This window comes from Comamonas sp. MYb21 (assembly GCF_037479395.1).
Lineage (GTDB): Bacteria > Pseudomonadota > Gammaproteobacteria > Burkholderiales > Burkholderiaceae_C > Comamonas.
On sequence record NZ_JBBGZC010000003.1, the window covers coordinates 1 to 56145 of the forward strand.

General features: G+C 65.3%; 52 protein-coding genes (1 of these 52 only partly in view). 33 read left to right on the forward strand and 19 right to left on the reverse strand.

The features are described 5' to 3' along the window. Window positions 1-177 precede the first annotated feature (177 nt). From dacB to WH367_RS05105, 17 genes are all read left to right on the forward strand, one after another. A complete protein-coding gene (gene dacB, locus WH367_RS05025) occupies window positions 178-1629 on the forward strand; it encodes a D-alanyl-D-alanine carboxypeptidase/D-alanyl-D-alanine endopeptidase (RefSeq protein ID WP_339534987.1) in 1452 nt (483 codons plus the stop codon). A 113-nt stretch (window positions 1630-1742) separates the two neighbouring features. Beyond that, a complete protein-coding gene (locus tag WH367_RS05030; protein WP_339534601.1) occupies window positions 1743-2375 on the forward strand; it encodes an ankyrin repeat domain-containing protein in 633 nt (210 codons plus the stop codon). Between the two features lie 236 nt (window positions 2376-2611). Beyond that, a complete protein-coding gene (locus WH367_RS05035) occupies window positions 2612-3424 on the forward strand; it encodes a MetQ/NlpA family ABC transporter substrate-binding protein (RefSeq protein ID WP_339534603.1) in 813 nt (270 codons plus the stop codon). Window positions 3425-3476: 52 nt separating this feature from the next. Further along, a complete protein-coding gene (locus tag WH367_RS05040) occupies window positions 3477-4295 on the forward strand; it encodes a MetQ/NlpA family ABC transporter substrate-binding protein (RefSeq protein WP_116926130.1) in 819 nt (272 codons plus the stop codon). Window positions 4296-4318: 23 nt separating this feature from the next. Continuing rightward, entirely contained in the window at window positions 4319-5509 is a 1191-nt protein-coding gene (locus WH367_RS05045) for a methionine ABC transporter ATP-binding protein (RefSeq protein WP_339534607.1), read from the forward strand. Beyond that, window positions 5499-6161, forward strand: coding sequence for a methionine ABC transporter permease (locus WH367_RS05050; RefSeq protein ID WP_133855220.1), 663 nt, complete (start codon window positions 5499-5501; stop codon window positions 6159-6161). The genes WH367_RS05045 and WH367_RS05050 overlap by 11 nt, the downstream gene beginning before the upstream one ends. Before the next feature lie 99 nt (window positions 6162-6260). Continuing rightward, a complete protein-coding gene (locus WH367_RS05055; RefSeq protein WP_339534614.1) occupies window positions 6261-7523 on the forward strand; it encodes an SfnB family sulfur acquisition oxidoreductase in 1263 nt (420 codons plus the stop codon). A gap of 72 nt (window positions 7524-7595) precedes the next feature. Beyond that, on the forward strand, window positions 7596-8852 hold the full coding sequence (locus WH367_RS05060) for an SfnB family sulfur acquisition oxidoreductase (RefSeq protein WP_339534616.1): 1257 nt from the start codon (window positions 7596-7598) through the stop codon (window positions 8850-8852). Next, window positions 8852-10303 (forward strand): LLM class flavin-dependent oxidoreductase, encoded by a 1452-nt coding sequence (locus WH367_RS05065; RefSeq protein WP_339534618.1) that lies wholly within the window; start codon window positions 8852-8854, stop codon window positions 10301-10303. The genes WH367_RS05060 and WH367_RS05065 overlap by 1 nt, the downstream gene beginning before the upstream one ends. A 19-nt stretch (window positions 10304-10322) precedes the next feature. Beyond that, on the forward strand, window positions 10323-11186 hold the full coding sequence (locus tag WH367_RS05070) for a MetQ/NlpA family ABC transporter substrate-binding protein (protein WP_339534620.1): 864 nt from the start codon (window positions 10323-10325) through the stop codon (window positions 11184-11186). Window positions 11187-11236: 50 nt separating this feature from the next. Then, window positions 11237-12595: an LLM class flavin-dependent oxidoreductase gene (locus tag WH367_RS05075; RefSeq protein ID WP_339534622.1), complete on the forward strand. Its 1359-nt coding sequence runs from the start codon at window positions 11237-11239 to the stop codon at window positions 12593-12595. A 164-nt stretch (window positions 12596-12759) separates the two neighbouring features. Further along, window positions 12760-13566 (forward strand): MetQ/NlpA family ABC transporter substrate-binding protein, encoded by an 807-nt coding sequence (locus WH367_RS05080; RefSeq protein ID WP_021024647.1) that lies wholly within the window; start codon window positions 12760-12762, stop codon window positions 13564-13566. Window positions 13567-13596: 30 nt separating this feature from the next. Further along, window positions 13597-14439: a MetQ/NlpA family ABC transporter substrate-binding protein gene (locus WH367_RS05085; protein ID WP_339534624.1), complete on the forward strand. Its 843-nt coding sequence runs from the start codon at window positions 13597-13599 to the stop codon at window positions 14437-14439. Beyond that, entirely contained in the window at window positions 14436-15710 is a 1275-nt protein-coding gene (locus WH367_RS05090) for an acyl-CoA dehydrogenase family protein (protein ID WP_339534626.1), read from the forward strand. Before WH367_RS05085 ends, WH367_RS05090 begins: the two co-directional genes overlap by 4 nt. Before the next feature lie 124 nt (window positions 15711-15834). After that, the gene (locus WH367_RS05095) at window positions 15835-16452 is read left to right on the forward strand and encodes an NAD(P)H-dependent oxidoreductase (RefSeq protein ID WP_339534629.1); all 618 of its coding nucleotides are present in this window, start codon (window positions 15835-15837) and stop codon (window positions 16450-16452) included. Window positions 16453-16572: 120 nt separating this feature from the next. Further along, window positions 16573-17724, forward strand: coding sequence for an FMNH2-dependent alkanesulfonate monooxygenase (gene ssuD / locus WH367_RS05100; RefSeq protein WP_339534631.1), 1152 nt, complete (start codon window positions 16573-16575; stop codon window positions 17722-17724). After that, window positions 17721-18572 carry an amidohydrolase family protein gene (locus WH367_RS05105; protein ID WP_339534633.1) on the forward strand — a complete coding sequence of 284 codons (852 nt, stop codon included), beginning with the start codon at window positions 17721-17723 and terminating at the stop codon, window positions 18570-18572. The genes ssuD and WH367_RS05105 overlap by 4 nt, the downstream gene beginning before the upstream one ends. Window positions 18573-18622: 50 nt before the next feature. On the opposite strand, the gene WH367_RS05110 is transcribed toward WH367_RS05105, so the two are convergent. After that, complete coding sequence (locus tag WH367_RS05110) at window positions 18623-19534, reverse strand: LysR family transcriptional regulator (RefSeq protein WP_021024968.1); 912 nt, start codon at window positions 19532-19534, stop codon at window positions 18623-18625. 144 nt (window positions 19535-19678) lie between these two features. Between WH367_RS05110 and WH367_RS05115 the strand changes: the two genes are divergently transcribed. Continuing rightward, the gene (locus tag WH367_RS05115; protein ID WP_339534635.1) at window positions 19679-20542 is read left to right on the forward strand and encodes a pirin family protein; all 864 of its coding nucleotides are present in this window, start codon (window positions 19679-19681) and stop codon (window positions 20540-20542) included. A gap of 99 nt (window positions 20543-20641) precedes the next feature. On the opposite strand, the gene WH367_RS05120 is transcribed toward WH367_RS05115, so the two are convergent. The 4 genes from WH367_RS05120 to purE all read right to left on the reverse strand — a co-directional run bounded on the left by WH367_RS05120 (window position 20642) and on the right by purE (window position 24429). Beyond that, the gene (locus WH367_RS05120; RefSeq protein WP_339534637.1) at window positions 20642-21634 is read right to left on the reverse strand and encodes an SGNH/GDSL hydrolase family protein; all 993 of its coding nucleotides are present in this window, start codon (window positions 21632-21634) and stop codon (window positions 20642-20644) included. A gap of 97 nt (window positions 21635-21731) precedes the next feature. Beyond that, window positions 21732-22730 (reverse strand): L-threonylcarbamoyladenylate synthase, encoded by a 999-nt coding sequence (locus WH367_RS05125; RefSeq protein ID WP_339534640.1) that lies wholly within the window; start codon window positions 22728-22730, stop codon window positions 21732-21734. Window positions 22731-22741: 11 nt separating this feature from the next. Next, window positions 22742-23938, reverse strand: coding sequence for a 5-(carboxyamino)imidazole ribonucleotide synthase (locus tag WH367_RS05130; RefSeq protein WP_339534642.1), 1197 nt, complete (start codon window positions 23936-23938; stop codon window positions 22742-22744). Next, window positions 23935-24429 carry a 5-(carboxyamino)imidazole ribonucleotide mutase gene (gene purE / locus WH367_RS05135; protein ID WP_021027607.1) on the reverse strand — a complete coding sequence of 165 codons (495 nt, stop codon included), beginning with the start codon at window positions 24427-24429 and terminating at the stop codon, window positions 23935-23937. The genes WH367_RS05130 and purE overlap by 4 nt, the downstream gene beginning before the upstream one ends. A 112-nt stretch (window positions 24430-24541) precedes the next feature. Between purE and trxA the strand changes: the two genes are divergently transcribed. Both trxA and WH367_RS05145 read left to right on the forward strand, forming a co-directional pair. After that, the gene (gene trxA, locus WH367_RS05140; protein ID WP_339534644.1) at window positions 24542-25498 is read left to right on the forward strand and encodes a thioredoxin; all 957 of its coding nucleotides are present in this window, start codon (window positions 24542-24544) and stop codon (window positions 25496-25498) included. A 253-nt stretch (window positions 25499-25751) separates the two neighbouring features. Continuing rightward, window positions 25752-26732, forward strand: coding sequence for a DUF6882 domain-containing protein (locus WH367_RS05145; protein WP_339534646.1), 981 nt, complete (start codon window positions 25752-25754; stop codon window positions 26730-26732). On the opposite strand, the gene WH367_RS05150 is transcribed toward WH367_RS05145, so the two are convergent. The 3 genes from WH367_RS05150 to WH367_RS05160 form a co-directional block, all read right to left on the reverse strand. Next, the gene (locus WH367_RS05150; RefSeq protein WP_339534648.1) at window positions 26733-27149 is read right to left on the reverse strand and encodes a carboxypeptidase regulatory-like domain-containing protein; all 417 of its coding nucleotides are present in this window, start codon (window positions 27147-27149) and stop codon (window positions 26733-26735) included. 98 nt (window positions 27150-27247) lie between these two features. Beyond that, window positions 27248-28747: an FAD-linked oxidase C-terminal domain-containing protein gene (locus WH367_RS05155; protein ID WP_339534650.1), complete on the reverse strand. Its 1500-nt coding sequence runs from the start codon at window positions 28745-28747 to the stop codon at window positions 27248-27250. Between the two features lie 163 nt (window positions 28748-28910). Next, window positions 28911-29276 (reverse strand): hypothetical protein, encoded by a 366-nt coding sequence (locus WH367_RS05160; RefSeq protein ID WP_339534652.1) that lies wholly within the window; start codon window positions 29274-29276, stop codon window positions 28911-28913. 161 nt (window positions 29277-29437) lie between these two features. Between WH367_RS05160 and WH367_RS05165 the strand changes: the two genes are divergently transcribed. The 4 genes from WH367_RS05165 (at window position 29438) to WH367_RS05180 (ending at window position 31761) form a co-directional block, all read left to right on the forward strand. Then, a complete protein-coding gene (locus WH367_RS05165; protein WP_084635855.1) occupies window positions 29438-29968 on the forward strand; it encodes a phage tail protein in 531 nt (176 codons plus the stop codon). 49 nt (window positions 29969-30017) lie between these two features. After that, window positions 30018-30545 (forward strand): phage tail protein, encoded by a 528-nt coding sequence (locus tag WH367_RS05170; RefSeq protein ID WP_084635854.1) that lies wholly within the window; start codon window positions 30018-30020, stop codon window positions 30543-30545. A 78-nt stretch (window positions 30546-30623) separates the two neighbouring features. Continuing rightward, window positions 30624-31160: a phage tail protein gene (locus WH367_RS05175; protein ID WP_339534655.1), complete on the forward strand. Its 537-nt coding sequence runs from the start codon at window positions 30624-30626 to the stop codon at window positions 31158-31160. 28 nt (window positions 31161-31188) lie between these two features. Next, window positions 31189-31761 carry a GNAT family N-acetyltransferase gene (locus WH367_RS05180; protein WP_339534657.1) on the forward strand — a complete coding sequence of 191 codons (573 nt, stop codon included), beginning with the start codon at window positions 31189-31191 and terminating at the stop codon, window positions 31759-31761. Here WH367_RS05180 and WH367_RS05185 read toward each other — a convergent pair. The 3 genes from WH367_RS05185 to purU all read right to left on the reverse strand — a co-directional run bounded on the left by WH367_RS05185 (window position 31758) and on the right by purU (window position 36222). Further along, complete coding sequence (locus WH367_RS05185; RefSeq protein ID WP_021027598.1) at window positions 31758-32042, reverse strand: DUF6916 family protein; 285 nt, start codon at window positions 32040-32042, stop codon at window positions 31758-31760. The two genes, WH367_RS05180 and WH367_RS05185, sit on opposite strands and share 4 nt — an antisense overlap. Window positions 32043-32052: 10 nt before the next feature. Continuing rightward, a complete protein-coding gene (locus tag WH367_RS05190) occupies window positions 32053-35127 on the reverse strand; it encodes a beta strand repeat-containing protein (RefSeq protein ID WP_339534660.1) in 3075 nt (1024 codons plus the stop codon). 249 nt (window positions 35128-35376) lie between these two features. After that, window positions 35377-36222, reverse strand: a complete 846-nt coding sequence (gene purU / locus WH367_RS05195) for a formyltetrahydrofolate deformylase (protein ID WP_021027594.1) — start codon at window positions 36220-36222, stop codon at window positions 35377-35379. A 542-nt stretch (window positions 36223-36764) separates the two neighbouring features. Here purU and WH367_RS05200 point away from each other — a divergent pair. Continuing rightward, window positions 36765-39230 (forward strand): adenosylcobalamin-dependent ribonucleoside-diphosphate reductase, encoded by a 2466-nt coding sequence (locus tag WH367_RS05200; RefSeq protein ID WP_339534662.1) that lies wholly within the window; start codon window positions 36765-36767, stop codon window positions 39228-39230. A 110-nt stretch (window positions 39231-39340) separates the two neighbouring features. Here WH367_RS05200 and WH367_RS05205 read toward each other — a convergent pair whose 3' ends face one another. The 5 genes from WH367_RS05205 to WH367_RS05225 form a co-directional block, all read right to left on the reverse strand. Next, complete coding sequence (locus WH367_RS05205) at window positions 39341-39727, reverse strand: carboxymuconolactone decarboxylase family protein (protein ID WP_339516185.1); 387 nt, start codon at window positions 39725-39727, stop codon at window positions 39341-39343. Then, window positions 39720-40142 (reverse strand): MerR family transcriptional regulator, encoded by a 423-nt coding sequence (locus WH367_RS05210; protein WP_339534664.1) that lies wholly within the window; start codon window positions 40140-40142, stop codon window positions 39720-39722. The genes WH367_RS05205 and WH367_RS05210 overlap by 8 nt, the downstream gene beginning before the upstream one ends. Before the next feature lie 125 nt (window positions 40143-40267). Further along, the gene (locus tag WH367_RS05215) at window positions 40268-40573 is read right to left on the reverse strand and encodes a BTH_I0359 family protein (RefSeq protein WP_021027590.1); all 306 of its coding nucleotides are present in this window, start codon (window positions 40571-40573) and stop codon (window positions 40268-40270) included. Window positions 40574-40756: 183 nt separating this feature from the next. Beyond that, the gene (locus WH367_RS05220; protein WP_339534667.1) at window positions 40757-42025 is read right to left on the reverse strand and encodes a DUF3108 domain-containing protein; all 1269 of its coding nucleotides are present in this window, start codon (window positions 42023-42025) and stop codon (window positions 40757-40759) included. Between the two features lie 48 nt (window positions 42026-42073). After that, the gene (locus WH367_RS05225) at window positions 42074-42886 is read right to left on the reverse strand and encodes an IclR family transcriptional regulator (protein ID WP_339534669.1); all 813 of its coding nucleotides are present in this window, start codon (window positions 42884-42886) and stop codon (window positions 42074-42076) included. Window positions 42887-43044: 158 nt separating this feature from the next. Between WH367_RS05225 and WH367_RS05230 the strand changes: the two genes are divergently transcribed. Beyond that, on the forward strand, window positions 43045-44094 hold the full coding sequence (locus WH367_RS05230) for a fumarylacetoacetate hydrolase family protein (RefSeq protein ID WP_339534671.1): 1050 nt from the start codon (window positions 43045-43047) through the stop codon (window positions 44092-44094). 80 nt (window positions 44095-44174) lie between these two features. Here WH367_RS05230 and WH367_RS05235 read toward each other — a convergent pair whose 3' ends face one another. Continuing rightward, window positions 44175-44621, reverse strand: coding sequence for a MarR family winged helix-turn-helix transcriptional regulator (locus WH367_RS05235; protein ID WP_021025643.1), 447 nt, complete (start codon window positions 44619-44621; stop codon window positions 44175-44177). 194 nt (window positions 44622-44815) lie between these two features. Here WH367_RS05235 and hmgA point away from each other — a divergent pair, with 194 nt between their 5' ends. From hmgA to WH367_RS05255, 4 genes are all read left to right on the forward strand, one after another. After that, on the forward strand, window positions 44816-46126 hold the full coding sequence (gene hmgA, locus WH367_RS05240) for a homogentisate 1,2-dioxygenase (RefSeq protein ID WP_339534673.1): 1311 nt from the start codon (window positions 44816-44818) through the stop codon (window positions 46124-46126). 29 nt (window positions 46127-46155) lie between these two features. Next, window positions 46156-47475: a fumarylacetoacetase gene (gene fahA / locus WH367_RS05245; protein ID WP_339534675.1), complete on the forward strand. Its 1320-nt coding sequence runs from the start codon at window positions 46156-46158 to the stop codon at window positions 47473-47475. Window positions 47476-47590: 115 nt separating this feature from the next. Then, the gene (locus WH367_RS05250; RefSeq protein ID WP_021028677.1) at window positions 47591-48562 is read left to right on the forward strand and encodes a Bug family tripartite tricarboxylate transporter substrate binding protein; all 972 of its coding nucleotides are present in this window, start codon (window positions 47591-47593) and stop codon (window positions 48560-48562) included. A 207-nt stretch (window positions 48563-48769) separates the two neighbouring features. Next, window positions 48770-49471 (forward strand): haloacid dehalogenase type II, encoded by a 702-nt coding sequence (locus tag WH367_RS05255; protein ID WP_339534678.1) that lies wholly within the window; start codon window positions 48770-48772, stop codon window positions 49469-49471. Window positions 49472-50014: 543 nt separating this feature from the next. On the opposite strand, the gene WH367_RS05260 is transcribed toward WH367_RS05255, so the two are convergent. Beyond that, window positions 50015-51220: a M20 aminoacylase family protein gene (locus WH367_RS05260; protein ID WP_021028679.1), complete on the reverse strand. Its 1206-nt coding sequence runs from the start codon at window positions 51218-51220 to the stop codon at window positions 50015-50017. Between the two features lie 258 nt (window positions 51221-51478). Between WH367_RS05260 and WH367_RS05265 the strand changes: the two genes are divergently transcribed. Further along, on the forward strand, window positions 51479-53572 hold the full coding sequence (locus tag WH367_RS05265) for a molybdopterin-containing oxidoreductase family protein (RefSeq protein ID WP_339534680.1): 2094 nt from the start codon (window positions 51479-51481) through the stop codon (window positions 53570-53572). After that, a complete protein-coding gene (locus tag WH367_RS05270; RefSeq protein WP_339534682.1) occupies window positions 53569-54678 on the forward strand; it encodes a M14 family metallopeptidase in 1110 nt (369 codons plus the stop codon). The genes WH367_RS05265 and WH367_RS05270 overlap by 4 nt, the downstream gene beginning before the upstream one ends. Here WH367_RS05270 and WH367_RS05275 read toward each other — a convergent pair. Beyond that, window positions 54659-55243, reverse strand: a complete 585-nt coding sequence (locus WH367_RS05275; protein ID WP_339534684.1) for a hypothetical protein — start codon at window positions 55241-55243, stop codon at window positions 54659-54661. The two genes, WH367_RS05270 and WH367_RS05275, sit on opposite strands and share 20 nt — an antisense overlap. Before the next feature lie 126 nt (window positions 55244-55369). On the opposite strand from WH367_RS05275, the gene WH367_RS05280 reads away from it, so the two are divergent. Next, a protein-coding gene (locus WH367_RS05280; protein WP_339534686.1) for a class I SAM-dependent methyltransferase crosses the window boundary here: on the forward strand, window positions 55370-56145 show its 5' portion. 490 nt of this gene lie beyond the right edge of the window; only the first 776 of its 1266 coding nucleotides appear in the window; its start codon is at window positions 55370-55372; the stop codon falls past the right edge of the window.

Genomic DNA, 56145 nt, shown 5'->3' on the forward strand with positions numbered 1-56145 from the left:
GGGGGGGGGGGGGGGGGGGGGGGGGGGGGGGGGGGGGGGGGGGGGGGGGGGGGGGGGGGGGGGGGGGGGCGGGGGGGCGGGGGGGGGGGGGGGGGGGGGGGGGCCGGGGGGGGGCCGCGGGGGGGGCCCGCCCCCCCCCCCCCGGCCGCCCCCTCTAGCGACCCCACGCCCACGCCCATCCGGCTGGCCCAACCGGTCGCTGCGGCGCCCCAGGCCCCGGCCTCCGCCCCCGTCGCTGCAGCACCTGCAGCCCTCGCCGCCCCGGCCAACGCCTGGCCCGCCGGCCGCCTGCCGGCCGAGGTCGAAGCAGCCCTGCAGCGGGGCAAGGTCGCGCCGGATGCGGTCTCGGTGGTGGTGATGGATGTCAGCGGCGCGCAGCGCCCCCTCCTCGATGTACACAGCGATGTGGGCCGCAACCCCGCCTCGGTGATGAAGCTGGTGACCACCTATGCGGCGCTCGAGATTCTGGGCCCCGCCTACACCTGGGACACCCGCATTGCCACCGACGGCCAGGTCGCCCAGGGCGCCCTCAATGGCAATCTTTATGTGCAGGGCTCGGGCGACCCCAAGCTGGTGATGGAGCGCCTCTGGCTGCTGCAGCGCCGCCTGCTGGGCCAGGGCATCCAGGTCGTCGTTGGCGATGTGGTGCTGGACCGCTCGGCCTTCTCGCTGCCGCCCATCGACCCCGCACGCTTTGACAACGAGCCCTACCGGCCCTACAACGCCGTGCCCGATGCGCTGCTGCTGAACTACAAGTCGCTGACGATGCGCTTTATCCCCGATGCCGCCGCTGGCGTGGCGCGCATCGCCTACGAGCCGGCCATCGCCCATCTGCGCCTGCCCAGCACCGTGCCGCTGCTCAAGACCAAGGGCAATGCCTGCGGCGACTGGCGCGGCGCGCTCAAGGCGCAGATGGCCGATGCCACGCAGATCCAGTTCCTGGGTGGCTACCCGGCCGCCTGCGGTGAGAACAGCTGGGCGGTGGCGCCGGCGGCCCCCGACCGCTTTGCGCCCCGCGTGTTTGAAGGCATGTGGCGCGAGCTGGGCGGCAAGGTGACCGGCCAGGTGCGCATGGGCACCACGCCTGACGGCGTGCAGCCGCTGATGAGCTTCAGCTCGCCCACCCTGGGCGAGGTGGTGCGCGATATCAACAAGTACAGCAACAACGTGATGACCCAGCAGGTGTTTCTGACCCTGGGCAAGGAGCGCGCCGGCGTCGGCACCTTTGAAGGCGGCCGCCAGGCGGTGGCGCAGTGGTGGAGCGAGCGCGTGCCCGGCATGGCGCAGCCCACCATCGACAACGGTGCCGGCCTCTCGCGCGATGCCCGCATCACCGCCGGGTCGCTGGCCAAGATGCTCTCGGTCGCCTGGAACTCCAACGTCATGCCCGAGCTGATGGCCTCGATGCCCATCGTCGGCGTGGACGGCACGCTGAAAAACAGCAAAAGCGCCCACACCGGTGGCGCCCACCTGAAGACCGGCACCCTGCGCGACGCCTCGGCCATTGCCGGCTATGTCAACGGCCGCGACGGGCGCCGCTGGGTGGTCGTGGCCATGGCCAACAGCGACAACGCCCCCCAGGCGCGCCCCGCCTGGGATGCGCTGATCGACTGGGTGGCAGCCCAGTAACACTGGGGGCGCAGGCGGGTCGGGAAAAACCTGCCTGCCACCAAGGTTGGGATGCGGCGGTATCGGTGTACATTGCGCGTTGGAGCATGGTCACAAGCCATAAGGAGCCCTGCATGAGTCTGCCTTCGAAGACCTCGCTGTTTGCTGCTGCCAAGCGTTGGGATGCCGCCTTGGTGGCCCAGCTGCTGGCGCAGGCGCCGCAGTGGGCCCAGGCGGTGGATGGCAAGGGACGCACCGCCTTGCAGGTGGCCTGTGGTGTAGCAGCGCAAAACGCCCAGTCAGCCGACACCAACGGCCTGGAGACCGTGGCCACCTTGCTGGCCGCCGGTGCCGTGCTGGAGGCCGAAGCCCCGATGGGCGAATGCAATGGCGACTTTTGCGCCACGGCGCTGTGGTTTGCCGTTGCCCGGGGCGAAAACCTGCCGCTGGTCGAACTGCTGCTTTCGCACGGCGCCAATGCCAGCTACTCGCTGTGGGCTGCCGTGTGGCGCGATGACGAGGCCATGTGCCGCGCGCTGCTGCAGGCCCAGCCCCTCCTTAACCTGCGCGAGGACGGCGAAACCCCTGTTTTCTATGCCGCACGCCTCGGTCGCCTCAAGACCCTGGAGCTGCTGCTCGACGCCGGCGCCGACGTCTCGGTAGCTGACTTCAAAGGCCGCGACGCGGTCGACATCGCGCTCTCCCGGCGCCTGCCCCAGGGGCTGATCTACCGGATGCAGCAGCTGCGCCAGCCTCGGCTGGCCTGATTGCTTTGCTCTGACATGGGCCGCCCGTTTGCGCGGCCTCTGTCTTCAGCGCGCTGAACGCCAGCCTTGCTGGAGCCGTTTGTTGCCACAGCCCTCACGACGGCGGCCAGCACAGACTTCTCATATCCATATTTGAAATTCTTCGTGGTGCAAAGCCAGCCCGAAAGCTCCAATGGAGGCTTCGTTGCTGCTGCCGCCATGTGATGGCGCAGTCTTTACCTCCAGAAAGACCTCCCATGTTTCAGAGTTTCAAGCGTGTGCTGATCTCCGCTGCCATTGCTGTGGCCGTGCTGCCGGCTGTGGCGGCAGACAAGCTCAAGATCGCTGTTGTGCCCGGTGCCTATGCCGATTCCATCAATGCGGCCGCGCAGGATGCCAAGGCCCAGGGGATCGATGTGGAGGTGATCGAGTTCACCGACTGGACCACACCCAATGTCGCGGTCAGCAACGGCGATATCGATATCAACTACTTCCAGCACCAGCCTTTCCTCGACAACGCGGTCAAGAAGAACGGCTATGCGCTGGCCAGCGCGGGCACCGGCATTCTGGCCAATGTGGGCCTGTATTCGCTCAAGCACAAGAACGTGGCCGATGTGCCCAACAACGGCAAGGTGGGCATTGCCAGTGACCCGGTCAACCAGGGCCGGGGCCTGTTGCTGCTGCAAAAGGTGGGGCTGATCACGCTCAAGCCGGGCGTGGGCTACCTGGGCTCCATCAATGACATTGCGAGCAACCCCAAGTCGCTGCGCTTTGTCGAGGTCGAAGGGCCGCAGCTGGTGCGCATCACCGGCGATGTGGATATTGCCCAGGGCTACCCGCACTTCATCGTTGCGGCCAAGGCCTTTGATCCATCGAGTGGCCTGGCGTACTCGGGCATCGAGGACCAGCAGTTTGCGATCCAGTTCGTGGTCAAGAAGGACCGGGTCAACGACCCGGTGGTGCAGAAGTTCATCCGCATCTACCAGAACTCCGAGGCTGTGCGCACGGTCAGCAAGAAGTCTTTCAGCAACGACGACCGGCTCTACACGCTGGCCTGGCTGAAGAAGTAAGCGCAGCGCGCTACCTACCCCTTATTAAGCAAGAAAAGCAAGCGAGAAGAATATGACGAACAAGATCAACAGACGCGTGGTGGCGGCCATTGCTGCGGCGGCCATGCTGGGAGGGTGGCAACTGGCGCAGGCAGCGGACAAGATCCGCATCGCCTCCACGCCGGGGGCCACGGCCGATGCCATCAAGGCGGTGGTGGCCGATGCCAAGAGCCAGGGGCTGGATGTGGAGCTGGTCGAGTTCACCGACTGGACGGTGCCCAACGAGGCCGTCAACAACGGCGATGTGGACCTGAACTTTTTCCAGCACCAGGCCTTTTTGAACAACGTCATCAAGGAGCGCGGCTACCAGCTCAAGTTTGTGGGCTTGGGGCTGCTGCAGAACATCGGTATCTACTCCGAGCGCCATCAATCGCTGGCCGATGTGCCGGCCAAGGCCAAGGTGGCGATTGCCAATGACCCGGTCAACCAGGGCCGGGGCCTGGCACTGCTGCAAAAGGCCGGGCTGATCCGCCTGCGCACCGGTGATGCACCCGGCGCCACGGTGGCCGATATCACCGACAACCCCAAACAGCTGCGCTTTTATGAAGTCGAAGGCCCGCAGCTGATCCGCTCGCTGCCCGATGTGGACCTGGCCGTGCTCTGGCCGAGCTACTTTGTCAGCGCCGGCAAGAAGGAGCAGGCCAGCAAGGCCCTGGCCTATTCGGGCATTGCCGACCGTTTCTATGCGATGGGCTTTGTCTCGCAGGCCAGCCGCGCCGACGACCCCAAGCTGCGCAAATTTGTCCAAGTGTTCCAGAACTCTGCGGCAGTCAAGCAGGCGATCAGCCAGCAGTTCAACAACGACCCCAAGCTCTACACCTTGCCCTGGTAAGGGCAGGACACCAGGAGAAGCACATGGCCCTTTCCGCCGTATCCAACGTATTGCGCAGGCAGTTCCGCGCCGAGGCCGAGCCGGCCGCAGAGGGCCGTGCTGCGCGCGCCAGCGCAGCGGTACCAACCGCCGCAAGCGGCCAGGCGCCGGTAGCCGCCGCCCCCTTGGGCACCGTGGTGTTCCGCGATCTGGGCAAGGTCTACCGCTCATCGGCGGGTGAGGTGCCTGCGCTGCAGAACATCACCTTGGACATTGCTGCGGGCAGCATCTTCGGCATCATCGGGCGCAGCGGCGCGGGCAAGTCCAGCCTGCTGCGCACCATCAACCGGCTGGAAGCGCCCAGCAGCGGCCAGGTGCTGGTCGATGGTGTCGATATTGGCACCTTGGATGAAGCGGGCCTCGTGCAACTGCGCCGCCGCGTCGGCATGATCTTCCAGCACTTCAACCTGCTGTCGGCCAAGACGGTGTTTGAGAACGTGGCCCTGCCGCTGAAAGTGGCCGGTGTGCCTGCCGCGCAGATCCAGCAGCGCGTGACCGAGCTGCTCGACCTGGTGGGCCTGCAGGACAAACACAAGACCTACCCCAGCCGCCTCTCCGGCGGGCAAAAGCAGCGCGTGGGCATTGCCCGGGCGCTGGCCACCCGGCCCGAGATTCTGCTCTGCGACGAGGCCACCTCGGCGCTGGACCCGGAAACCACGCAGGCCATTCTGGCGCTGCTGCGCGACATCAATCGCCGCCTGGGCATCACGGTGATCCTGATCACCCATGAGATGAGCGTGATCCACGAGATTGCCGACCAGGTGCTGGTGCTGGAGAAGGGCGAGATTGCCGAGCTGGGCGACGTCTGGCAGGTGTTTGGTAACCCGCGCCATGCTGCCACCCAGGCCTTGTTGGCACCGCTGCGCCATGGCGTGCCCGATGACCTGCAGCAGCGCCTGCAGCCGCAGGCCCCCGCAGCCGGCCGCTTTGAGCAGGTGCTGCAGCTGGGCTACAGCGGCCATGACGGGCTGGAGCCAGACTTTCCCCGCATTGCCGAGGCACTGGGCGCCAAGGTGCGCCTGTTGCACGGCGGTGTGGACCGCATCCAGGGCCATGCCCAGGGCCAGCTCATCATCGCCATCGATGGTGCTGCCGCCCGCAACGACTGGGCCGCGCTGACGCAAGGCCCCTCCACCATCGCACATGAAATCAGGGTACTGGGCTATGTTGTTTGAACTGAGTATTTCCATCGACCGCTACTGGAAGGCGCTGGCCGACACCTTCATCATGGTGTCCACCTCGGCCGGTATCGCGCTGCTGGCGGGCATCCCGCTGGCCGTGCTGCTGATCGTGACGGCCCCGGGCGGTTTTCTGGAGTCGCCCCGCACCAACCGCGCCGTCGGCAGCGTCGTCAACGGCTTCCGGGCCACGCCCTTCATCGTGCTGCTGGTGGCCTTGATTCCGTTCACGCGCCTGGTGACCGGCACGACGATTGGCGTCTGGGCGGCGATTGTGCCGTTGGCCATCAGCGCCACGCCTTTCTTTGCGCGCATTGCCGAGGTCAGCCTGCGTGAGGTCGATCCCGGCCTCATTGAGGCGGCGCAGGCGATTGGCTGCAAGAAGTGGGACATCGTGCGCCATGTCTACCTGCCAGAAGCCTTGCCCGGCATCATCGGCGGCTTCACCATCACCTTGGTGGCGCTGATCAGCTCGTCGGCCATGGCCGGCGCGGTGGGGGCCGGCGGCCTGGGCGACCTGGCGATCCGCTACGGCTACCAGCGTTTTGATACGCAGGTGATGCTGATCGTGATCGCGGTGCTGATTGCGCTGGTCACCATTGTGCAGACCGCCGGCGACCGCGTGGCGCACTGGCTGCGCAGCCGCTGACCGTCCGCGTTATTGCGGCCCACCACGCAGAGCCGTGGTCTGCAGGCCAGGGCGCGTCTCTGGCCTGTCTCTCTCCGAACCCCTTTCAGAAAGCACCGAATGACTTCAGCGGTTGCCCAGGGCGCAGCGTTGCCCGCCGATTCCCCCTCCCGCCTGCCTTTGCCGCCCAGCCAGCCCGCGCAGATCCGCAGCGAGGCCGAGGCCTTGCAAGTGGCCGCTGCGCTGGCCGAGAGCTTTCGCGGTGGCGCGGCCCGGCGCGACAGCGAACGCCTGTTGCCCTGGGACGAGATCGAGCGCTATACCGCCAGCGGCCTGGGCGGCATCACCGTGCCGCGCAGCCATGGCGGCCTGCAGGCCAGCTGGCACACCGTCGTGCAGGTGTTTGCGACCATCAGCGCGGCCGATGCCTCGCTGGGCCAGATTCCGCAGAACCACTTTGCGCTGGTGCAGAACCTGCGTGATACCGCCAGCCCCGTGCAACAACGCCGCTGGTTTGCCGATGTGCTGGGCGGCCACCGGCTGGGCAATGCCGGGCCCGAGCGCAAGGGCCGCGCCGCCCAGCTGAGCGATGCCACCGCCAGCCTGCGCCGGGCGGCCGATGGCCGGCTGCTGGTCAACGGCACGCGCTACTACTCCACCGGATCGCTGTTTGCCCACTGGGTGCCTTTCCGCGCCGAGGACGAGGCGCAGCGCCCTGTGCAGGTCTGGGTGCGGCGCACGGCGCCGGGCCTGCAGATCATTGACAACTGGAACGCCTTTGGCCAGAAGACCACCGCCAGCGGTGGTGTGGTGCTCAAGGACGTCGAGGTCGAGCCGCGCGATGTGATTGCGCTGCATGACATGAAGGAGCGCCCGACTCTCTCCGGCCCGGTATCGCAGATTCTGCAGGCCGCCATCGACATGGGCATTGCCCAGGGCGCGTTTGACGAGGCGCGCCAGTTTGTGCGCGACAAGACCCGCGCCTGGGTGCACTCGGGTGTCGAGCATGCCTGGCAGGACCCCTACATCATCCAGGAGTTTGGCCAGCTGCAGGTGGAGCTGGATGCCGCACGCGAGGTGCTGCTCGATGCCGCGCAGCAGCTCGATGCATTTGCTGCGCAACCCGTCACTGACGAGAGCAGCGCGCAGGCATCGGTTGCGGTCGCCCGCGCCAAGATCTTGACCACCGAGGCGGCGCTCAGCGCCAGCGAGCGCCTGCTGGAGCTGGGCGGTACCTCATCGGCCCGCGCCGGCTACAACCTGGACCGCTTTTGGCGCAATGCCCGCGTGCACACCTTGCACGACCCGGTGCGCTGGAAATACCACCTGCTGGGCAACTACCTGCTCAATGGCCGCGCCCCGCGCCGCCACCAGTGGAACTGAGCCGCCGCAACGCACAACGATTTTGATGCGCAGGCCGGCAGCCCGCTGCCGCCCCGCCGCCGAGCAAGCACCATGACTACCTCTCCTCCTGTGATCGCCGCCGCCAGCCCGGTAGCACCCGCCCCCGCACCACGCCAGCGCCCGCCCGTGTTTGTCAGCGAGCAGGCCGCCCTGCAACAGGCCCAGCAGCTGGCCGATGCCTGGGCCGGCGATGCGGTGCTGCGCGACCGCGAGCGCCGCCTGCCCTGGGCTGAAATCGAGGCCTACAGCGACAGCGGCCTCTGGGCCATCACCGTGCCGCGCGCCTATGGCGGCCTGCAGGCCAGCGCCTGGACGGTGGCGCAGCTGATCGCGACCGTCGCGGCGGCCGATGGCTCGCTGGGCCATATTCCGCAAAACCATTTCTATGCGCTGGAGGTGCTGCGCGTGGGCGGCAGCGCGGCGCAGCAGCGCTTTTTCTACGAACGGGTGCAGGCGGGCGAGCGCTTTGGCAATGCACTGTCCGAGATCGGCCACCGCGACTACCGCCGCCGTTCGCGGCTGGAGCGGGGCGACGCGGGCTGGGTGCTCAATGGCCGCAAGTTCTACTGCACCGGCGCCATCTTTGCCCACTGGATTCCGGTGCAGACCATGCAGGTGATCGATGCGGCCCAGGATCCCGTCAGCGTGATGGTGTTTGTGCCGCGCACGGCGCCGGGCGTGACGGTGATCGACGACTGGGATGGCATGGGCCAGCGGGTTACCGGCAGCGGCTCGGTGCTGCTGGAGAACGTCGCCATCGACGAGGCCTGGATCGTGCCTTTTCAATCGAGCTTTGACAGCCCCAGCACCATTGGGCCGTTTGCGCAGATCATCCACGCCGCCATCGACCTGGGCATTGGCGAAGGCGCGCTGCGCGCCACCTTGCCCTTTGTGCGCAGCCAGTCGCGCGCCTGGGTGGATGCCGGCGTGGCGCAGGCGAGCGACGACCCCTTGACCCTGCAGGCGCTGGGCAATGTGGAGCTCCGCCTGTTTGCCGCGCGTGCGCTGCTGCGGCGCGCGGGCAGCCTGGTCGATGCCGCGCAGCAGGAGCCCACGGCGCACACGGTGGCTGCCGCCTCGGTGGCCGTGGCGCAGGCACGTGCGCTGGCGCATACGGCCGGCCTGCTGGCGGCCAACAAGCTGTTGGAGCTGGGCGGCACATCAGCCACCTTTGCCGAGCATGGCTTTGACAGCTACTGGCGCAATGTGCGCACCCATACCTTGCATGACCCCGTGCGCTGGAAATACCATGCCATCGGCAACTATGCGCTGAGCGGCGTGCTGCCCCCGCGCCACGGAGCACTGTGATGGCCAGCACCGCCGCCAGCGCGCGGGCGCCCATCATCCTCAATGCCTTCAACATGGCCAGCGTTGGCCATATCAACCATGGGCTGTGGACGCATCCGCGCGACCAATCGAGCCACTACCACCGCCTGGACTACTGGACCCGCCTGGCCAAGGAGCTCGAGCGCGGCCTGTTTGACGGCCTCTTTATCGCCGACATCATTGGCGCCTATGACACCTACCAGCAGTCCGTTGATGTGACCCTGCGCGAGTCGGTGCAGTTGCCGATCAATGACCCGACCTTGGTGGTGCCAGCGATGGCGGCGGTGACCGAGCACCTGGGCTTTGGCGTAACGGTCAACCTCAGCTATGAGCAGCCCTATCTGCTGGCGCGGCGCTTTTCTACCTTGGACCACCTGACCCAGGGGCGCATTGGCTGGAACATCGTCACTGGTTACCTCGACTCAGCCGCGCGCGCCATGGGCCAGCGCCAGCAGCTGGCGCACGATGCGCGCTATGACCGTGCCGATGAGTTCATGGACGTGCTCTACCAGCTGTGGGAAGGCAGCTGGAGCGACAGCGCCGTGCGGCGCGACCGCGCGCGCCGCATCTATGCCGACCCGCAGCAGGTGCGCCGCGTGCAGCACAGCGGCCCGCATTTTCAGGTGGATGGTTATCACCTGAGCGAGCCCTCGCCACAGCGCACGCCGGTGCTGCTGCAGGCGGGCAGCTCGGGCCGGGGCCTGCAGTTTGCCGCGCGCCATGCCGAGTGTGTGTTCATGGCCATCCAGGACAAGGCCGCCACCGCCGCGCTGGTGCGCCAGTTGCGGGCCGAGGCCGTGCGCGCCGGCCGCCAGCCCGGCGACATCAAGGTGCTGGTGGGCATGACCCCGGTGGTGGGCGCCACCACGCGCCAGGCCCAAGAGAAGTACGAAGAGTACTGCCGCTATGCCAGCCCCGAGGCCGCGCTGGCGCATTTGTCTGCCACGGCCGGCATTGATTTCTCCACCTACCAGCGCGACACGCCGCTGCTGCAGCAGCACCGCAGCAATGGCATCGAGAACTCGATCAAGCGCCTGGCCAATGGCCGCGAGGACTACCGCCTGGGCGACCTGCTCGATGAGCTGGCCTTGGGCGGGCGCTACGCCACCGTCGTCGGCGATGCCCAGCAGATTGCCGACGAGATGCAGTCCTGGGTCGAGGAGGCCGGTGTCGATGGCTTCAACCTCGCCCGCACTGTCGTGCCCGAATGCTTTGGCGACTTTATCGACCTGGTCGTCCCCGAGCTGCAGTCGCGGGGCCTACACAAGAGCGCCTATGCGCCCGGCAGCATGCGCCACAAGCTGTTTGGTCAGGGCGACCGCCTGCCGGCCCACCACCATGCGCAGCAGTTTCGCCAGCAGCCCTCCGTCGGTGGCGCCAGCGTTGCTGCTTCTCCATCCCTCTCCACGCCCCGCGCCCAGGCCTTGGCCTGAGTGCCATCCAGGAACTCCCATGTCCCAGAAACTTTCTTCTCCGCTGCCAGGCCAACGCCGGCGTTTTCTGTCCTCGTCGCTGGCGGCCGGCGCCGCGCTGGCCACCGGGGCCTGGCGCAGCACGGCGCAGGCCGCAGTGCCGGTGACGACCAAGGTGCTGAAAGTGGGGGTCACCTCGGGCCCGCATGAGCAGGTGTTCGAGGCTGTCAAGAAGGTGGCCGAGCGTGACTATGGTCTCAAGATCGAGATCGTGTCCTTCAGCGACTATGTGATGCCCAATGCCGCACTGGATGCAGGTGACCTGGATGCCAACAGCTTCCAGCACGGCCCCTTCCTGCAGGCGGCGATCCGTGCGCGCGGCTACAAGCTGGTGGGCTTTGGTCGCACCTGGGTGGGCCCGATTGCGCTGTTCTCCAAGCGCTACAAGCGGCTCGAAGACGTGCCGGTGGGCGCGCAGATTGCGCTGCCCAATGACCCGGCCAATGGCGGGCGCGTGCTGCTGCTGTTGGAGAAGGGCGGCCTCATCAAGCTCAAGCCCGGCATTGACCCGATCAAGGGCGTGTTTGCCTCGACCCAGGACATCACCGACAACCCGCGCAAGCTGCGCTTTGTCGAGCTGGAGTCACCGATGCTGGTGCGCGCGATGGACGATGTGGAGCTGGCCGCGATCAATGCCGACTATGCCTACAAGGCAGGGCTCAACCCCACGAAGGATTCGCTGCTGGTCGAGGGCGGGGACAGCCCCTATGTCTGCCTGATTGCGGTGCAGGAGAAAAACCGCAACGCCCCCTGGGTGCCGCAGCTGGTGGCTGCCTACCGCACCGACGAGGTGCGCAGCTATATCCAGCAGGCCTTCAATGGCGTGGTCATCCCTTCGTGGTGATCGGCGGCGCTACCCCTGGCATTCACTGATTGCGCTCACCCGCACTGGTTATGACTGACAAAAAAATCATGCATGTCAACGCGTTCAACATGAACTGCGTCGGACATATCCACCACGGCCTGTGGACGCATCCGCGCGACCAGTCCACCCAGTACCACACGCTCAAGTACTGGACCGATATCGCCAAGCTGCTGGAGCGCGGCCTGTTCGACGGCATCTTTATCGCCGACGTGGTGGGCTACTACGACGTCTACCAACGCGGCGTGGACCTGACCCTGCGCGAGGCGATCCAGCTGCCGGTGAACAACCCCTGGCTGCTGGTGTCGGCGATGGCGGCGGTGACCGAGCACCTGGGCTTTGGCCTGACCGCCACGGTCAACGCGCACCAGCCCTACACCTTTGCCCGCGATGTGACCACCCTGGACCAGCTGAGCAATGGTCGCATCGGCTGGAACATCGTCACCGGCTATGTGGACAGCGGCGTGCGCGGCCTGGGCCAGGACGGCCTGGCCGACCATGACAGCCGCTACGACCGCGCCGATGACTTTCTGGCGCTGGCCTACAAGTTCTGGGAAGGCAGCTGGGAAGACGGCGCCGTGATCGCTGACAAGGCGCGCCGTATCCACACGCTGCCGGGCAAGGTGCATCCCGTTGTGCATGACGGCCCGTTCTACCGCGCCAATGCGATCCACATGAGCGCACCATCGCCGCAGCGCACGCCGGTGCTGTTCCAGGCCGGCACCTCGCAGCGCGGGCTGCAGTTTGCCGGCCAGCATGGCGAGGGCATCTTTATCGGTGCGCGCACGCCGGAGGCGGCCAGGGATGCCTCGCGCAAGCTGCGTGCCGCCGCCGTGGCCGCTGGGCGCAGGCCCGATGACATCAAGATCTATGTAGGCGCTGCCGTGGTGGTGGCGCCCACCCAGGCCGAGGCCGAGGAGAAATACGCCGACTACCTGGCCTATGCCAGTGCCGAAGGCGGCCTGGCGCACTTCGCCGCCAGCACCGGCGTGGACTTTGCGCAGTACGACCTGGACGAGCCCATCGTCTACGGCCAGGGCAATGCCATCCAGTCGGCTGTGCAGGCCGCCCAGCAGCAGGGCCTGACCACGCGGCGCAAGCTGCTCGAACAGTTCAGCCTGGGCAGCCGCTACAACACCATCGTCGGCGACCCGCAGCAGGTGGCCGATGCGCTGGAGCGCTGGATCGATGTCGGTGAGATCGATGGCTTCAATCTCACCCGCATCGTCGTGCCCGAGACCTGGGAGGACTTTGCCAGCCTGGCCGTGCCCGAGCTGCAAAACCGCGGCCGCTACCGCACGCGCTACGAAGAAGGCAGCCTGCGCCACAAGCTGTTTGGCCGTGGCGATGGACTACCCGCCAACCACCCCGGCGCGCAGCAGCGCCGATAAGAGCCGCTAACACAACCCTTGATACGTCGTTGCCAAGCCTTGTCGTACGCCTGTACTGCCTGCGGCTTGACGCCTAGTCGGGGACGCCTAGTCTCAACCGCAAACCTTCGGTTTGCTGGGTCGTGTTACCGGCTCTAAGCACCGAGATTTTTTTGAAAGCAGCCATGAAGTTTTTCCCCGCTTTGACAGCCCTGTTGCTGTCGCTTGCCACCCTGGGCGCCGCCCAGGCCCAGCCACTGCGCGTGGGCGTCACACCCGGGTCGCTCGCCGATTCGGCCCAGATTGCAGCGCGCGAGGCCAAGGCCCAGGGGCTGGATGTGCAGATCGTCGAGTTCACCGACTGGACCCTGCCCAATACCGCGCTGGTCAACCGCGATCTGGACCTGAACTACTACCAGCACCAGGCCTTTCTCGACACCTTCAACCGCGAAAACCGCCAGGACCTGCGCGCCGTGGCCGTGGGCTCGCGCGGCAATATCGGCATCTTCTCCAAGCGCTACAAAAGCCTGGCGAGCCTGCCCACCGGCGCCAGCGTGGCGCTGGCCAATGACACCTCGAACCAGGCGCGTGCCATTGCCACCTTGCGCGATGCGGGCCTGGTCACCCTGCGCGCCAATGCGCCGCAGCTGGCCCAGATCGACGACATCGCCAGCAACCCCAAGAAGCTCAAGTTCATCGAAGTGGCCGGGCCCCAGCTGGCGCGGGCGCTCGATGATGCAGACATCACCGTGGTGAGCCTGGGTGGCCTGCTGCAGGCGGGCCAGCTCGAGACCGCCCGCCAGGGCCTGTACTACAGCGTCGGCACGGATGCCTTCTGGGCCATCCACTTTGTCACCCGGGCTGACAACGTCAAGGATGCGCGGGTGCGCCAGTTCATCGATATCTACCAGCAATCCCAGGCGGTGCGCCAGCAGATCCATGCCTCGTACGCCAATGAAAGCCGCTTCTACAGCCTGCCCTGGCTGAAGTGAACCAGCCAGCCACCCACCCAAGGAAAGACGATGACGATGTTTGCGCTGAAAAAATACCTGCTGGCGCTGGGCGCCGGCGCTGTGGCGGTGGTCAGTGCCGCTACTGCCGTGGCTGCTCCGTTGAAAATCGGGGTTACGCCCGGCTCGCTGGCCGACTCGGTCCAGGTCGCCGCCAAGGAGGCGCGCCAGGCCGGGCTCGATGTGCAGGTGATCGAGTTCACCGACTGGACCACGCCCAATACCGCACTGGATGCCGGCGATATCGATATCAACTACTTCCAGCACCAGGCCTTTTTGGACAATGCGATCCGCGACCGGGGCTACAAGATTGAGAGCGTGGGTGTGGGCCTGCTGCCCAATATTGGCCTGTATTCGAAAAAGTATGCGGCGTTGGCCGATATCCCGGCTGGCTCCTCGGTCGGGGTGGCCAATGACCCGGTCAACCAGGCCCGGGGCCTGTTGCTGCTGCAGACGGCCGGGCTTATCAGCCTGCGCCCCGGCATGGGCGCCAAGGCCAGCGTCAACGATATCGTCGGCAACCCGCGCAAGCTCAAGCTGCTGGAGGTGGAGGGCCCGCAGCTGGTGCGGGCGCTTGACGATGTGGCCCTTGCCCAGGGCTACCCGGCCCACCTGGTCAATGCCGGCCAGCGCGAGCTGGCCAGCCGTGCGCTGTTGTACTCCACCGTCGATGACCTGTACTACGCGATCCGCTTTGTGGCCCGCAGCGACCGCAAGCAGGACCCGCGCATTGCGCAGTTTGTGCAGCTCTACCAGGCGTCGCCCGCGGTCGCCAAGCAGATCAGTGCCTCGTTCGCCGATGACGCCAAGCTCTATTCGCTGCCCTGGAAGAACGCCGCGAAGGCCGCGCCATGACCGAGGCCACGCTGACACGCCCCGTGCCCGAAGTTGCTGACGCAAAGGCCCCGCGCCTGGCTGATCTGCAGCAGCGCTTTGCCCCGGTGTTTGCGCGCATTGCCGAAGGTGCTGCCGAGCGCGAGCACAGCCGCACTCTCGCCCATGCACCGCTGCAATGGCTGCGCGAGAGCGGCTTTACCGCCCTGCGCCTGCCCCAAAGCCTGGGCGGCAGTGGCGCATCGCTGGAGCAGCTGGTGGCCTTGCTGATCGATCTGGCCGAGGCCGATCCCAACCTGACCCAGATCCTGCGGCCGCATTTTCTGTTTGTGGACCGCGTGCTCTACCAGGGCACACCTGAGGCGCAGCGCCACTGGCTGCCCTTGGTGGCCCAGGGCGCCACCTTTGGCAATGCCACCACCGAGGTGGGCGAGGGCACCGTCGGCAGCCTGCAGACCACCTTGGTGCCTGACGGGGCAGTGCCTGGCCAGTGGCGGCTCCATGGCCAGAAGTTCTACAGCACCGGCAGCCTCTATGCCGACTGGATCAGCGTACTGGCGCGCGCGGTGGTGCCGGGCCAGCCCGACCAGACGGTGCATGCGCTGGTGGCCGGGGATGCGGCCGGTGTGGAGCGGCTCGATGACTGGCGCGGCTTTGGCCAGCGGTTGACCGGATCGGGCACCACGGTGCTGCGCGATGTGCCGGTGCCCGCGCATGCGGTGCTGCAGTTCCGCGCGGGCGAGCCTTCGCCCATCGTGGCATTCGCGCAGCTCTTCCACCTGGCGAGCCTGGCGGGCATTGCCCGCGCGCTGAGCCGCGACACGCTGGCCTATGTGCAGGCGCGCCGCCGCGTCTTCAGCCATGGTGCAGCGGCCTTGCCCAAGGACGACCCGCTGGTGCAGCAGATTGTGGGCCAGCTGGCCAGCACCGCCTATATGAGCGAGCTGGTGGTGCGCGATGTGGCCCAGGCGCTGGGCCCGATCCTGCGCAGTGCCGAGGCGGGCCAGCAGCGTGCCGACAAGGCCCAGCTCGACGCGCTGGAGCTGCGTGCCGCCCAGGCCCAGGTGGCGGTGGTGGATGCGGTGCTGCAGGCGGCCACGCGCATGTTCGATGTGGGCGGGTCGAGCGCGCTGGCCGAGGACCTGCGGCTGGATCGCCATTGGCGCAATGCCCGCACCCTGGCCTCGCACAACCCGGTCATCTACAAGGCCAAGTCGGTGGGCGACATGCTGCTCAACGGCGCCGAGCCGGTCTACTTCTGGCAGGTGGGGCTCGCAGCAAAAAACGCATAAGAACATGAGATTTCATTCCTTGGCCTGCGGCGGCGCAGTGGTTGTAATGGTTGTCTTGACGCTGGAGGCAGCGACCCGGATAGGCCGGGCCCTGGCCCCTTGCGTGTGAACGACTGGAATGAACATGAGCCGCATCTTGAAAACCGTCATCGTCAATGGCAGCCTGGGCAAGCCTTCGCGCACCCGCAGCCTGCTCGACAGCTTGCACCTGCAACTGGGCCAGGCCCTGGGCCAGTCGGCCCAGGCGGTGCGCCTGGATGTGCGCCATATCGACCTGGTTGATCTGGTGGCCGACATTGGCCCGCTGCTGTACAAGGATGCGCTGTCCGCCGCCGCCCGTGATGCGCTGGAAGCGATCGAGACGGCGGATTTCCTGATCGTCGGCTCGCCCGTGTTCCGGGGCAGCCTGCCGGGCCTCCTCAAGCACCTGTTTGACCTGGTGGACCAGCATGCGCTGCAGGGCACGCCCGTGCTGCTGGCTGCCACCGGCGGCAGCCCGCGCCACTCGCTGGTGCTGGACCACCAGCTGCGCCCGCTGTTCGGCTTTTTCTCGGCATTGACCTTGCCGATCGGCGTCTATGCAACGCCGGAAGACATCCAGAACGGTGTGGTGGTCAGCGAAGCGCTGCACAAGCATATCGCGCTGGCCGTGGACCTGGCGGTGCCGGTGCTGAGCGCGCTGGCGCACAGCCAGCGCAGCAGCCAGCCGGCCCTGCACGCGCTGGAGCGCCAGGCCGCCTGAGCGCGTTCAGGCTTCTTTTCAAACGCCACCCGCCTGCATACGCTGCCGGCGGGCTGGCGCAGCGTGCCTTGCGGCGTCTGCTGCACGCCCCTTGCCTTGCAGCCACCCTGACCCTTTGCCATGGCCTTTACCTCATCCCCACCGGAGCTGTTCTGGTTCCTGCCTACCTCCGGCGATACCCGCTACCTGGGCGCCTCGGACTTTGGCCGCCAGCCCACGCCCGAGTACCTGCGCAGCATTGCCACCACCAGCGAGAACCTGGGCTATGACGGGCTGCTGATTCCGACCGGCAGCTCCTGCCTGGACCCCTGGGTGGTCGCATCCAGCCTGGTCGCGGTCACCCAGCGCATCAAGCTGCTGGTGGCGCTGCGCACCTCGCTGGGCATGCCGGTGCCCAGCGCGCGCCAGGCCGCGACCTTGGACCAGGCGCTGGCCGGGCGCCTGCTGCTCAATGTGGTGCCCGGGGGCGACGCCACCGAGCTGGAGGCCGATGGCGTGTTTCTGGCCCATGACGAGCGCTATGCCTATGCCGATGAGTTTCTGAGCATTTGGCGGCGCCTGCTGGCCGGCGAGACGGTGGACCACGAGGGCAAGTACTTCAAGGTCAAGCAGGGCAAGAACTTTTTCGAGCCAGTGCAAAAACCCTATCCGCCTTTGTACTTTGGCGGCTCCTCCGACGCCGCCCATGACCTGGCAGCCAAGCATGTCGATGCCTACCTGACCTGGGGCGAGCCGCCGCAGGCCGTGGCGCGTAAGTTTGCCGATATCCGGGCGCGCGCCGCTGCGGCCGGCCGCCAACTGCGCCTGGGCGTGCGCCTGCATGTGATCGTGCGCGAGACCAACGAAGAGGCCTGGGCCGATGCCGATCGCCTGATCAGCAAGCTGACCGACGAAGACATTGCGAAAGCGCAGCAGAACTATGCGCGCATGGACTCGGTCGGCCAGGCGCGCATGGCGGCCTTGCATGGTGGCAACCGCCAGAAGCTGGAGGTGGCACCCAACCTCTGGGCCGGTGTCGGCCTGGTGCGCGGCGGTGCCGGTACCGCGCTGGTGGGCGATGCCGCCACCGTGGCCGAGCGCCTGCGCGAGTACATGGACATTGGCGCCGATACCTTTGTGCTGTCGGGCTATCCGCACCTGGAGGAGTCGATCCGCTTTGCCGAATTGGTGTTTCCGCTGCTGGGCAAGAAGAGCGTGACCACCGCGCGCTCGCAGACCGGCGGCGCGTTTGATGTTCGTGGTGTTCAACAATGGAAGGAGTCGGCTTCATGAGCCTGCCCGTGATCGATATGCGCTGCCGGCCAGCGTTCTTGCACAACTTTTTTGGCGCAACGCCCGGCTCGCCCGAGCATGACACCGCCCGCTGGCTGAACCGGCGCGTGGGCACGCGCGGCAGCGACAAGCATTTTGAGGAATCGCTGACCCAGGAGGGCTTTTTAAAGGCGGTGCGCGATGCTGGCCTGAGCCAGGCCGTGGTCGTGGGGCGGCACACGCCTTCGCAGCACCTGCCCAACGACACCATCCACCAGATCGTGCACGGCCACAGCGAGTTGCTGGGCATTGCCGGGGTCGACCCGGTGCTGCAAGGCGAGCAGGCGGCGCTTGACGAGATCGAGCGTGCCATCAAGGTGCTGGGCCTGCGCGGCATCGACCTGGAGCCCGGCTTTGGCGACCCGGCCCGCCACCCCGATGACCCCGTGTACTGGCCCGTTTATGAGCGCGCGCGGGAGCTGGGTGTGCCGGTGTTCCTGATGAGCGGCCCGACCACACCGGACCCCAGCTTCAACGACCCAGCGCGCCTGGCCAAGGTGGCCCAGGCCTTCCCCGATCTGCCGCTGGTCGTCTACCACGGCTACTGGCCGCGCGTGCAAGAGGCCATTGGCCTGGCCTTCCGCTACGCCAATGTCTACCTGGTGCCGGACATGTATGTGTTCCAGCCCGGCCACCAGGCCTATGTGCAGGCGGCCAACCAGTTTCTGGGCGACCAGCTGCTGTTTGGCTCGTCCTACCCCTTCCGCCCCATCGGCCAGAGCATTGAGGACTTTCTGGCCTTGGGCTTTGACGAGGCCGTACTGCCCAGGCTGCTGCATGGCAATGCGGCACGCATTTTGGGGCTGTAATCAGCGCTGGAAAGCCATCGCTCTCACCGCAACCAAAGTGCCCGGCCGCCTCAGCAGCCGGGCACTTTGGCAAATGCGGCCGCCAGATGGTCGATCAGCGCCCGCACGGCCGGCAGCATGCCCCGGCGCGAGGCGAATACCGCATGCACTGCCTCCTTGCGCGGCCCCCATTCGGGCAGCACCTTGACGAGGGTGCCTTTGTCCAGCTGCTCGTGCACCATGATCATCGGCAACTGCACGACACCCAGGCCGGCCATGGCCGCGCTGCGCAGCGCTACCATGTCGGTGGTGATCAGGCGCGGCGTGTGCGGGACCTGGATGCTGGGCAGGCTGTCGTGTTCGAGCTTCCACACAAACTGCTGCTCGGGCGAGCCCAGCCACAGGCTGGGCCACTGCGACAGATCGGTGGGGCTGCGCACAATGCCCTGGCGCGCGGTCAGGATGGGGCTGGCCACCAGGTGCTGGGCATGGACCGAGAGCATGCGCACCGACAGGTCGCTGTCTTCGAGCGGCATGGTGCGCACGCGGATCGCCAGGTCAAAGCCCTCGCCAATCACATCGACCGGGCGGTTGGTGGCCTCCAGCTGGATCGTCACCTCCGGGTACATGACCATGAAGTCGGTCAGCATGCGCTCGACCAGTTCATGCAGCAAGGTGATGGGGCAGCTCAGGCGCACGACGCCCCGGGGCTGGGACTGCACCGCCTCGATGCTCAGCTGCGCGGCCTCGGCCTCGACCAGCATGGCCTTGCAGTGCTGGTAGTAGGTCTGGCCCAGCTCGGTCACCGCAAACTTGCGCGTGGAGCGCAGCAAGAGGCGCACACCCAGGCGTTCTTCGAGCAGCGCAATGCGGCGGCTGAGCTTGGACTTGGGCATGCCCAGCGCGCGCCCGGCGGGCGCAAAGCCGCCATGGTCGACGACTTGGACGAAGTAGAACAGGTCGTTGAGGTCAAATTGCTGCATGGGACGCTCGGCTGGATGGTCTTTATCGTTCAAGAAATAGAACTATCAAGGCGAATTATGCCGTCTACCGCTCGCAGTGTTTCAACCCCACAATAACGGTACAGCCTTCCAACACCTAGCTTGGAGGCCAGACAGGAATCCCCGATGAAAAACGTACTGCATGTCCAAGACGCACCCCGCCAGCACTGGGTTGGCGACGGCTTTCCTGTGCGTTCACTGTTTTCCTACCAAAGCCACGGCAAGGTGTTGAGCCCCTTTTTGCTGCTCGATTTTGCCGGCCCGGCCGAGTTTGCCCCTGCCAGCGCGCCGCGTGGCGTGGGCCAGCACCCGCACCGGGGCTTTGAGACCGTGACCATCGTCTATGACGGCGAGGTGGCGCACCGGGACTCGACCGGCCAGGGCGGCGAGATCGGCCCCGGCGATGTGCAATGGATGACGGCCGGCGCCGGCATTCTGCACGAGGAGTTCCATTCGCCTGCTTTTACCGCCAAGGGCGGCAAGCTGCGCATGCTGCAGCTCTGGGTCAACCTGCCTGCCAAGGACAAGGGCGCGCCCGCAGGCTACCAGGCCATCGTGCAATCGCAGATCCCTGCGGTGGCCTTGCCCGGTGGCGGCCAGCTGCGTGTGATTGCCGGCGATTACCAAGGCCAGCAAGGCCCCGCCAAGACCTTTACGCCGATGCAGGTCTGGGATCTGCGCCTAGTGGCCGGTGAAAAGCTGGAGCTGGAACTGCCCGAGGGCTGGAGCACGGCGCTGGCCATCGTGCAGGGCACCGTGCTGGTCAACGGCAACGATGTGGCGCGCGAGGCGCAGCTGGTGGTGATGGCCCAGGAAGGCCGCAAGCTGAGCCTGGAGGCCAATGGCGATGCGGCCCTGCTGCTGATGAGCGGCGAGCCCATCGACGAGCCCATCGTCGGCTACGGCCCCTTTGTGATGAACAGCCAGCAGGAGATCGTGCAGGCGGTCAATGACTTCAACAGCGGCAAGTTTGGCAGCATGCAGGCTTGATCGGCGGGTTTGAGCGGCCTCGGCCGCGTTGAAGCGGCCATAAAAAATGGACACCTTGGTGTCCATTTTTGCTGTGTAGTTCGCTGAAAGAGCGATGGCTTACCAGTTGGCCTTCATGCGGTCATAGACCCAGTCGCCAAAGCGGCGGTGCGCTTGGGGCGTGTAGTTCACCAGGTCGGAGAACAGGTACTGGTCGATCTTGGAGGCATCCACCAGGGTGTCGGCGGTGCACAGCGACGAGTTGATCTGGTTGACGCCAATGTTCAGACCATTGGTGGCATCTGCGGTGGTGCAGGCCGGATCGGTGTAGTTGGTGAAGCTGTAGCTGCCAGGGTTGCCGGTCATCGAGTTGAAGTAGTACTGCACGTCGGCGTACAGCACCTGGGTGCCCGACAGGCCATACAAGGCGTTCAGCAGGCCATTGTTGAAGGCGGTGGTAGCCGCTTCCAGCGTGTTCGATGGCTTGGGGTCGGCGCTGGGTTGCGCGTTGTCCAGCGTGGTGGCCCACAGGGTGCGGCCCAGGTTGGGCGTGCCCACGGTCAGCACGCGGGGGGCGCCTGCGGTGTTGAGGCGGCGCACCTGCGCAGCCATTTGCTGGCCGGCGGTGGTCATGTCGGCCAGGTACTGGTCGCGGGTCTTGGTGCCAGCGGCGTATTCGTTGTAGCCGGCAATCACGTCGCTCATGCCGCCGCTCATCAGCACAAACTGCTTGCTGCTGAAGGTCGGGTTGGCAGCGAGGTAGCTGTCGATCTGCGCGGTGATGGAGGGGGCATTGGTCACGCCGGTCGCATCGGCCTGGGACACGCGGGCATTGCCGTAGGCATAGGCGGTGCCGCCTTCCTTGGCCGCCGTGATCGTCAGGTCATAGCGGTAGGCGATTTCACGCGTCCAGTTGTTGTAGCTGCCGTTGCTGACCGAGTAGGGACGGCCATTGGGGTTTTGGCCCAGGTCGGACATTGCATCACCAAAGGTGACGATGCTGTCGGGGCGAATCGAGTCCGCCGTTGAGCTCGATCCGCAGGCCGCCAGCATGGCCACCGAGGCACCAGCCACGGCGGTCAACACGGTACGGCGCATCCAATTTGCTGCCATGTGAGTTCTCCAGTAAGTAGAGCGTAGTGTAGCGAGGCTGATCCAGGCCACCAAGGTGATGAGGTAAAGAGAGGTAAAACGCCAGGGGCTAGGCCCATCAGCCAGCCGCCGCCGCGCGCTGCAGACGGTCGCTGACACCTTCCCAGTCGGCCGTCTCCGGCGGCGTCTCGATCCAGATGAGCTTGGCACCCCAGTCGTCCAAGTCGCGCAGCAGGCCAAACAGCTCGCGGGCCGCAGCCAGCGGCGCATCGGGCATGGGTTGCAGGCGCAGATGGGGGCTGGCGCTGCGCAGCGGACTGCGGTGGTAGATGGCGATATGGCGCGCGTCGGCGCCCAGCACATCGAGCGCTGATTGCAGCTGCTTGGCATCCATCAGCCGGACCTTGGCGCTGGGCGCATAGTGCGCGAGCAAGGTGCCCGAGGCGCGCGGGGTATTGGCCGTCAGCTCCTGCATCGACAGCGGGCGGCTGCCGCAGGCGCGCTCGATGTCGTCGCGCGTGATGGCGCCGGGGCGCAGCAGCACGGGCACGCCGCGCGTGCAATCGACAATGGTCGACTCAATACCGATGTCACAGGCGCCGCCATCGAGCACCAGCAGATCGTCGCCCAGTTCCGCCGCCACATGGGCGGCCGTGGTCGGGCTGACGCGGCCAAAGCGGTTGGCGCTGGGTGCCGAGACACCCCAGACGGGCGGGCTGAGCTGCTGGCAGGCCAGCAGTACGGCTTGCGCCACCGGGTGCGAGGGGCAGCGCAGGCCCACGCTGTCCTGCCCCGCCGTCGAGGCCACGGCCGCACCGGGCAGGCGCGGCAGGATCAGGGTGAGGGGCCCGGGCCAGAACGCATCGATGAGCTGCTGGGCAAACACCGGCACGGCCTTGGCGTAGCGCTGCACGCCGGCGGCATCGGCCACATGCACGATCAGCGGGTGGTCGGCGGGCCGGCCCTTGGCGCTGAAGATCTGCGCCACGGCGGCATCGTTGTCGCTGTCGGCGGCCAGGCCGTAGACCGTCTCGGTCGGCAGGCCCACCAGTTGCCCCGCCTGCAGCGCCAGCGCCGCAGCGCGCACCGAGGCGTCGAGCTTTCCATCCAGAATCACGTGTAGTCCTCTTAGAACGCGGCAATGCCCAGGATGGCAGCGGCTTTCAGGGCCGTCTCGCGCACCTGCTCGGGCGTGGCGGCCGTGATGTTCAGGTGGCCCATCTTGCGGCCACGCTTGGCATCGACCTTGCCGTACAGGTGCAGGTGGCAGCCGGGCAGGGCCAGCACCTGGTCCCAGGCGGGGGTCTGCGCGCTGGCGCTGTCCTTGAACCACAGGTCGCCCAGCAGGTTCAGCATGATGGCGGCGCTGTGCTGGCGCGGTTGCACCAAGGGCAGGTTGGCCATGCAGCGCACCTGCAGCTCGAACTGCGACACATCCAGCGCGTTCTGGCTGTAGTGGCCGCTGTTGTGCGGGCGCGGGGCGATCTCGTTGACGACCAGCTGGCCGCCGTCGAGCACAAAGAACTCCACGCAGAGCACGCCGACATAGTCCAGGCCCTGGGCCACCGACTGGGCCGCCGCAATGGCCTGCTCGGCCTGCGCGGCAGGCAGGTTGCCGGGGTACACCTCGGTCACCGCCAGAATGCCTTCGCGGTGCAGGTTGCGCTGTACCGGCAGGTGCACGATATCGCCGTTGCGGCTGCGCGCGACGATGACCGAGCACTCATGGGCGAGTGGCAGCATCTTTTCGAGCACGCAGGCCACGTGCTGGAGCTCGTCCCAGGCCGCGTTCAGCTCTTCGCGGGTCTTGACACGGATCTGGCCCTTGCCGTCATAGCCCATGCGCGCGGTTTTCAGGATGCCGGGCAGCAGCGCGTCGTTGACGGCGGCCAGCTGCTCGGCCGTCTCGATGACGGCATAGGGCGCGCAGGGAACGCCGCATTTCACGAAATGGGCTTTTTCTGCAGCGCGGTCCTGGGCGATGGCCACGGAGGAACCTGCGGGCGAGACCGGCAGGCTTTGCGCGAGCTGGTTCAGCGCGGCGGCAGGCACGTTTTCGAACTCGGTGGTCACCGCAGCGCACAGGCGCGCCAGCTCGGCCAGGCCTTGCGGGTCTTCATAGCCGCTGCGCACATGGTGGTGGCTGACCAGACCGGCCGGGCTGGTCGCATCCGCATCCAGCACGGCGGTGAAGTAACCCATCGACTGGGCGGCATGGGCAAACATGCGGCCCAGCTGGCCGCCGCCCAGCACGCCCAAGGTGGCGCCGGGCAAGATCACTTGGGCCTGGAGGTGCGCCGGGGCGCTGGGGCTCGTGGTGCTCATTCGTTCACCGGCAAGGTCATGTTGCGGGCCGCCTCGGTCTGCTCGGCGCGGAAGGCATCGAGCTTGGCGCGCAGTGCAGGGTCTTCGTTGGCCAGCATGGCCACGGCAAACAGGGCGGCATTGGCAGCGCCTGCCTGGCCGATCGCAAAGGTGGCGACCGGCACGCCCTTGGGCATCTGCACGATGGAGTGCAGTGAATCAACGCCTTGCAGGTGGCGGCTGGCCACCGGCACGCCCAGCACGGGCACCGGGGTTTTAGCGGCTATCATCCCAGGCAGGTGGGCGGCGCCCCCAGCGCCGGCGATGATGGCCTTGAGGCCCCGTTCTACGGCGCTCTCAGCAAAACGGAACATGTCGTCAGGCATGCGGTGGGCCGAGACCACCTGGGCCTCAAAGGCAATACCGAATTGCTGGAGAATGGCAACTGCGTGCTGCATGGTCTCCCAGTCGCTGCTGGAGCCCATGACCACGCCAACTTGGATGGGTGTCATAGTGTGGGTTGGCGGGTGTCAAAGGGCAAGAATGCCGGTCCCGCGCCAGGGTGGAACCCGCCATTTTACTTTTTGCAGTGAAGCTGCCTGATCAACACGGATTTTTAGCGACATGATCGACGTCACCATTGAGAATTTTGAAGCCGAAGTCATCCAGGCATCCATGCAGGTGCCCGTGCTGGTGGACTTTTGGGCACCTTGGTGCGGCCCTTGCAAAACCCTGGGCCCCATGCTGGATAAGCTCGAGGTCGACTACGGCGGCCGCTTCAAGCTGGCCAAGATCGATTCCGACCAGGAGCAGCAGCTGGCCGGCATGTTCGGCATCCGCTCCATCCCCACCTGCGTGCTGATGATGGGCGGCAAGCCCGTCGACGGCTTCATGGGCGCCCAGCCAGAGGGCAAACTGCGCGAGTTCCTGGACAAACACCTGCCCTCCGAGGCCGCGATAGCCGCCGAAGCGGGCGCTGATGAAGCCCAGCAGCTGCTCGACAGCGGCGATGTGCAGGCCGCGCTGCAGATGCTGCAAGAGTCGCTGGCGGCCGACCCCAGCAATGACGATGCCCGTTTTGACTATGCCCGCCTGCTGATCCAGACGGGCGCGGTGACCGAGGCCGAAGCCCAGATCGAGGAGCCGCTCAAGCGCATCCAGCAGCCGCTGCGCTTTGTCGCGCTCAAGGCCTGGGCCCAGGCGATCCGCTTTGTGCACGAGGACGACCGGGGCGATTGGCCGCTCGAGCAGTTCGACGCGGCCATTGCCGCCAACAAGCGCGATTTCGACACCCGCTTTGCCAAGGCGCAGGCGCTGATGGCCGAAGGCCAGTGGACGGCCAGCATGGACGAGCTGCTGGAGATCATCATGCGCGACAAAACCTGGAACGACCAGGCCGCGCGCAAGCTGTTTGTCGCCATCCTGGAGCTGCTGACCCCGCCCAAGCCCAAGGCCGCAGACACGGTGCCGGGCACCACGGCCGGCGGCATTGCGCTGACGGGCAAGGCCAGCAAGCAGGAGGACGAAGTGGGTGCGTTGCTCAGCAGCTACCGCCGCCGCCTGAGCATGGCGCTGAACTGAGCGCAAGCGGCGCGGCGGGCGCTGGTAGGCGAGAGCCGGTTTTGCGCAGCGGCCAAGCCCATCCTGTACAGTGTGGACCTACACCCCGTTGCAACTGCAAAACAGGGGTATGGTGGTTTGCACCTATACTGATAGCAGCAAAGCGGCGATGGGTGCGCGCAGGTGCCCATTTTGAGCGTCAATAGGCCCAAAGCTGTGGTCTTTGACGCTTGGGGCGCATGGGGCGTGCCGCTACCGCAGGAGAATCAACACCATGGGATTGTGGCAAAAACTGTTTGGCTGGCTGAACCCGTCCGCGCCAACGGCTGCCCCCGCTGATACCCCGAGCCCGCACCCGTCCGAGGCGCTGACAGGCCCTGCGTCGCAAGAGCCCGCGCGCGGCACGCGTGAGCCGGCCTTTGACCCGGCGGCCGAGCTGGCTGCGCCGGTGGCCAGCATCCCCAGCGCTGGCGATGTGCCCGCAGCAGCTGCCACCCCGCTTGCAGCCGAGGCAGCGCCCAGCCCCCAGGCCGATCTGTTCGAGGCCGCCGCTGCCCGCGACGCCGAAGTTCCCCCCTCGATTGCCGACCCCGCACTGCGTGAGGCGCTGTCTGCCTATGCCGGCATGGCCTGGGACCGGCAGCTCGATTTTGCCGAAAAAGTGGGCGACCACCCCTGGTCAGCCGATACGGCCCAGGGCCTGATCGCCTTTGGCGACGACCTGCGTTTTCGCATGCAGGTGCTGGGCTCCTACTCCTTCCAATCAGGCACCTGGCTGTGGATCTGGGCCCATACCCAGGCCGAGGTGGCGCCCGCCTTTACCGAGGTGGCACGCCAGCTGCAAGGCTTTGGCGCGGCCAAGAACCTGGCGCTGTTCACCGAGCCGCGCACCGCGCTGCGCCAGGAAGACCTGCATGTGATCGGCCTGATTGCCGCCGGTGCCGACAACAGCGCCGGCTACTACCTGGGCAACTATGGCGAGGGCATCTTGCTGGCGCTGATCGATCCGGACCATGGCCTGCCAACGACTGCGCCCAAGCCCGAGCGGGTGCCTACCGTTGTGTCGCAGCTGATCAGCGATTTTGAGCTGGACCACCGCGTGCTGCTGCAGCACTACCTGCCCGCCAAGGGTTTCAGCGTGCAGGAGACCGGCTCGCGCATCACCGGCCAGCACGGTGTGAATCGCATCGTCGCCGATCTGGACAGCCAGGGCCGCATCAGCGCCGTCTCCGGCAGCCTGGGCCCTGCCGTCTGATCAGAAGCGGTAGTCCAGCGTCTTGCCGGGCGTGCCGGCTGGCGCCACTTCCACACTCTGGTCAATGGTTTTGGTACCCTCGGCGCTGGCCTTGACGGTGTAGCGCCCGCTGTCCAGGCGCAGCAGGCAGACGGGCCCCTGGGCCTGGAACTGCGCCACTTCCTGCCCCTTGCCATCGGCAATCACCACCTGGATCTTTGCGAGGTAGTCGCCCGACCTGGTCGCAAACAGCAGCGACAGCGGGTAGTCCTTCATCGCCGCACGCATTGCGGTCGATTCATCTATGCCAATGCCGCCGCAGACATACTGCACATCGCCTGCTTTTTGCAGTGCGGGGTGCTGGGCATGGGCAGCGGTGGCGGGCAGCAATGCCGCGCAGAGCATCGCGGCGCTCAGGGTGGGGGTGTGGTTTTTCAAGGCAGTCCTTTGCAGTCATGGAGCTGCCTTGACTGTGCGCTTGGCAGGCGCTGGCGCCTGTCAGCCAAGGGCGGACATGGCGGTACGCCTGCAGCGGCTTAAAAGCGTGGCAAATCTGGATGCGACAGCTTGCCCGCGCGCACCAGCATCTTGCCGTACTCGGCGCAGCGGTTCAAGGTCGGAATCACCTTGCCGGGGTTGAGCGAGCCCTGAGGGTCAAAGGCGGCTTTCAAGGCTAGCATCTGCGTGTTTTCCTCGGCCGAGAACTGCACGCACATGCTGTTGAGCTTTTCCACGCCCACGCCATGCTCGCCGGTGACGGTGCCGCCCATGGCAACGCTGGTCTCCAGAATGTCGGCGCCAAACAGCTCGCAGCGGTGCAACTGGTCGGGGTCATTGGCATCGAACAGGATGAGCGGGTGCAGGTTGCCGTCGCCGGCATGGAATACATTGGCGCAGCGCAGCTGGTATTTCTTCTCCATCTGCTGGATGGCGAGCAGGATATCGGCCAGGCGCTTGCGCGGAATGGTCGAGTCCATGCACATATAGTCCGGGCTCATGCGGCCACTGGCGGGGAAGGCGTTCTTGCGGCCGCTCCAAAAGCGCAGCCGCTCTTCTTCGTCCTGGCTGATGCTGATGGCAGTGGCGCCCGCTGCGCGCAGCACCTGGCTCATATGGGCGACCTCTTCGGCCACCTCTTCGGGCGTGCCGTCGCTCTCGCACAGCAAGATGGCTTCGGCGCTCAGGTCGTAGCCGGCATGCACAAAGTCCTCGACGGCGGCGGTCATCGGCTTGTCCATCATCTCCAGCCCGGCCGGGATGATGCCCGCGGCAATCACTGCCGCCACCGCGTCACCCGCCTTGCGCACATCGTCAAAGCTGGCCATGATGCAGCGCGCCAGCTGGGGCTTGGGAATGAGCTTGACCGTCACCTCGGTGGCCACGGCCAGCATGCCCTCGCTGCCGATCACCGCGGCCAGCAGGTCGTAGCCCGGCACATCCAGCGCCTGGCTGCCAAACTCGATGGGCTCGCCTTCGACGGTGAAGCCCTTGATCTGCAGCACGTTGTGCACCGTGAGCCCGTATTTGAGGCAATGCACACCGCCGGAATTCTCGGCAATATTGCCACCAATGGTGCAGGCGATCTGGCTCGATGGGTCGGGCGCGTAATAGAGGCCATAGGGCGCAGCTGCATCGCTGATGGCCAGGTTGCGCACGCCGCATTGCACCACCGCCGTGCAGGCGGCCGGGTCGATGTGCAGGATCTGGTTGAAGCGCGCCATCGACAAGGTCACGCCCAGCGCAATCGGCAGTGCACTGCCAGACAGGCCGGTGCCGGCGCCGCGCGCCACCACGGGCACCTGCAGCGCATGGCAGGCCTGCAGCACCGCCTGCACCTGGGTATAGGTCTCGGGCAGCGCCACCACCAGCGGGCGCTGGCGGTAGGCCGTCAGGCCATCGCATTCATAGGGCGTGGTGTCCTCGTCGTGCCACAGCAGGCAGTCATCGGGCAGCAGCTTGCGCAGGGCGGCCACGACTTCGCGCTGGCGCGTGGCGCGGTCTGCGCTAGAGGGTTGGGGGGAGGCGTGAGCGGACATGCCCCAACTGTATCGCCATTGGCAGCTGCTGTGGGAAAGGGGCGGGATGGAGAATCAGGAAATCAAGAATCAGAGCTGCTGGCACTTGATGGGGCGCGTTATCAGGCAGAAATTGCCTCAGACAGCGAGGCCGCAAACTTGGCTGAGCGGCGCGGCGGCAGCCTCAAGGCGTAGCAAGCTTGCTGATGTAGGCGATGGCGGCTTGGCCATGCGGCTGCAGAAACAGTTCTACGTCCTGTCCCGACTGGGGAACGCGCAGGCGATGGGTCCCTTCCGTGATCGGCTGGCTGCACTGGAACTGCAGCGTCCATTGGTCCAGGCGAGGGTCTGTGGCTGCATGGGTCACGTTGACCAAGGTGAGCGTCGTTCCATTTTCCAGCGTGAATACCGTCCCTGCAAACGCCACCGGGTTGCGCACCAAGGCGTCCGCAGCAGAGAGTTGTGATGCCAGGGCGGCAAGCGCGGGTGAGCCAGCGGCCGCCACCGCTATGCCGGTTAAGGCCTGCTTTGCAAAATTTCTGCGATCCATGGCGGCCTCCTTGTGCCTTGTAAACAGTGAAAGCCGCTGACCGGCTTTGCAGATATAGATGCCATTCTGACAAAAAATAATGCAAAATGCTTCTAAATATTTCTTGGACTTGGGCGTGGCTGAGGTTTTGCGGGTCCAGTGGCCTGTTTAAAGGAAACCTGATGAGCGAATTTTTTGTAGGGCAAGTCATGATGACTGGCTTTGTTTTTGCCCCCAAATATTTTGCGCAATGCAATGGCCAACTATTGCCTATTGCCCAGAATCAGGCGCTCTTTTCGTTGCTGGGGACACAATATGGCGGCAATGGATCGACCAATTTTGCCCTGCCGGATCTGAGGGGGCGCACCCCCATTGGTTTTGGCAATTCTGTTGATCCGGGATGGTCGCCTCCTCCTGCTGGTATTGGCGAGAGAGGCGGTGTCGAAAACGTCACGCTGCTACCTGCCCAGATGCCATCACATACCCATGCCCTGCAAGCAAGAACGGCCACGGGCACTACCCGCATCCCCAAAGGCAATGCATTGGCAACCAGTGCTTCAACGGCCCTTTACGCGACAGGTTCGCCCAATGTCGCCTTGGCGCCGCAATCCATCTCGTCGGCGGGCAATACCCAGCCGCATCCCAACATGCAGCCCTCTACGACGCTGAACTTCTGCATTGCGCTACAGGGAATCTTTCCCTCCCGCAATTGAGCTGCATGCGGATGCCGAGCTTTCCCAGACGATCCATGAGGCCTTACCCATGAGCACACCCTATGTTGGCGAAATACGCATGTTTGGTTTTGGACGCGTTCCCAATGGCTGGTTTACCTGCGATGGAAGCCTGAAGTCCATTGCCGACTATGAGGTGCTTTATACCCTTCTGGGCACCACCTATGGGGGTGATGGGGTGAGCACTTTTGCTGTTCCTGATCTGCGTGGGCGATTGCCGATTCATCAAGGTAGCGGGCCGGGGCTGACTCCACGAGCCATCGGGCAAATAGCGGGTACCGAAGCTGTTACGCTGGCGCCTCAGCATATGCCGGCTCATATACACGCGGTGGCGGTAAGTACGGCGGCTGCAACATCACAATCCCCGGCATCCAACCAGATGCTGGCCGCCATCAGTGGGGACGGACTGTATGCCACCGAGGTTGCAGGAGACCCCATAGCCACCTCTTCACAGACAGTGGGTACTGTTGGAGGCAGCCAGCCGCACGAAAACACGATGCCGACCCTAGCTGTAAATTTCTGCATGGCTTGGGCAGGCATCTATCCATCACAGGGATAAGGTACGGTGCAAGTCCCGAGATGGCAACGATGGACTCCCGCTGCCTGTGCGCCTGAGACTTTCCAGAGGTAATACACCATGTCTGAACCATTTGTTGGCGAGATCCAGATTTTCGGCTTTAATTTTCCTCCGCAAGGTTGGGCGTCCTGTAGTGGTGCCACATTGCCTATTCAGCAAAATACAGCGCTTTTTTCGTTGCTGGGTACCCAGTATGGCGGCAATGGGCAAACCACCTTCCAGTTGCCCAATCTGACCGGGCGTGCAGCTTGCAACCAGGGGCAAGGGCCAGGTTTGACGCCTCGTGTCATTGGCGAGACTTTTGGCTCTGCAGCAGCGACCCTGAACTCGCAGCAAATACCCAACCATACCCACACCCTGCAGTTCTTCAACCAAGGTGATCCTGCCAAGCGCCTGTCCACACCGCAGGCGAATGCGGCGCTGAACCTGCCGTCGCAAGCTGCCTCCAAGTTCTTTGCTTCGCCTGGGGAAATGACCTCACTCTCACCTACTGCGCTTCAGCCCGCAGGCGGCTCTCAACCTCATGAAAACCGCCAGCCCTACCTGGCCATGAATTTCTGCATTGCGCTGCAAGGGGTATTCCCCTCATTTAGTTAACTGCGTTATTGCGGGAAAGGCGGACGGGGTGCAGCAGCTTCCACCATTTCCCGGCTCGCGGCAAGCGCCACCACAGCCTGCTGCATGGGTGGTGCACGGCCTGTCACTGCGGCATGCCTGTGATGAGGACTTGCCATGGCTGCAGATGCTCTATAGCCAGTCCCGCGAGGCAGAACTGGCCCCAGTTCCCTGGCCGCCTGTTGTGAAGGCTGCTTTTCTGGAGAGCCAGTTCGCGCTGCAGCACCGGCACTTTGTGCAGGGAGGGACGAGCGACGCCTGGTGGATCGTGTGCCAGAAGAACGCAGACGGCATGGTCCAAGCCATTGGCCGTCTCTACCTTGCCCAGGGTGCACACACCGTCACGGTGGTGGATATCTGCCTGCTTGGCGCGTACCAATCACAAGGGTTGGGCTCGGCGCTGTTGCGGCATGTCCTGGCGGATGCTGCGCAGGCCGGTAAAGCGGTGAGCTTGCATGTGGCCCATGGCAATACAGGCGCATTGCAGCTTTACCAGCGGCTGGGGTTTAGCGTGCAGGAAGATATGGGCAGCCACCTGCGGATGCAGTGGCTGTGGCCAGCGGCAGGCGCGGCGCTCCGCTAATTGAAAACGGCCTGGTAGAGAAAGCCGGTGGCATCACGTGCCACTGGCACGACAAAGATGGCCTGCTCCCCCATGCTCGCATGACGCATGGAATAGGTCTGCTGCGGGAAAAGAACAGCCGATTCGTTGCGAAACACCAAGGAAAACGGCTGGCGGTACAGTTGCGCCCCCGCTGACGACTGCAGTGGCTGCACCTCCACCAGCTGGAAAGGCACCTCGGAATCGGCCAGCAGACCCACAAATACCGTGCCGACATGGGGCTGGAAATCTTCCAGCGTCAAGAATCTCACCTCAATGCTCCCCTTGCTTGTTGTGTGCAGCACCGCGACTGCGGCGCGGTGCCTGCTGCCAGGCCAGTGCAGCCAGCAGCAGCGCGAGCAGGGCCAACATTCCTTGCGACTGGCTGGGGACGGGCACAGCGCCTGCGCTGGCCTCGGCGACCCCAAACCCGCCAGGATCGGCGATGGAGCCGTTAGCAGCCAAGTCATCGTCGCCGGTCTGTCCGTCCGTCACCGTGTAGGTGATGGTATTGGCTCCCACGGTGGCTGGATACACATACCACGATGGCGCCTTGCCGGGCTGCGGGCCATATTTCCAGTATTGCGCGCCGGCTGGAACGGCCGACGGATAGGCCAGCTCGATGGTGATGGTCGATCCCAGTTCGCAGCCCGTTGTCTTGAAGTCAAACAGGCCTTCAGGGAAGCGGATACCTGCCAAGGGGGTAGCCATCTCGGATTCGGGCAGATAGCGGCTCGTGTCGAATCCGCAGCCAGCACCACCGCCGCTGAGCGTGGCTGTGATGACGCCTGTCCCGCTGGGCGATGCTGCGGAATAGCTCTTGGCGCTGGGAACACCGGTTTGCGCGGCAGAGGCCGGGCCAGGGCCCACGTCATTGCTGGCAGTGACGGTGCAGTTGTATGTGGTGCCATTTGTCAGGCCCGTGATCTTCAAGGGCGAACTGGAGCCACTGACCGCCGTAGTGCCTGCACCGCAGGATGCGCTGTAGGCCGTGATGGCGCTGCCGCCGTCAGAGGCAGGAGGCACAAAGGAGAGAGTCAGCTCCGCATTTCCTGAGGAGATCGTCGTGATGGACGGTGCGCCGGGGAGTGTGGCAGGGGTGGCGGTGACCGAGGCAGAAGGCTGGCTGGAGCCGATAGCATTGCGCGCGGTGACGGAGCAACTGTAGGCGGTGCCATTGGTCAGACCCGCAACCGTGATGGGCCCTGTGGTGGCAGTGACGGACACAGAGCCCGGCAAGCAGGTGGCGGTGAAGTCGATCACAGCGACGCCATTGGGCGCCGCGGGCGTGAAGTCCACCAGGACTTGTCCATTGCCTCGAGTGGCGGGGCCAATGGTTGGGGCATCGGGCACCACACCAGGTGTCACATTGACCACGGCAGATGGTGCGCCGGCCCCTGCAAGGTTGCTGGCGGTCACGCTGCAGCTATAGGCGGTGCCGTTGACCAAGCCTGTCACTACCAATGGCGAGCTCGTGCCAACTTGCGTGCGGGTGGGAGCGCCTGCAGCGCTGCAAGTGGCGGTGTAGTCGGAGACAGGGCGGCCTCCGTCAACCAGAGGAGCGGTGAATGTCACTGTTGCCTGCGCATTTCCCGGTGTTGCGCTGGATATCGTGGGCGCTCCAGGCGGGCCAAATGGCGTGACCGATGCGGCTGCAGATTCGGCACCGAAGCCTGCCGCGTTCCGTGCAGCAACCGTGCAGGTATAAGCGCTGCCATTGGCCATGCCGCCCACTTCAATCGGTGAGTCTGGCCCGGTGGCAGTCAGGCCACCACTGCAGCTGACGCGGTAGTCGAGGATGGCCGAGCCGCCATTGTTGGCAGGTGCGGTGAATACGATCGAGGCTTTTCCATTCAGGGGGACTGCGCTTGTGATGCTGGGGGCCGCTGGTGCCGCTCTGGGCGTCACGCTCAGTGCGTTGGATGGCGTGCTTCCCACCGAGTTGCTGACTACCACTGTGCAGCTATAGGCGGTGCCATTGCTCAACCCTGGCACAGTGATGCTCGGCGGAGAGCCGCTGTGGAAAGTCGCGCCACCATCGCAGGTGGCTGCGTAACCGGTGATGGGGTCACCGCCATCGGAAGATGGCTCGCTGAAGGTCAAAACAGCGAAGGAATCGGCAGGTTGGGCGCTGGTCAGCGAAGGAGCCAGTGGAGCGCCCTTGGGCATCACGGCAACACTGCCAGAGGCTGCACTGGTTCCGATGGCATTGGTGGCCGTAACAGTGCACATATAAGTGGCACCGTTGATAAGACCAGACACCTCAATCGGTGATGCAGTGCCGGACTGGCTGTTCGAGCCGCAACTGGCCATGTAGGACTGGATGGCGCTACCACCATCGGACGCCGGCGGAGTAAAGGCTATCTGGGCCGCACCGTTGCCGCCGATTGCCGTGCCGATGACCGGCGCGCCGGGCGCGGTGGCATTGGCGACCACGATGGTCAGTGTGTGTATTTCACTGTAATCGACAAGGGGAAAGATAGGATCAAGGGAGGCGTCGCTGACCAGCAATTGCACGCTGTAGCTGCCCGGCACAGTAGGTGTTCCGGTGATGCCGCCGTTTGCTGACAGAGTCAGGCCCGCCGGCATCGTGCTGCCTGGCTGCAATGAAAGCGCCAATGGTGTTACCCCGCCGGCAACGGGAACCTGGGCAGAGGCAGACATTCCGGTGGCCAAATGGATCGTTGCAGGAGAAATTGACAGATCGGGATTAGCCAGCACGCCTGCATAGGACTTGGTGCCGCTGACTGCAAGGCTGTCTGTCGCTCTCACTGAAAAGCTGTAGTTGCCGCGCACGCTGGGCGTGCCTGACAGTTGACCATCCGGAGACAGAGCCAGCCCCGCAGGCAATGTATCAGCGCTCACTACAACATAACTGTAGGGTGGCATGCCACCGGTGGCCGTGAACGCCGTACTTGCGGCCATGCCGGTTTTCAGGGTCAGGCTGCCTGGGGAGACACTTATGGCAGACCCCGAAGCTGTGATGATGATATTGAAAACCAGCGAGTCGCCTTGTGGGTCTTCCAATGTAAAGGTATCAGAGGACGTGGCCGAGCCGTCATGGCTATAGGTCACAAACTGCTCGCCGCTGATATTGGGGCCAACCACGGCAATGCCATGCAGTGGGGCTACGGGCTGATTGGGCGGGGCAACTGCGCCTTCGCCAAAGCCAAAGTTGTCCGGGCCGTCAAAAGCCGAGATATCTATGGCGATACTGCCACCCGAGGCCACTGTGGCGGATTGCGGCGAAAAGCTGGAAGTCGCCGCCCAGAGCCGTGCGAGCGGCACCAGGCATAGGACGCAAAGTAGAAAAAATCCCCATATCGGTTGTCGATAAAGTGGTTTCACGGCTGCGCTTTCCGAAGAAATGAATGGCTGGTGGCGCAGATAAGGCTGTTACGGGATTTTGCCCAAATGCGTCAAATTGTGAACCAAGTATAACAATGCGATAAATGGAACGCGACTTCTTTTTGCTTGGCCAAGTCGCCATCCAACCTGCTGGGGTAGTTTTATCCAAGCCGCTGAATTGGTCGCAGCTCAGGTTGCCATGTAAAAAAGCCAGCAGGGTACTGCTGGCTTTTTGGGGTTGGCTGCCGATCAGCGGAAGATAACGGTCTTGTGGCCGTTCATCAGCACGCGGTACTCGCTGTGCCACTTCACTGCGCGGGCCAGCACCTGGCTCTCGGTGTCCTGGCCACGGGCGGTCAGGTCGTCCACGGTGTCGGTGTGGTAGGCGCGGGCCACGTCCTGCTCGATGATCGGGCCTTCGTCGAGGTCGGCCGTCACATAGTGGGCGGTGGCGCCAATCAGCTTCACGCCCCGGTCATGGGCCTGGTAGTAGGGCTTGGCACCCTTGAAGCTGGGCAGGAAGCTGTGGTGGATATTGATCGCACGGCCCGACAGCTTGCTGCACAGGTCGTTGGAGAGCACCTGCATGTAGCGCGCCAGCACGACCAGCTCGGCGCCTTCGGCCTCGATGATCTCGAATTGCTTGGCCTCGGCCTGGGCCTTGGTCGCCGCCGTCACCGGGATGTGGTGGAAGGGGATGTTGTAGCTGGCGGCCAGCTGGTAGAAATCGCGGTGGTTGCTGACGATGGCGCGGATGTCGATCGGCAGCAAGCCTTCCTTCCAGCGGAACAGCAGGTCGTTCAAGCAGTGGCCCTGGCGGCTGACCATGATGACGGTCTTGATCTTTTCATCGGCCGCATGCAGGCGCCAGTGCATCTCGAAAGGCTTTGCAAAGGCATCCAGGTCCTCGCGCAGCTGGCTGGCAGCGCCGGTGCTGGCAAAGCGCACGCGCATGAAAAACAGGCCGGTGGCCGGGTCGTTGAACTGGGCGGCTTCTTCAATATTGCTGCCGTGCTCCAGCAGGAATCCGGATACCGCGTGGACCAGCCCCCGGCGATCAGGGCACGAGAGAGTGAGGATGTAAGCGTTGGTCATAACCTGCCATTGTCGCAGTGTTGGCTAAGGGAGTTCCCCAGTCGGGGTTTGGTATTTTGACTGGGTAGAACGAGGTTGCGACTTTGTAAATAAACGTCAAGATTATAAATTTATTGTTCTGTCATCCTGTGGTCATCTGGGCAAGCCGCTGGCCCGGAAAACCGCAGCAAATCAAGGACATCGACCAGAACCCGTGTGGCTTGGAAGAGGGTGGTGGATAAGCGCTTCCTCGCTTTCCAGGCGTTGGCAGCACGGCATTTTCGCAATCGGTCCAAGCGGGTATGCAGCCACACCACAAGGGTGGTTTCGTGGTTTCCATGTTCGGCAATTGGGGGTAGATTGGCAGTTGGTCTCCAACCCCCGAGTGAGTTTGGATTGGCCTATCGATTTCACCAAACTGCCGCCCTGACCCTGGGCATGCCCGAGCGCCATGCCCCGCTGCATGGGGCCGGGCTGCGGGTCGCCTGGCGCCAGTGCTGCCCCAGCGGCAGCCCATCGCCGTGATCTGCGGGCACACGACCGATTTTTTGAGGATTTAACAGATGAAACGCGACAACATCACCCAGTCTCCCCAGGCCCTGGCTGCCCAGGCACCCCAGGCCATCAGCCTGGATGTGCTCAAGGAGAAGTACTTCAAGGGTGATGAGTCCAGCATCGAAGACCTCTACAGCCGCGTCGCACGCGCGCTCGCGGCGGTGGAAAAGCCCGAGCTGCAGGCCGAATGGGAGGCCAAGTTTTACGCCAACCTGCATGCCGGCGCCATTGGCGCGGGCCGCATCATGTCGGCCGCCGGTACCGACATCCAGGCGACCTTGATCAACTGCTTTGTGCAGCCGGTGGGCGACTGCATCCAGGGCTTTGACGACGAAGGCTACCCCGGCATTTACGAGGCGCTGCGCGAAGCGGCAGAGACCATGCGGCGCGGTGGCGGTGTGGGCTATGACTTCTCGCGCATCCGCCCCCGGGGCGCCGAGGTCAAGGGCACGGCCTCGATGGCCTCGGGCCCTTGCAGCTATATCAATGTGTTTGACCAGAGCTGCTCCACGGTGGAATCGGCCGGCGCACGCCGGGGCGCGCAAATGGGCGTGCTGCGCATCGACCACCCCGATGTGATGGAGTTCATCACCGCCAAGCGCACGCCAGGCCGCTGGAACAACTTCAATGTGTCGGTGGGCGTGCCCGATGCCTTCATGCAGGCGGTGGTGGACGATGCCGACTGGCAGCTGGTGCACAGCGGCAAGCCCAATGCCAAGCTGCGCGCCGAAGGCGCGGTGCTGCGGGACGACGGCCTGTGGGTCTACAAGACGGTGCGTGCCCGGGCGATGTGGGACACGATCATGACCTCGACCTATGATTTTGCCGAGCCGGGCATCCTGTTCCTCGACCACATCAACGACGACAACAACCTGCGCTACTGCGAGCGCATTGCCGCGACCAACCCCTGCGGCGAGCAGCCGCTGCCGTCCTACGGTTGCTGCGACCTGGGCCCCATCATCCTGACCCGCTTTGTACGCAACCCCTTTGGTTTTGGTGGCCTGCCGAGCTTTGATTTCGACAGCTTCGAGCAGGTCGTGGCCACCCAGGTGCGTGCGCTGGACAACGTGCTGGACGCCACCTTCTGGCCGCTGGAGCAGCAGCGTGAGGAGTCGGCTGCCAAGCGCCGCATTGGCGTGGGCTTTACCGGCATGGGCAATACCTTGACGATGCTGACCCTGCGCTACTCCGACCAGGAAGGCCGCGACATGGCCAAACGCATTGCCGAATGCATGCGCGATGCCTCCTACCGCGCCTCGGTCGGCCTGGCCAAAGAGAAGGGTGCCTTCCCCAAGTTCGATGCCAAGGGCTACCTGGCCAAGGGCACCTTTGCCAGCCGCCTGCCCCAGGACATCCAGGACGACATCCAAAAACACGGCATCCGCAACAGCCACCTGCTGTCGATTGCGCCCACCGGCACCGTCTCGCTGGCCTTTGCCGACAATGCCTCCAACGGCATCGAACCCGCTTTCTCCTGGACCTACACCCGCAACAAGCGCGAGGCCGATGGCAGCAAGAGCCAGTACCAGGTCGAGGACCACAGCTGGCGCCTGTACCGCGAGCTGGGCGGCGATGTAGAGCAATTGCCTGCCTACTTTGTCTCGGCGCTGGAGATGTCGGCCACCGAGCACTTGGCGATGATGGAAACCGTGCAGCCCTATGTGGATACCGCCATCTCCAAGACGGTGAACATCCCCGCCGACTACCCCTATGAGGACTTCAAGAACCTGTACCTGCAGGCCTGGCGCGGCAACCTGAAGGGCCTGGCCACCTACCGCCCCAACAGCATTCTGGGTGCGGTGCTGGAGACCACGCCCGCCGCCAAACCCGAAGCCCCAGCCGCCGAGAAGGCCGCCGCAGCGGCGCTGGTGGACCCGATGAAGCTGGTGATCGAGCGCCGCCCCGAGGGCGAGCTCAGCGCCGTGGCCGACAAGGTCGAGTACTGGACCCAGGAAGGCCAGCAGCGCCTCTACATCATCGTCTCCTTCCTGCCGGTGCCCAGCGCCGATGGCAAGAGCATGGTGGACCGGGCGGTCGAGTTCTTCATGCCCGTGGGCCAGAGCGGCGAGTCGCAGCAGTGGATCACCTCCAGCATGCGCCTGCTGTCGCTGGCCGCGCGCGGTGGCTTCCTGGAGCGTGCCCTGGCCGACATGCGCAAGGTCGCCTGGGACCGGGGCCCCGTGCGCCTGGGCACCTACCAGCGCGCCGATGGCACCCATGTGCCGATGTGGCACGACTCGGAAGTGGCCGCCATCGCCTATGCGGTGCAGCAGATCCTGGAGCGCCGCCGCCAGCAGAACCTGCCCGGCATCAGCAGCTCCACCCTGACCCCGGCCGTGCCCGCGCCCGTGGTGAGCCAGGCCCTGCAGACCATGGCCGGCAAAAAATGCAACGAGTGCGGCGCCCATGCGGTGATCCGCAAGGATGGCTGCGAGTACTGCACCGCCTGCGGCGCCGTCGGTGCCTGCGGTTAAGCCTGCGCTGGCGCTGAACCTGGCCTTCAGCCGCTGAGAAAAAACGCCCGTGTCGCAAGACCGGGCGTTGTCGTTGGTGGGCCCTGTGTTTCCGCCGTGGCCTTGAGGGATCAGCGCGGCACCGCTGACTGCGCAAATACCTCCTTGGCCACAAACAGGCCATTGAGTGCTGCCGGAAACCCGGCATAGACGGCCATCTGCATGATGGTCTCCACCACTTCCTGCTGGCTGCAACCCACATTCAATGCCGCCTGGATATGTACCTTCAGCTGCGGCGCGGCATGGCCCAGCGCGGTGAGGGCGGCCACCGTGGCAATCTCGCGGCTTTTGAGGTCCAGCCCCGGGCGGCTGTAGATGTCGCCAAAGGGGAATTCGATCAGGTAATCCGCAAAGTCAGGCGCGATACCGGCCAGGCTGGCCACTACGTGCTCTCCGGCATGGCCATCGATTTCGCGCAGTTTGTCCAGGCCACGTTGGTAGCGGGTGGTTTCAGCCATGGTTCGACTCCTTCTTCGGCGTGGTGTTTTTGTGGGGCGGCGCTGAGGCTGCGGCTTCCAGTGCCTGGTAATGGGCAATCTTGTCTTGCAGCGCCTGGGCGGCTTGCTGCATGGCGCTGATGTCGGCCTGCACCTCGGCCAGGTGCGTTTGCAGCATGGCGCGCCGCGCGGGCACCGTGGCATCGCCGGTGCTGCGTAGCTGGGCGAACAGGCGCATCTTCTGGATGGGCATGCGGGTGGTGCGCAGGCGTGTCAGAAAGGCGAGCCAGGCCAGGTCGGCTGCGGCATAGCGGCGTTGGCCGCCGGCCGCACGCGCTACGGCGGCAATCAGGCCGATGCGTTCGTAATAGCGCAAGGTGTGGGCGCTCAACCCGGTGCGTTGCGCTGCTTCTTCAATTCTGAGAGGTGGTTCCATGCAGGCATTGTCGAAGTTAGAGCGCACTCTAAGTCAAGCGTTGCCGCCGCTTTTGGGCAAAAAAAAAGCTGTTGGCGCCTGGAGGGTACGCAAACAGCGGGGATGGTGGGCGAGAGGTGCGGCGTTTAGTGCACGATCACCGGTTGCTGGGCCAGGCCGGTATAGCGGTCCAGTGTGGCTTCAACCTCTTCTTCGGTCGGAGCATTGGCTTGCCAGGCCTGGATTTGCTGGTGGAACATTTCTGCCCAGGCGCCATCGAGGTAGAGCTCCTTGCCGCTGCGCTTGTCCACAATCTCAAAACCCTGGCGCTGCAGATGGCGCAGCGGTTCGGTAACGGTGGGGTTGGTGACGGAAGCACCATCGTTGGACAGGGGCAGCTCTGGCGTCAGGTGCAACACCACAAAAGAGTCCGAGTCGTAAATCATTTGCATGATGTTCCTCCTTGTGAAGTGCAGGTGGTGGCAGTTTGCGGCATTGCAAGACTGCGTCCACATGTCCGTTGTAGCAGGTTTTGATGGCATTCCTGGCAATTGGCGCCCTTTTTACGGCCAAACGTCGCAAATCAGGGACGTATCGCGCAGGCTTTGTCGTACAAAGCCGTGCAGCGCGGCGATTCAAGGCGGGCTGTCCACCGTAGCCGCCTGCAGCTGCAGATCGGCAAAATCGCCATTGGACTGGGACAGGCGGATGCGCACCGGCAGGTACTGCAGCGAAGGGGCCAGCCAGAGGTGGGCCGTTTGGTCCTGGCCCTTGCGCGGCTGGCGCGTCAGGCGCAGGCTGGGGGTGGGCCCGGCGGGCAAATCCAGTGTTTCGGGGCCGTCGACGACAAAGGTCCAGACCTCGGCGCTGCGCGCGCTGGTCACGTTGATGGCCACCGTGCTGCCGGGGGTATAGCGCTCGGGGTTGGCCGCCACCATGCTCGAGAGCTGCAAAAAGATCGACAACCGGTCCTGCACACCGGCGCTCACGGCCTGGGGCTCGTCACCATCGCTGTAGCGGATGCGGCCTGCCGGGGCGTCGAGCTCGGCGCTGCGCTCTTTTCGCGCCTTGTCGACAAAGCGTTGGGGCGCCAGGCCATGGGGCGTAATCTGGCCGCTGCTGGTCTGGCTGCGGCTGCCCATCAAAAAGGCCGACACCTCTTGCTCGGCCTGGTAGCGCTGGCCATCGGTCTTGAACGTCAGCTGCGCCTTGGCCGAGTACTGGAAACCCTTGGCCGAGCCCTTGGCCTGGAACTGCAGCCGCGCCGAGGGCGGCAGCTTGATCGCAGGCAGGGGGCCGGCATAGCCGGGGCTGCCAATGCCTATGGCGGGCGCGGGTTCGCTGGCACTGGCACTGGCACTGGGCGCCTCCGTCTCGGCCTTGGCCTCCGAGGTGGATGGGCTGGCATCGCCCTGGTCTGCGACGGCATTGAGCGGCTGCAGATCGGCCGCAGAGCCGGGGATGGGCTCCGGCGTGGGCGCGGGGCTGGCGTCGCCGGATGCGAGCAACTGGTCCAGTGCCGACGGGGCCGCGGGTGCCGCGTCGGCTTCTGCGGTAGGCGCTGCCTCTGAGGTGGCTGGGTTTTCGCTGGACGCTTCGCGGAACTTGGGGCCCACACTCGCGCGGCTGGCTGGCGCTTGTTCTGGCGGCGCTTTTTGGACCTGGGGCCGGGGGGCGATGGGCGCCGCTTGCGCCACGCTGGGCCTGGAGGCCGGCGTGGGTGCAGGCGGCACGGCCGCCGGGGGCGGTGGGGCTATTTGGCGCACCTCAAAGCGCAGCTCCTTGGGCGTGCTGCCGGTGATGCGCGCCTTTCTGATCGCCTCCTGCACCCCGGGCCAGGCCAGCAGCAGCCCGTGGGCGGCCAGCACGGCAAAAGTCAGCAGGATGAGAGGGCGTTGGCGCATGAGACGCCCAGTGTAGTGCCTGCTGCGCAGGCCCACAGGGCCGCTGGATTAGGTCGAAAGCAGGGCCTGGTCGCCCGGTTCTGCGCCGCTGTAGCCCAGCGCGTGCGAGAGCTGGGCGGCGATGGCCTGCAGGCCCTGGGCCATGGCCCCTTGGGGGGCGGGGTCAAACGTGGCCTGCGTGCCCAGGCTGGTGATGCCCAGCACCAGCTGGCCGCGCGCATCAAAGACGGGCGCGCACAGTGCGACCACGCTGGGCAGCAGGGTGTCGACCACGCAGGCGGTGCCCTGGCTGCGCACCTGGGCAAACAGCTGGTGCGCGGCGGCGGCGGTCTGGGGCAGGTCGCTGCGCCCGGCCAGGCGTGCCTGCGCCAGTTCGCGCTCCAGCGCGGGCTCAGTGCGGGCGGCGGGCAGCCAGGCGCCAAAGCAGCGCCCGGTTGCCGATGAGAGCAGCGGCATCACATCGCCCAGGCGCAGGTGGCCGGTGGTGCCATGGGGCGGCTCCTCCCAGTGCACGATGGTGGCGCCATGGTTGCCCCAGACGGCCAGCGCCACCGTGTGGCCCAGGCGGTCGAGCCAATCGGGTATGCGCTCGCGCGCCAGCCGCACTGCATCGCTGCGGCGCAGCGCCGCCAGCCCCAGCTGCAAGGCCATCGGGCCCAGGTCGTAGCGCGAGGTGGCCGCCTCCTGTTTGACCAGGCCGCTGCGCTGGTAGCTCACCAGATAACGGTGGGCCTTGGCTGCCGGCATCGCAGCGGCCTGCGCCAGGTCTTTGAGCGCCAGCGGGCCTTGGGCCTCCACCAGCGCTTGCAACAGCGCAAATCCCACCTCGACTGACTGAATGCCTGCACGATCCTTGTCCATGGCGGTAGTTTAAGGTATTCTAAATAAAGGAATGCATTTCACTAATCGTAATTTCACGCTGCAAGGCGTGCATTGCGATAGGCACAAGCAGCGTGGCAAGCGCCCAGCCTGGGGCCAATCTGGCACGATAGAGGCATGTTTGACTGTGAGACACCGGTATGAAGCTTGCAAGCTATAAAGACGGATCGCGCGACGGCCAGCTGGTCGTCGTCTCGCGCGACCTGCGCACGGCCCATTACGCCTCCGGGATCGCGCACCGCCTCCAGCAGGTGCTCGACGACTGGTATTTCTACGCCCCCCAGCTGCAGGACCTGTACGACGCGCTCAATGCCGACCGCGCGCGCCACAGCTTTGACTTCAACCCTGCCCAGTGCATGGCGCCGCTGCCGCGCGCCTACCAGTGGCTCTGTGGCGCCGCCTACCTGAGCCATGTGGACTTGCTGCGCGAGGCGCCGGGTGAGGACCTGCCCGCAGCGCTGAAGACCGATCCCTTGGTCCAGCAGGGCGCGGGCGACGCCTTCATCGGCCCCTGTGACGACATCGTCGTGGCGAGCGAGGCCATGGGTATTGATTTCTCGGCCGAGCTCGCCGTCATCACCGGCGATGTGAAGCAGGACAGCAGTCCCGAAGATGCGCTCGACAGCGTGCGCCTGCTGATGCTGGCCAATCCGGTGAGCCTGCGCCAGCTGGAAGCCGCTGAACGCGACAAGGGCGTGGGCCTGGTGCAGAGCAAGCCGGTGACGGCCTTCAGCCCGGTGGCCATCACCCCCGATGAACTGGGTGATGCCTGGCGCGGCGGCAAGGCGCACCTGGCCTTGCAGACCAGCTGGAACGGCCGCAAGGTCGGCATGTGCGATGCGGGCCCGGAGATGGGTTTTCACTTTGGCCAGCTGATCGCCCATGCCGCCAAGACGCGCCACCTGCGCGCCGGCACCGTGCTGGGCAGCGGCACCGTCAGCAACAGCGGCGCCGAAAAGCACGGCCGCATGGACTGGCCCAAGGGCTATGGCTGCATCGCCGAAAAGCGCAGCATGGAAGTGCTGCAAAAAAGCAAGACCGCCACCGGCTTCATGCAGTTTGGCGACACGGTGCGCATCGAGATGAAGGGCAAGGATGGCCACAGCCTGTTTGGCGCGATTGACCAGAGTGTGGCCTCGCTCTACCAGGCGCAGGCCGATGCCGTGGCCGAGCCGGAGGCCGCTGCATGATGGCCAGGCTGCATGCCTGCCAGTGGCGGCGCAAGCCGCTGCGGCGCCATGCATGCAGCCCTGCGGGCCGCAGGGCCGCGCTACTCGGGCAGGCTGGTCTGGCGCGCGTGCTGCAGCAGGCGGTCGAGCAGCACACTGAGCTGCTCGCGCTCGTCGATGGTCAGCGCCGAGAGAATCTCTTCATTGCGGCGGGCGATGACCACCATGACCTTCTCCCAGCATTCGCAGCCCTTGGGCGTGAGGCTGAGCACCACGCCGCGCCCGTCCACTTCGCTGGCCTGCTTGAGCACCAGGCCCTGCTCGACCAGCGCCTGGGTGGAGCGGCTGGCCTGGGCCTTGTTCAGGTTGGCGCGCATCGCCAGGTCATTGACCGACAGGGGATGGAACGCGCCAATCGCTGCCAGGCAGCGGGCCTCGCTGATAGGAATGCCCACCTCCTCCTCGTACACCATCTGGGTGGTGCGGTCGGTGACTTTGGCCAGCGCATGCAGGCGGTGGGTATAGGTACGGTCCAGCGGCGTGTTCAACGCGTCTCCTTGGTTTTGTATCAATGCTGGCTGGGAAAACAGCTACCGCGACTATGTCACGGAGCCCCGCTTTGCGGAAGCGCCCAGGGCACGCCCACGTCCAGTATTTTCCCTAGGGATTCCTAGTGATCGCTTCACCGCCAGGTCTGCACGGCCGGCACACCCGCCCCAACAACGACTGAAAGGAGACATGCATGCGCAGTTTGAACGCCGAGCCCCGGCACTATATGACAGGTTTTGCCAATGAATGGGCGACCGAGGCCGAGCCGGGGGCGCTGCCCGTGGGGCGCAATTCGCCGCAGGTCGCGCCGCTGGGCCTGTATGCCGAGCAGTTGTCGGGCACGGCCTTTACTGCGCCACGCCACAGCAACCGCCGCAGCTGGCTCTACCGCATCCGCCCCGGCGCCATGCATGAGCCCTTTGCGCCGCTGGCCCTGCCGCGCTGGAAAAGCCATGTCACCGGCGGTTTTGACGAGGTGCCCACGCCGCCCAACCAGCTGCGCTGGGATCCGCTGCCGCTGCCCGATGCGCCCTGCGATTTTCTGCAGGGCATTGTCAGCATGGCCGGCAATGCCGCCTGCGGCATCCACCTGTATGCGGCCAACCGCAGCATGGAAGGGCGCTATTTCTACAACGCCGATGGCGAGCTGCTGATCGTGCCCCAGCAAGGGCGCCTGCAGATTGCCACCGAGCTGGGCACCTTGGAGGTGGAACCGCAAGAGATCTGCGTGGTGCCCCGGGGGGTGCGCTTTGCCGTGACTCTGCTCGACGGCACCGCGCGTGGCTATATCTGCGAAAACTACGGCGAGCTGCTCAAGCTGCCGGACCTGGGCGTGATCGGCTCCAACGGCCTGGCCAACCCGCGTGATTTCCAGACGCCGGTCGCCGCCTACGAGGACAAGGAGGGCGACTTCGAGCTGGTGGCCAAACTGCGCGGCCACTTCTGGTCGGCGCGCGTCGGCCACTCGCCTCTCGATGTGGTGGCCTGGCATGGCAACTACGCGCCCTACAAATACGACCTGCGCCGCTTCAACACCATCGGCTCGATCAGCTACGACCACCCCGATCCGTCGATCTTTCTGGTGTTGCAGTCGCCCACCTCCCTGCCCGGCGTGGATGCGCTGGACTTTGTCATCTTCCCGCCGCGCGTGCTGGTGGCGCAGGACACCTTCCGTCCACCCTGGTTCCACCGCAATTTCGCCAGCGAGTTCATGGGCCTGATCGAAGGCGCCTACGACGCCAAGGCCGAGGGCTTTGTGCCCGGCGGCGCCTCCCTGCACAACTGCATGAGCGGCCACGGGCCCGATGCCGATACCTTCGACAAGGCCAGCCAGGCCGACACGCACAAGCCGCACTACATCGACAACACGATGGCCTTCATGTTCGAGACCCCGGCCGTCATCCAGCCCACTGCCTATGCGCTGGAGACGGTGCAGCTGCAGCACGAGTACTACCGCTGCTGGCAAGGACTGCAAAAGCATTTCAAGCCCCAGCGCAAAGCCTGAGGCGATTCCCCCACTTGGAGACATTAAGCATGACCCTGCTCAACGAAACCCATGACCCCGCGCTGCAAAGCTGGGTCCCTAGCGCCCAGGCCGCTGGCAGCGATTTTCCGCTGCAGAACCTGCCCTTCGCCAGCTTTCGCCGCAAAGGCAGCCAGCAAGCCTGGCGCGGCGGCGTCGCCATTGGCGACCAGATTGTCGACCTGCAGGCGCTGGCCGCCAGCGGCAGCCTGAGCGGCGATGCGCAGCGCGCCGCCGAGGCGGGTGCTCAGACCTCGCTCAACGCCCTGATGGCGCTGGGCCCCCAGGCCTGGAGTGCGCTGCGCCTGGCGCTGTCGCGCGGCCTGCGCGTGGGCGCGGCCGAGCAGGCGCAGTGGCAGGGCTTCCTGGTGCCGCAAGCGCAGGCCGAGTACAACCTGCCCGCGCGGATCGGTGACTACACCGACTTCTACACCTCCATCCACCACGCGACCAATATCGGCAAGCAGTTCCGCCCGGACAACCCCCTGCTGCCCAACTACCAGTGGGTGCCCATTGGCTACCACGGCCGCTCGTCGAGCATCGTGGTCTCGGGCACGCCGTTCAAGCGCCCGGTGGGCCAGACCAAGGCGCCCGATGCAGCGGTGCCGACGGTCAAGGCCAGCGCGCGCATGGACATCGAGCTGGAAATGGGCATCTTCGTGGGCCAGTCCAACGCGCTGGGCGAGCCCGTCAGCATTGGCGAGGCCGAGGACCATGTGTTTGGCCTCTGCCTGCTCAATGACTGGTCGGCACGCGACATCCAGCCCTGGGAATACCAGCCGCTGGGCCCGTTTCTGTCGAAGAACTTTGCCTCGACCCTCTCCCCCTGGGTGGTGACCCTGGAGGCGCTGGCGCCTTACCGCGTCGCCTTTGCCCGCCCCGACGGCGATCCGCAGCCGCTGCCCTATATGGACAGCGCCCACAACCGCGATGCCGGTGCCTTTGACATTGCATTGGCCGTGGACCTGCAGACGGCCAAGATGCGTGCCGCCGGCCAGCCAGCGGTGCAGATCACCCAGTCCAACTACCGCCATGCCTACTGGACTGTGGCGCAGCTGGTCGCCCACCACACCGTCAACGGCTGCAACCTGCAGCCCGGTGACCTGCTGGGCACCGGCACCCTGTCCGGCCCCAGCCTGGACCAGGCCGCCGCGCTGATCGAGCTGACCGTGGGCGGCAAGCAGCCGCTGACCTTGCCCAATGGCGAGACCCGCACCTGGCTGGAAGATGGCGACGCCGTGGTGCTGCGCGGCTGGTGCGAACGGCCCGGTGCCGCCCGCATCGGCTTTGGCCCTTGCGAAGGCCAGATGCTGCCTGCGCGTACGCTGTAAGCGACAGCTGCCTGGCTGGGGGCAGGTGGACAATGCCACCAGGCCCCGGCCGGGCGCCCGGAGCCCGGAGCCCGGTGCCACTGAGACAAAAAGATTAGCAACAGGAGACAACACCATGCCCACCCCTTTTTCCCTGCGCCAGCTGCTGGCTGCCGCCGCGCTGGCCTTGCCGGTCCTCGGCCACGCCGCCTACCCCGAGCGTCCCATTGAATGGGTCGTGCCCTATGCAGCGGGCGGCGGCTCCGATGTGGTCGCCCGCGTGGTGGCCGAGCCGATGGCCAAGGCCCTGGGCCAGTCCATCATCATCCTCAACAAGCCTGGCGCGGCCACCAATATCGGTGCCGATTACGCCGCGCGCGCCAAGCCCGATGGCTACACCCTGCTCACGGGTGACACCGGCACCCTGGCGGCCAATGCCTTTCTGTACCAAAAGCTCAGCTACAACGCCGAAAAGGACTTTGCGCCGGTGGGCATGCTGGTGCGCTTTCCGCTGATCTTGGTCGTCAACCCCAAGCTGCCGGTCAAGAACCTGGCCGAGTTCACCGCCTGGGCCAAGGCGCAGCAGGGTGGCGTCAGTTATGCAACGCCCGGCGCAGGCTCGCCCCACCACCTGGCGACCGAGATTTTCAAGGAGCAGCTCAAGCTGAGCCTGGTGCATGTGCCTTACAAGGGCGCAGCGCCTGCGGTGCAGGATGTGCTGGGCGGCCAGGTGCCCTTCATGTTTGTCGACTCGGTGGCCGGCTTCCAGAACATCCAGGCGGGCAAGCTGCGCGCCATTGGCATTGCAACGCCGCAGCGCTCCAAGGTGTTTCCGGATGTGCCCACCTTGGATGAGCAGGGGGTGAAGGGCTTTGAAGCCTATGCCTGGCAGGGCCTGGTGGTCCCCAAGGCTACGCCCGAAGACCGGGTGAACCGGTTGAGCGAGCAGCTGCAGGCCACCTTGAAGGACCCGGCCGTTGTCAAGCGCCTCGAAGACATGGGGCTGGAAGTGACGCCGACGGGCCGCAGCGAGATGGAGAAATTCCTCGTCACAGAGCGTAATAAACTGGGTCCCGTGATAAAAACCAACAATATTCAATTAGATTAGTTAAAAATTGTCGAATTGCGTTAAAATCGAAGCGCCAGTTGGTTAACCATTCGGGTTAAAAAAGTTAAGTCACCAAGCGCGATGTCCTAGACATCGCGCTTTTTTTGTGCCTGCGCTCTCAAAGAACCCTGGGCTGACGCCTGCGCGATAGGGCGCCTGCCCGTGCTGGCGCATGCTCGGCGGTGTTTTTTCTTTGTTGGAAACCCCATGGCTGCTGCGCTCCCCCAGATCTTGGCTTTTGACGTGTTTGGCACTGTGGTGGACTGGCACGGCAGCATCGCGCGCGCGATGGCCGAACGCTACCCCCAGGCCGATGGCGACGCCTTTGCACTGGCCTGGCGCAAGGGCTACCAACCGGCGATGGACCTGGTGCGCCAGGGCCAGCTGGGCTGGACGCGCATGGATGTGCTGCACCGCCGTATCCTGGACGGCATCCTGCCGCAGTTTGGGCTGGGCGGCATGCCCGAGGCCGAGCGCGCCGAGCTGAACCGGGTCTGGCACCGGCTGTTACCCTGGCCGGATGCCGTTGCCGGCCTGCAGCGGCTCAAAAGCCGCTTTGTCATTACGCCGCTGTCCAACGGCAATATTGCCTTGCTGACCTACATGGCCAAGAACGCCGGGCTGCCCTGGGATTGTGTGCTGTCGGCGGAAGTTTTTCAGGCTTACAAGCCCGACCCCCGGGCGTATCTGGGTGTGGCGGATGTTTTTGGGGTGGAGCCTGCCTCGGTGATGCTTGTCGCTGCGCATCACAGTGATTTGGCGGCGGCTCGGGGGTGTGGGTTGCAGACGGCGTATATCCAGCGGCCCCATGAATACGGGGCCAACCAACCCAAAGATGTAACCCCCCAACCAAACAACACCTACCACTGCAGCAGCATCCTTGACTTAGCCGATCAGCTGGGGTGTTGAGTTCTTGTGCTGTTTTGGAGTTTGGACTGTTAATCGTGCGGAGGCGCCGATATAGGGCCTGATCCTTCGTTGCGCAGGCTTGCCGTACAGGCGTACTGTCTGCGCCTGCGACGCCTCGTCTCAGGCCCTATCTCGGCGTTGGGGTGGTGGGGTTGGGCGTTGCGCTTGCTTCTTGGGCCCGCTCCGGCGGACTGTTTCATTTCATGTGATGCTTGGGCTGGCGCTGTTCTGAGTTTTTGAGTTTTGGGCTGTTAGTCGTGCGGGGGCGCCGATATAGGGCCTGATCCTTCGTTGCGCAGCCTTGCCGTACAGGCGTACTGTCTGCGCCTGCGACGCCTCGTCTCAAGCCCTATCTCGGCGTTGGGGTGGTGGGTTGGGCATTGCGCTTGCTTCTTTGGCCCGCTCCGGCATACCGCTTGGTTGGATGCTGCGCTTCTTGCTACCGCTTTTGGTTAGGCGGGTTCAGCGGTTGGTCAATTTTTCAATGCAAAAAGCGCCCGGGGTTGTCCTCGGGCGCTTTACTTGAGTTGCTGGTTTCGCTTCTTATTTCTTCGCTTGCGCCAACCACTTGGTGGCCAGCTCTACCCAGTAGGTGGCGCCCAGGGGGATCAGGTCGTCGTTGAAGTCGTAGCTGGGGTTGTGCAGGGTGCAGGGGCCGCCGCCGTGGCCGATGGCGCGGTGGTCACCTTCGCCGTTGGCGATGAAGCAGTAGGCGCCGGGCTTGGCTTGCAGCATGAAGGAGAAGTCTTCGGCGCCCATCGTGGGCTCTTGCGCTTTCACCTTATCGGCGCCGATGATGTCGACCATCACCTGGCGGGCGAACTCGGCTTCGGGGGCGCTGTTGACGGTGGCGGGGTAGTTGCGGTTGAAGTGGAACTCGCACTGGGCGTTGTTCATCGCGCAGCAGCCTTCGGCCACCTGGCGCATGCGTGACTCGATCAGGTCCAGCACTTCGGTGCGGAAGGTGCGCACCGTGCCTTGCAGCTCCACGCGGTCGGGGATCACGTTGTTGGCCTCGCCGCCGTGGATCATGGTCACGGAGATCACGCCGGTATCGAGCGGCTTCTTGTTGCGGGTGATGATGGTCTGGAAGGCGGTCACGATCTGGCAGGCGATCGGCACGGGGTCATTGCCCATGTGCGGCATCGCGCCGTGGCCGCCCTTGCCGGTGATGGTGATCTTGAAGTCGTTGCTGGAGGCCATCACCGGGCCGGGGCTGACAGCCATGTTGCCGGCGGCCATGCCGGGCCAGTTGTGCATGCCAAACACCGCCTGCATCGGGAATTTCTCGAACAGGCCGTCCTTGATCATCTCGCGCGCGCCGCCACCGCCTTCTTCGGCGGGCTGAAAGATCAGGTAGACCGTGCCGTCAAAATCGCGGAACTTGGAGAAGTGCTTGGCAGCGGCCAGCAGCATGGCGGTGTGGCCGTCATGGCCGCAGGCGTGCATCTTGCCGGCATGGCGGCTGGCGTGGTCAAAGGTGTTGGACTCCTGCATCGGCAGCGCATCGATATCGGCGCGCAGGCCCACAGCCTGGCCGCTGGCGCCGCCGTCCTTGCCGTGCACGATGCCGACCACACCGGTGGTGCCCAGGCCGCGGTGGATCGGAATGCCCCATTCCGTCAGCTTGGCTGCCACCAGATCGGCCGTGCGCACTTCTTCAAAGCACAGCTCCGGGTGGGCGTGGATGTCTTTGCGGATCTGGGCGATGCTGGCCGCTTCGGCCACGATGGAATCAATCAGCTTCATGGAAAATCCTGTTGGCTACATGGGGGTGTATCTGTCTGGCGGCGCCTGCGGGGCCAAGGCATGGGCGGGCGGCGTGCCAAGCCCTCTATGGTGCAGCAAAGCCGGGCGCCCCTGCGCTGAAATGTCTTGGGAATAACCCTGGGCCGGGGCCCCGCTCGGAAACGTGCTGCACGCGACCCCAGCCCCTGCCATCTGGCGCTACCATGTGCAGCACAACTCTCCCCCCGATTTTGCGCCCGCCTGGGCGCCGCCACTGCCATGACCACCTCCGCTGCCACCACCACCGTTTTGGGGGCCTGCCCCCATGACTGCCCCGACACCTGCTCGCTGGTCACCACGGTGGTCGATGGCATAGCCACCAAGGTCAGCGGCAACCCCGCGCATGGGCATACCGGCGGCGTGCTCTGCGCCAAGGTGAGCAAGTACACCGAGCGCAGCTACCACGAAGACCGGGTGCTGCAGCCGATGAAGCGGGTGGGACCCAAGGGCAGCGGCCAGTTCCAGCCGGTGGGCTGGGACGAGGCGCTGGCCGATATCAGCGCGCGGCTGCACCGCATTGTGCAAACCGATCCACAGGCCATCCTGCCCTACAGCTATGCCGGCACCATGGGCCTGGTGCAGGGCGAGAGCATGGACCGGCGCTTTTTCCACCAGCTGGGTGCCTCGCTGCTGGACCGCACCATCTGCGCCAGCGCGGGCTCGGAGGCCTTGCTGCACACCTATGGCGGCAAGCTGGGCATGCGGGTGCAGTTCTTTGCCGAGAGCCGGCTGATCCTGATCTGGGGCAGCAACAGCATTGGCAGCAACCTGCATTTCTGGCGCTATGCGATGGAGGCCAAGCGCCATGGCGCCAAGCTGGTCTGCATCGATCCGCGCAAGAGCGAGACCGCCGACAAATGCCATGAGCACCTGCAGCTGCTGCCCGGCACCGATGCGGCCTTGGCGCTGGCCTTGATGCATGAGCTGATCGCCAACGACTGGCTGGACCACGACTACATCGCCCAGCACACGCTGGGCTGGGATGCACTGAAGGAACGTGCCTTGCAGTGGCCGCCCGAGCGCGCTGCCCAGGTCTGCGGCATCGATGCCGCGCAGATCCGCAGCCTGGCGCGCGACTACGGCACGACCGAGCGGGCGGCCATTCGCCTCAACTACGGCATGCAGCGCACACGCGGCGGCGGCAATGCCGTGCGGGCCGTCGCCTGCCTGCCAGCGCTCGTGGGCGCCTGGCGTCACCGCGCAGGCGGCCTGCTGCTGTCGAGCTCCTCGTCAGCCCCGGCGCGCCGGGGGGCGCTGCAGATGCCGGCGCTCTTGGGCGCGCGCCAGCCCCGCACCGTCAACATGAGCACGATTGGCGATGCGCTGCTCAAGCCCGCCAGCGCCGAGTTTGGCCCGCAGATTGCTGCGCTCATCTGCTACAACAGCAACCCGGTAGCCGTCGCCCCCGATTCGGCCAAGGTGGTCCAGGGCTTTGCCCGCGAGGATCTGTTCACCGTGGTGCTGGAGCACTTCATGACCGACACGGCCGACTATGCCGACTATGTGCTGCCCGCCACCAGCCAGCTCGAGCACTGGGACATCCACACCAGCTACGGCCATACCGATGTGCTGCTCAACCGCCCGGCCATTGCGCCGCTGGGCCAGGCGCGCAGCAATGCGCAGATCTTCCGCGACCTGGCGGCCCAAATGGCGCGCTACGACAGTGCCTTTGCCGCGCCGCATTTTGCCGACAGCGACGAGGAACTGTGCCGCCAGGCGGTCGACCCCACGCGCATCCCGTTTGAGCAGCTGCTGGACCAGGGCTTTGTCGCGCAGGACCTGCCCGACGCCCCTTTTGCCGAGGGCGGCTTTGCGACGCCCTCGGGCAAGTGCGAGTTCCACAGTGCGGCATTGGAGGCCATGGGCATCAACCCCTTGCCCGACTACCTGCCCAACCATGAGCTGCCCACGGCCAGCCATCCGCTGGCGATGATCTCGCCGCCGGCGCGCAACTTTCTCAATTCCACCTTCGTCAACGTGCGCAAGCTGCGCAGTGCCGAAGAGCGCCCGATGCTGGAGATGCACCCCAGCGATGCGCAAAGCCGAGAGATTGCCGATGGCGATCTGGTGCGCGTCTTCAACGGCCGGGGTGAGCATGTCTGCCATGCCAGCATCAATGGCCGCGCCCGGCCCGGCGTGGTGGTGGGGCTGGGCATCTGGTGGCGCAAGGACGGGCCCAATGGCACCAACGTCAATGAGCTGACCCACCAGCAGCTGACCGATATCGGACGCGCACCGTCCTTTTATGACTGTGCGGTGCAGGTCGAGCGCATGGTCAATGCCGACATCCGCCACGGAGGTATCGCCGCATGAGCGCCGTAGAACAAGCCTTTTCAGCCAGCTATGCTGCAGCACGCCAGCAGTTTCTCGAGGCCGCAGCCTCCGCCGGCCTGGCGCTGCAGTCACAGCTCCATCCGTTGACCGGGGTAGAGGGCGAAGCGTTGGCCATGGATGTGGCCCGCGATGGCGCGATGGACGCCGACCAGCTGCTGATCCTCAGCAGCGCCTGCCATGGCATCGAAGGCTACTGCGGCAGCGGCGTGCAGGTCTATGCGCTGCGCGATGCCGAGTGGCTGGACAAGGCACGCAACGCCGGCGTGGCCGTGCTCTATGTGCATGCGCTCAACCCCCATGGCTTTTCCTACGGCCGGCGGGTGACGCAGGAGAACGTCGACCTGAACCGCAACTTTGTCGATTTCTCCCAGCCGCTGCCGGGCAACCCGGCTTATGACCAACTGCACGACGTGATCGTGCCCGCCCAGTGGCCGCCCACGGCCCAGGTGCAGCAGGCGATGCAGGACTTTATCGACGCGCATGGCCTCAAGGCCTGGCAGGCCGCGGTCGCCCAGGGCCAGTACCGCCATCCGCAAGGCGTGTTCTTTGGCGGCCAGGCCCCCACCTGGAGCAACCAGACCCTGCGCCAGGTGCTGCGCCAGCACGGCAGCCAGGCGCGCCAGATTGCCTGGATCGACGTGCACACCGGCCTGGGCCCCAATGGCTATGGCGAGCGCATCTTTACCGGCCCGCCCGGCGATGCGGCCATGCTGGCGCGGGCGCGCCGCTGGTGGGATGGCGCTGGTGCCACGCCAGTCACCTCGCTGGACGATGGCAGCTCCTCGTCGCCGCCGCTGACCGGCTTGCTGTGGAACAGCGTGGCGCAGGAATGCCCGCAGGCCGCCTTTACCGGCATGGCCCTGGAGTACGGTGTGCTGCCCGTGCATGCCACCCTGGATGCCTTGCGCGCCGACCACTGGCTGCACCAGCACCCCGAGGCGCCGGCAGACCAGCAAGCCGCCATCCACCAGCAGATGCGCGAAGCCTTCTACGACGAGAGCGTGGCCTGGAAGGGGCAGATCATCAGCCAGGCGCGGCAGGCGCTGTTCCAGACCGTCGATGGCCTCAGCCGCGAGGCGCGCTGACCTCAGGCGGAGCGACCTGCAGCGCGACCTGCTGGCAGCCCCAGTGGTGCAGGCATTCGCGCAGCACTATCAACAGTGCCGCCTGCGCCGGGGACAGCTGCAGGCCGCCGTGGCTGCCGCCCATCATGTACTGGGCATAGCGGTTGAACAGCTGCTCGATGGCGTCGGTCGTCTGCAGGGCAGCTTGCGGATCGTGCAGTTGCGCCGCGAGGGCTGCCATGTCCGGCGCGCGGCACAGCAAAGCCAGCTGGGGCCCCGGCGCTGGCCAGCTGCGGGTCAGCGGCATGATCTGGTCCTCCACCAGCTCAATCACCTGCTCCACCTGGCCGGCACCTGCCGATGCCCGGCTCAGATACTGTGTTGCCAATTGGCCATAGCCCAGTGGCAGATCGTGTCGAATAGGTGACGCGTTTTGCGGTGCCAGGCGCCAGACATGGCAGGCATCCGGGTCGGCTTGCAGCACCACCCAGTCATGGTCTGGAAAGCGCGCTTGCAGCGCGGCCAAACCCTGCAAAATCGCGGGGTTTGAAGGGATGGTCGGGTCGGAGGGCAGGGATGTGGACATGGTCGCTGGGCAATGCTAAGCGCGCTTGATCGGCGCTGCTCGCTGTATCTTTTATACATATGCTGTCAGTAGGTGTGTCAGACAAATGCCATTGACGGCGCGGAGCGGCGTCACACAATAAGTGGCATGAATATCCTGCAGTCCAAGCTCGAAGAGAAGCTGGCGGGTTTGCCAGTGTTGGTTGCCATCTCCATGCCCCAGGGCGGATGGATCGGTCCGCCGGACCAGGCGCAAGTACGTATCCGTTGCCACAATGCGGCGGCGCTGGCCTCGCTGGCGGCGGGCGATGTGGGGGTGGTCGGCGCGGCCATCGTCGAGGGCCATGTCGAGATCGAAGGCACGATGCGCGATGCCATGGCCGCAGCGGTGGCCTTGATGCCCGCCGACCCGGTGGCCGCACGCTCGACCTGGTGGAGCCGGCTGCTGGCGCGCTCCCGCTCGGCAGCGCTCCATACGCTGACCAAGGATTCCGAGCAGATCCAGTTCCACTATGACGTCTCGGACGACTTCTACGGCCTGTGGCTGGACCCGCGCCGCGTCTACTCCTGCGCCTACTATGCCGAGCCCGGCTACAGCCTGGCGCAGGCGCAGGAGGCCAAGCTCGATCTGATCTGCCGCAAGCTGCGGCTGCAGCCCGGCGAGCGTTTTCTGGATGTGGGCGCCGGCTGGGGTGGCCTGCTCTTGTGGGCAGCCGAGCACTACGGCATCGAGGGCACCGGCATCACCTTGTCGAAGAACCAGCATGCCTATGTCAACCGGCTGATCGAACAAAAAGGCCTGCAGGGCCGCGTCCGGATGCTGCTGAGCGACTACCGCCAGCTGCAGGTGGACCAGCCTTTTGACAAGCTCGCCTCGGTGGGCATGTTCGAGCATGTGGGCCGCGCGCATATGCAGGAGTACTT

Coding starts and splice junctions, on each gene's coding strand:
- WH367_RS05115 (WP_339534635.1), top strand. CDS start 19,679: ATGAAAAACGTACTGCATGTCCAAGACGCACCCCGCCAGCACTGGGTT.
- WH367_RS05170 (WP_084635854.1), top strand. CDS start 30,018: ATGAGCACACCCTATGTTGGCGAAATACGCATGTTTGGTTTTGGACGC.
- hmgA (WP_339534673.1), top strand. CDS start 44,816: ATGCGCAGTTTGAACGCCGAGCCCCGGCACTATATGACAGGTTTTGCC.
- WH367_RS05095 (WP_339534629.1), top strand. CDS start 15,835: ATGAGCCGCATCTTGAAAACCGTCATCGTCAATGGCAGCCTGGGCAAG.
- WH367_RS05110 (WP_021024968.1), bottom strand. CDS start 19,534: ATGCAGCAATTTGACCTCAACGACCTGTTCTACTTCGTCCAAGTCGTC.
- WH367_RS05205 (WP_339516185.1), bottom strand. CDS start 39,727: ATGGCTGAAACCACCCGCTACCAACGTGGCCTGGACAAACTGCGCGAA.
- WH367_RS05040 (WP_116926130.1), top strand. CDS start 3,477: ATGACGAACAAGATCAACAGACGCGTGGTGGCGGCCATTGCTGCGGCG.
- WH367_RS05145 (WP_339534646.1), top strand. CDS start 25,752: ATGGGATTGTGGCAAAAACTGTTTGGCTGGCTGAACCCGTCCGCGCCA.
- WH367_RS05120 (WP_339534637.1), bottom strand. CDS start 21,634: ATGGCAGCAAATTGGATGCGCCGTACCGTGTTGACCGCCGTGGCTGGT.
- WH367_RS05050 (WP_133855220.1), top strand. CDS start 5,499: ATGTTGTTTGAACTGAGTATTTCCATCGACCGCTACTGGAAGGCGCTG.
- WH367_RS05035 (WP_339534603.1), top strand. CDS start 2,612: ATGTTTCAGAGTTTCAAGCGTGTGCTGATCTCCGCTGCCATTGCTGTG.
- WH367_RS05255 (WP_339534678.1), top strand. CDS start 48,770: ATGGCTGCTGCGCTCCCCCAGATCTTGGCTTTTGACGTGTTTGGCACT.
- WH367_RS05210 (WP_339534664.1), bottom strand. CDS start 40,142: ATGGAACCACCTCTCAGAATTGAAGAAGCAGCGCAACGCACCGGGTTG.
- purE (WP_021027607.1), bottom strand. CDS start 24,429: ATGACACCCATCCAAGTTGGCGTGGTCATGGGCTCCAGCAGCGACTGG.
- WH367_RS05045 (WP_339534607.1), top strand. CDS start 4,319: ATGGCCCTTTCCGCCGTATCCAACGTATTGCGCAGGCAGTTCCGCGCC.
- WH367_RS05155 (WP_339534650.1), bottom strand. CDS start 28,747: ATGTCCGCTCACGCCTCCCCCCAACCCTCTAGCGCAGACCGCGCCACG.
- WH367_RS05080 (WP_021024647.1), top strand. CDS start 12,760: ATGAAGTTTTTCCCCGCTTTGACAGCCCTGTTGCTGTCGCTTGCCACC.
- WH367_RS05065 (WP_339534618.1), top strand. CDS start 8,852: ATGGCCAGCACCGCCGCCAGCGCGCGGGCGCCCATCATCCTCAATGCC.
- WH367_RS05055 (WP_339534614.1), top strand. CDS start 6,261: ATGACTTCAGCGGTTGCCCAGGGCGCAGCGTTGCCCGCCGATTCCCCC.
- purU (WP_021027594.1), bottom strand. CDS start 36,222: ATGACCAACGCTTACATCCTCACTCTCTCGTGCCCTGATCGCCGGGGG.
- WH367_RS05175 (WP_339534655.1), top strand. CDS start 30,624: ATGTCTGAACCATTTGTTGGCGAGATCCAGATTTTCGGCTTTAATTTT.
- trxA (WP_339534644.1), top strand. CDS start 24,542: ATGATCGACGTCACCATTGAGAATTTTGAAGCCGAAGTCATCCAGGCA.
- WH367_RS05250 (WP_021028677.1), top strand. CDS start 47,591: ATGCCCACCCCTTTTTCCCTGCGCCAGCTGCTGGCTGCCGCCGCGCTG.
- WH367_RS05225 (WP_339534669.1), bottom strand. CDS start 42,886: ATGGACAAGGATCGTGCAGGCATTCAGTCAGTCGAGGTGGGATTTGCG.
- WH367_RS05060 (WP_339534616.1), top strand. CDS start 7,596: ATGACTACCTCTCCTCCTGTGATCGCCGCCGCCAGCCCGGTAGCACCC.
- WH367_RS05160 (WP_339534652.1), bottom strand. CDS start 29,276: ATGGATCGCAGAAATTTTGCAAAGCAGGCCTTAACCGGCATAGCGGTG.
- WH367_RS05105 (WP_339534633.1), top strand. CDS start 17,721: ATGAGCCTGCCCGTGATCGATATGCGCTGCCGGCCAGCGTTCTTGCAC.
- WH367_RS05200 (WP_339534662.1), top strand. CDS start 36,765: ATGAAACGCGACAACATCACCCAGTCTCCCCAGGCCCTGGCTGCCCAG.
- WH367_RS05215 (WP_021027590.1), bottom strand. CDS start 40,573: ATGCAAATGATTTACGACTCGGACTCTTTTGTGGTGTTGCACCTGACG.
- WH367_RS05270 (WP_339534682.1), top strand. CDS start 53,569: ATGAGCGCCGTAGAACAAGCCTTTTCAGCCAGCTATGCTGCAGCACGC.
- WH367_RS05275 (WP_339534684.1), bottom strand. CDS start 55,243: ATGTCCACATCCCTGCCCTCCGACCCGACCATCCCTTCAAACCCCGCG.
- WH367_RS05130 (WP_339534642.1), bottom strand. CDS start 23,938: ATGAGCACCACGAGCCCCAGCGCCCCGGCGCACCTCCAGGCCCAAGTG.
- WH367_RS05030 (WP_339534601.1), top strand. CDS start 1,743: ATGAGTCTGCCTTCGAAGACCTCGCTGTTTGCTGCTGCCAAGCGTTGG.
- ssuD (WP_339534631.1), top strand. CDS start 16,573: ATGGCCTTTACCTCATCCCCACCGGAGCTGTTCTGGTTCCTGCCTACC.
- WH367_RS05085 (WP_339534624.1), top strand. CDS start 13,597: ATGACGATGTTTGCGCTGAAAAAATACCTGCTGGCGCTGGGCGCCGGC.
- WH367_RS05075 (WP_339534622.1), top strand. CDS start 11,237: ATGACTGACAAAAAAATCATGCATGTCAACGCGTTCAACATGAACTGC.
- WH367_RS05165 (WP_084635855.1), top strand. CDS start 29,438: ATGAGCGAATTTTTTGTAGGGCAAGTCATGATGACTGGCTTTGTTTTT.
- fahA (WP_339534675.1), top strand. CDS start 46,156: ATGACCCTGCTCAACGAAACCCATGACCCCGCGCTGCAAAGCTGGGTC.
- WH367_RS05220 (WP_339534667.1), bottom strand. CDS start 42,025: ATGCGCCAACGCCCTCTCATCCTGCTGACTTTTGCCGTGCTGGCCGCC.
- WH367_RS05265 (WP_339534680.1), top strand. CDS start 51,479: ATGACCACCTCCGCTGCCACCACCACCGTTTTGGGGGCCTGCCCCCAT.
- WH367_RS05260 (WP_021028679.1), bottom strand. CDS start 51,220: ATGAAGCTGATTGATTCCATCGTGGCCGAAGCGGCCAGCATCGCCCAG.
- WH367_RS05090 (WP_339534626.1), top strand. CDS start 14,436: ATGACCGAGGCCACGCTGACACGCCCCGTGCCCGAAGTTGCTGACGCA.
- WH367_RS05230 (WP_339534671.1), top strand. CDS start 43,045: ATGAAGCTTGCAAGCTATAAAGACGGATCGCGCGACGGCCAGCTGGTC.
- WH367_RS05070 (WP_339534620.1), top strand. CDS start 10,323: ATGTCCCAGAAACTTTCTTCTCCGCTGCCAGGCCAACGCCGGCGTTTT.